The following is a 57,671-nucleotide window of genomic DNA, read 5'->3' on the forward strand; positions in this document are numbered from 1 at the left end:
CGCATCCAACTGCACGTCATAAAAAAACGGCGACAACATCATCAGCTTGCCAAAAACGTCCGGATGGCGCATGCCGATATGGAACGTGCACAATGCGGCTGCGGATGATCCGATCATCCCCGTATGCTCCGGCTCCGTTAACGTCCGATATCGCCGGTCAATGAACGGCTTGAGCTCATGCACGATGAAATGTTCGTACAGCAGCCCCGAGCATCCCACGTCTACAGCTTCGCGGACCGGCGCAGCATAATGGTAAAACTCATTGTGCGTAACCGGGCGAACATGGGAGATGCCCACAATAATCAGCTCCTCCATGAGCCCCAAACCGATCAGGCGGTCTGCCGCCACATCCATCTGCCACGTTTCCTGGCCCGGCTTGGAGAGGCCGAAAGCGCGCTGGCCTGCATGCATATAAACGACCGGATACCTTTTATCGGTATGCTCATGATATCCCGGAGGCAGATACACATGGATATTTCGGCTGTTGCCCAGCCGCGTTGCCTTGAATTCGCTCAAACATTCGATAACCGACCTTGTCTCCAATGAACTCATCACGGATCATCGCTCCCCTCAGCTCATCATGCCTTGCAATAATGAAACGCCTCTCTACGCTGCTGCCTGCAACGACAAACAACCCCGCCTCGAAGGAGACGGGGTTGTTTCGGATCGGATCATCGTTTCCGAAATGCATGGCCCTTGTATTGTGGATTCTGCGATTAGTGTAAATCCAATGATGCGGTTTGTAAATACGAAAACAAGAAAAATAAACCTAAAATAAAAGTTATTGACAAACCCATTGCCGTTTTTTATGATTACGGTGTGATGTACAACTCGAGGGCCATGCTTTTTAGACCTAAGGTCTAGGACAACCCCGGTAACTCCAGCAGGAGATGCCGGGGTTTTTGCATGCAGGAAGGAGGTAGACCCGTCCATGGTTGGCAAATGATTGGCCGTCCGCAATTGTAAGCGTTTTTACTTCCACGGATTACATAATATCATATTCTAATCGCGAAGGGTGGATTACCATGTTGAATGTGACCAAACGCATCATTCTCAGCACCACGTTAACCCTCGGCTTGCTGGCCGGGAGCGCACTCCCCTTCCTGCCGGCGGCTTCCGTGCTTGCAGACCCCGACACTGCCGTAACGAACAAGCAGAATTTCAGCACGGACGTCATCTATCAAGTATTCACCGACCGCTTTCTGGACGGCGATCCTTCCAACAACCCTTCCGGAGCAGCGTACGATGCCAGCTGTACCAACCTGAAATTGTACTGCGGCGGGGACTGGCAGGGATTGATCAACAAAATCAACGACAACTATTTCACGGACCTGGGCATCACGGCGCTCTGGATTTCGCAGCCGGTAGAAAACATCCATGCCGTCGTCAATTACTCCGGCGTCAACAACACTTCCTACCATGGATACTGGGCGCGGGATTTCAAGAAAACCAACCCGTACTTCGGTTCCATGACCGACTTCCAGAACCTTATTCAGACCGCTCATGCCAAAGGCATCAAAATCGTCATCGACTTTGCTCCAAACCATACGTCACCGGCCATGGAGACCGATACCTCGTTCGCCGAGAACGGCAAGCTGTATGACAACGGCACGCTCCTTGGCGGTTACACCAACGACACCAACGGTTACTTCCACCATAACGGCGGCTCGGACTTCTCTTCCCTCGAGAACGGAATCTACAAAAACCTTTATGATCTCGCCGACTTGAACCACAACAATGCGACCATTGACAAATACTTCAAAGACGCCATCAACCTCTGGCTTGACATGGGCGTCGACGGCATCCGCGTGGATGCGGTCAAACACATGCCGGAAGGCTGGCAAAAGAGCTGGATGTCGGGCATTTACAGCCATCAGCCCGTATTCACGTTCGGTGAGTGGTTCCTCGGCTCTTCCGCTGCGGATGCGGACAACACCAAATTCGCGAACACTTCAGGCATGAGCCTGCTTGATTTCCGCTTCAATGCCGAAGTGCGGAACGTGTTCCGCGACAACACGTCGAACATGCATGCACTGGATTCCATGATCAGCAGCACAGCAGCAGACTACACGCAAGTCAATGACCAGGTGACCTTTATCGATAACCATGACATGGACCGTTTCAAAACAAGCGCTGTCAACAACCGGCAGTTGGAACAGGCTTTGGCCTTCACGCTGACATCCCGCGGCGTGCCTGCCATCTATTACGGCACTGAACAATACCTGACCGGAAACGGCGATCCGAACAACCGCGCCAAAATGCCATCGTTCTCCAAAACAACAACGGCATTCAACGTGATCAGCAAGCTGGCTCCGCTGCGCAAATCCAATCCGGCCATCGCTTACGGCTCGACGCAGCAGCGCTGGATTAATAATGACGTGTACGTCTATGAACGGAAATTCGGCAAAAGCGTTGCCGTCGTGGCGATCAACCGCAACCAATCGTCCTCTGCCTCCATTAGCGGACTTGCAACGTCCCTGCCTTCGGGAACGTACACGGACGTCCTTGGCGGCGCGCTGAACGGCAACAGCATTACGTCCAACAACGGCAGCGTTCCTACATTCACGTTGGCCGCAGGCGGAACGGCAGTCTGGCAGTACACGGCTCCCGAAAGCACGCCGACGATCGGGCACGTCGGGCCGATGATGGGCAAACCCGGCAACGTCATCACGATCGACGGCCGCGGCTTCGGCGCAACCAAAGGCACCGTTTACTTCGGCACAACGGCCGTAACCGGATCTGCGATCCAATCGTGGGAAGATACCCAAATCAAAGTTACCGTTCCTGCCGTTGCAGCGGGCAATTACGCGGTGAAGGTAACCGCAGGCGGCGTAACCAGCAACAGCTATAACGGCTTTAATATTTTGACCGGCGAGCAGGTCACCGTTCGATTCGTTGTCAATAATGCATCGACATCCCTGGGCCAGAACGTGTACTTGACCGGCAACGTTGCCGAGCTCGGTAACTGGTCCACAGGAGCAAACGCCGTTGGGCCAACGTTCAACCAGGTCATTCACGCCTATCCGACATGGTATTACGACGTTAGCGTGCCTGCCGGAACGCCGCTCGAGTTCAAGTTTTTCAAGAAAAGCGGCTCTACCGTCACATGGGAAAACGGATCGAATCACACCTTCACCACGCCAGCCAGCGGCACCGCAACCGTAAACGTGAACTGGCAATAAAATAACTCGGCAAAACCAAACACCCCGATGCAGCACGCATTTCGCGTATGCTCGGGGTGTCCGTATTTCCGTTTTGCTTTTCAAGCTGCATCGCTGATTAATGGATAAACAAGAATTCCCATCTGCTCTATAAGCAGGCGTAAACGATATTTCTCAAGCGAGGCTGGATGTACGGCTCCTGACTGTTCAACAGGTGCTGCGCATACATAACCGTAAGTTCCGAATCCGGATCGATGATGGCCATGCAGCCGGCAGCGCCGCTCCAGCCGAACTCGCCCAGCGGACTCAAGGAGCCGCTGCCGGCCTTGGAGACATGGGTCCGTACGCCTAACCCGTAGCCGTAGCCTTTCATTTGATCCCAGGAGTAGTCGCCTCGGGTCAAATCATTCAGATGGTCCGTACGCATCAGTTCGACCGAAGCCTGTGACAAGATGCGCACGCCGTCCGGGCTTGTGCCGCGCCCAGTCAATGCATTCAGGAACAGCGCGTAATCGCTGACGGTAGACAACAATCCTGCGCCTCCGCTTTCCAGCGCCGTGCCTACCCGGAAACCGTTGCCGTCCATGCGAACGGCTTTGCCAAGCTCGTCATTGTACGCATACTGCGGGATCAATCTGGCCTGCTGCTCGTCATTCAGGTCAAATGCCGTATCGTGCATGCCGAGCGGGTCGGTGATTTCCTCTTTTAAGTATGTGCCGAACCGTCTGCCATCCACGACTTCAATCAAAGCGCCAAGCACATCGTGGCACATGCTGTAATTCCACTGCGTCCCGGGCTCGAACAGCAGCGGCTCTTTCGCAAGCGCCTTCGCAAATTCACGCGTCGACAACGTGCCGTTCGTGCTCTTCACGGCCTCCTGGATAGATGGTGCTCCAACGTCATAGGAAAATCCGGCCGTCATCGTAAACAGGTCGCGCACCGTAATGGCTTTTGTCGCTTTCTCCAGCCGCACTTCCCCGTTCGGCAAAGTTTTTCTGACCGTCATCTCGGCATATTCCGGCAGATAGTTCGAGATCGGGTCGCCAAGCAGCATTTGTCCTCTCTCCACAAGCTGAAGCGCTGCGACGCAGGTCATGATTTTGGTCATGGAGTACAAGTTGATGATCGCGCCTTCGCCGATGGGCGTTTGCTCTTCCAAATTAGCAAAGCCGTTGCGATAACGGAAAACCGTTTCGTTGCGATGCATGACAAGTACTTCCGCCCACGGAACACGCCAAGCAGTGATGCGGTCGATAAATGAAGCAAGCGGTTTAAAATCCATGTTCGCTCATCCCTTTATATGTAGAATTGATAATTATTGCGCCATACGGCCACGTTCTCCCGCATGTAACCGCATACTATTAATATACGACCAATCGCATTCAAAGACCACCATCAGATCGCAAGATGAACGGGGGAACGGACCCCGACCGGGCGAATTCCCGAATGGAAACTAAACGATCGCACCAAGCAGGCGAAACCGCAGTACGTGTTTCCCTCAAGTCCCAAGCTTGCCTTCTACTTATAAGCACGGATGGGCTTCATGGCCACTGCCATAACAAACGCGGTCAACAAAAGCAGAGCTCCCAGTCCTTCCAGCACCACCGGAGCTCCGTAGCGGTCCGCCCAAACGGACACGACCGATAGGCCAATGATCGGCGCCGTGCTTGTGAGCGTGCCCATGACTCCATAAACCCTCCCTTGAAGTTCATCGGGCACTTCAGCGCGAACCATGATCTGCGGCAGCATCGTGCAGCAGGCGAACATGGCTCCGCCGGCTACAATGAGCGGCAAAGCCCAATACGGCGAAGTGATGTAGGATAACGCCGCGTACAACGGTCCCAGCAGCAGGAGGCCAACAAATATCCATCTTCCCCGGTGCTTCATCCGGCCCGCCATGGCCATAAGCCCGGCAGAACCAAGCATGTACCCGAGCGGAATGCAGGTTTCGATCAATCCGAATTGCACCGGATTCGCTTGCCATACCTTTACCGCCATCACCTGCACGAGCATCATGGCAGACATGAAAAAGAGCAGCAGAATCGGCTGCAGCACAACAATGGCGCGCACAAGCGGCTGCGAGAAGAGATAAGCGAAGGAGCCTCTCCACTCCTGAACAAAGGTGGTTTTGGCGGTCGTTGTCCGTTCCACGGATGGAAAACGGCCGGCAGCCGCCACGCAGACCGCCGAGATCAAAAACGTGCTTGCCGTAACGAGAATGGCATAGAAGCCGCCGATCAGCGCCACCGCCGCTCCTGCCGCAGCAAGTCCGCTGATCCGGGCAATGTTGTCGACCAAATGGATTGCGCCCGTAGCCTGCTGCAGATGTGGCTTGCCGACCAGGCGGCTAACCGAAGCGTAAAAGGCAGGTGCCTGAAACAAGCTGGAGAACATCGACAGGCCAAGCATGAGCAGCAGCAATGGAAAAGGGGCATGCAGCACAAACAGGCTTACGGCAATGGTCGCGGCCATAAAAGCCCGGAACAGATCCGAGGACAGCATCAATGTGCGACGGTCAAAGCGATCTGCCAGCGTGCCTGCAAGGGAACCGAAAACAAAGCTGACCGCCATGTTGCAAATTTGCACGGCGGCCATGCTCTTGGCGCTGCCCGTCGTCTGCAAGACCCACAAGCTGATGGCAATGCCGTTGAAACAATCGCCGAAGACGGAAATGCCGTAGCCGTAAAGCAGTCTTCGAAAAGCTTTGTTGTGCCGCAATGCCGGTTCGGACGCGGTATCGTTTGCAGGACAAGCCGTACCCATGCCTGCGTGCAAATCCGCAGAGCCGGAGCCCGAATCCACCGGACGAACAGTATCCATAATTTCGTTTCCCTCCCGATTGTATCGATCATTCCAGCCGTAAATAGGACATGCATGAAAAGCGCTCCGAAAGAAGGGGACATTGTGCGGTTCCTTCGTTCAAAGCGCCTGAAGAGATGATGATTGTATGTTTATCCTTTGGAGGCTCCTGTCGTAAGCCCCTGTACCAGGAAGCGCTGCAGGAACACGAAGAGCAGCGTGATCGGAATCGCAATCAGCACCGCACCGGCGGCGAACATCGTAAAGTTGCTGTCCTGATATCTGCTGACCAGATCCCACATGCCTACGGCCAGCGTCCAATTTTCTTTGGTGCGCAGCACCAGCCGGGCGAAAATAAAGTCCATCCATGCCCCCGTGAAGCTGGTGAGCGCCACGTAGGTCAACATCGGACGGGACAGCGGCAGAATGATGCTGACGAAGACGCGCAGATGGCTCGCTCCATCGATCCGTGCCGCTTCATCCAGGCTGCGCGGAATCGTATCGAAGAACCCTTTGACGATGAACCCGCCCAGCACGGCACCCGACGAATACACCAGAATCAGCGCGGCGTGCGTATCCAGCAGCTGAATTTGCAGCAGGATGATGTAGATGGCGATCATGCTCATGAAGCTCGGGAACATGCCCAGAATCAGCATCGTGGACAGGATGGTCTTGCGCCCGCGGAAGCGGAAGCGAGACAATGCATACATTCCCAGCGTGACGAGCAGCGTCGAGAAAATCATCGTAAAGAACGCGATTTTGAGCGTATTCATGTACCATCTGCCGTACAGGAAAGAAGGGGTCGTGAACAGTTCACCATAATGCGCCAGCGTGAACGCTTCCGGCCACAGGCTTTCACTGAATAACGCGGCGCCCGGGCGCAAGGACGAGAGAACGATCCACAGCACGGGATAGATCGAAACGATGGCAATGATGACCAGCAGGACATAGCTGAGGACCAGCCGCAGCGGATTGTTTCGTTTCTTCATTGGATCATGTCCTCCTCCTTGAATGATTTCGAACGGCGGAAGTTCCAAATGGAGAACGATGCAATAATAAGGAAAATGATGATACCTACCGCCGACGCCATGTTGAACTTGTTGTTATCGAGCGTCAGTTTGTACAGCCATGTCACGAGCAAATCGGTAGACCCGGCATACTGGTAATCGCCGCGAAGCGGGTTGCCGTTCGTGAGCAGGTAGATGACGTTGAAGTTGTTGAAATTGCCCGCGAACTGCATAATCAGCACAGGCGTTGTGGCAAACAGGATGAACGGCATCGTAATGATGCGGAATTTCTGAAAGCTGCTCGCCCCGTCCACTTCGGCGGCTTCGTACAAATCACGAGGAATGGCGGTAAGCACACCCAAAATGAGCACCATGCTGACGGGGATGCCGATCCACATGTTCACGACGATGACCGTCACTTTGGCCCAGAACGGATCGGTCAGCCAAGGCAGCCCTTCCAAACCGAACGCTCTCATGTACGTATTGATCGGACCGAACTGTCCGTTGAACAGGTTGCGCATCAAGAGCAAGGAAATAATCTGCGGGATGGCATAAGGAAGAATGAAGATTGTACGCCACAGCTTCTTAAAACGAATGCCGCGCTGCTCAATCAGCAGCGCAACCAACACGCCGCCAAAATACGTCGTGACGGTGGCCAGCACGGCCCAAACGACCGTCCAACCCAATACGCCCATAAACGTCTGGCTCCAGGATTTCAACTGGACCAGGTCGCTGAACGTGCCGAACCCGACCCAATCGACGAGTTTGGCAGGAGGAATGTGATCCGGAGCCGAGTAGTTGGTGAAAGCCAGCGTGATGGTGAACAAGATCGGCATGATCGTGAAGAACAGGACACCCAAAGCGGGAATGGCAAGGAACAGATACGGGAACTGGGTATCCAGCGCGCTTCGAAGAGAATTCATGGCGGATCGCGGCTGTTTGCCTTCTTCCCTCCATTTTCCCGTTAAATATGCATCCCTTACGTTAAGCGTATATATAAGTAGAAATACGAACAGAACCAACAGTACGATCAGGCCGTCCAGCAGCAAAAAGATCGAGTGATCCCCTTTCTGCAGAACGGTCGATCCATTGACCTTCACGAACCGCTGCGTATTCTCGCCCAAGGTCCAGATGCCCCAGACCGCATGGTTCAGGCGGGGAATGAGGTAGGCAAGCCCTACGGCTTCCAGCGCGATCAAAATCAGTCCTTTGATCCACTGGCCGTTGTACAACTGCCCCAGTCCCTGCAAAATAACGGACAGCACGGCCGCGGTCACGCGGTGCTGCCTCGCTCCTTCCGGTTTTACGTTCACCGGAACATGCTGCTGCTTCATGGATATGCTCCTTCCGGCATTAGAGTGGCCTGCCCGCAGTGCGGACAGGCTGGTCTTTATCCGCCGGCCGTACCTTGCCACCATGGACTGCTGCCGTAGTCGAAGTCGAACGTTCAGCAATCCATCGTAACGAACACGGTCCGGACGCGATTATTTCGTGGTAGCAAGGCTTTCGTTAATCTGTTTGACGGCATTGTCAAGCGATGACTTCACGTCTTTGCCCCCGTCCCAAATGTCCGTAATGGCGGAAGAGATCGGTCCCCATACGCTATCCATGGCCGGAAGCGAAGGCATCGGCGTTGAATGGTTGAATTGCTCCAGGAACGCTTTGGTAATGTCGTCCCCTTGAACTTTGGGGTCTGCCGCCACGTTTTTATCTGCCGGAAGGGTTCCGTTCATCTCGAAATTAAGCATCTGCGATTCCTCGCTGGAGAGGAATGCCGCAAGCAGTTTCGATGCATTCGGGTATTGCGTGAATGCATTGACGTAATACGCCTTGACGCCGGAGAACGAGGTCATCGGTTGTCCCTCGATTTGCGGAAGGGGCGCAACGCCGAAATCGATACCTGCATTGCGATAGTCGGCGATCGTCCATGGTCCATTGATATCCATCGCGAGCTTGCCGCTGCTGAACAATCCTTTTTTGATATCGTAATTCACGTCGCCGAGCTTGACAGGCAGGACCTCCGCTCTCAGCTTTTGCAGGAATTCCCCGCCCTTTTGTGCGCCTTCGTTGTTCAAACCGATATCCTCGCTGTTCATGCCGTCATCCCCGAAGATGTATCCGCCTTGGGATGCCAGGAACGCAAAGTCGTAGTAAAACTGCTGCAGCTCCCACATGAGTGCATATTTATTGTTTTTGGTATCGTTGAACGTTTTGGCAAAGTCGATGATTTCATCGAACGATTTCGGCGCTTCCGGATAGAGCGCTTTGTTATAGAACAAGGCATACGTTTCCACGCTGTACGGATATCCATACAGAATGTCCTTGAACGTTACTGCCTTCAAAGCGTTTTCGCTGGTCGATTCCGTCGTTCTCGATTCAAATACGTCGTTGGGCAAAATCAGGCCCGCTTCGGAGGCACTTCCGATTTTGTCGTGCGGGAAGACGACAACGTCCGCGGCCAATCCGGCCGGTCCGTCCGTCGTAAGCTTTGTCACCTGGTCCGTCGGCGGCAATTCTTCGAATTTGACCGGCACGCCGTATTTCTCCTCGAATTGTTTGATTCTGTCCGCAATGAAGCTGCTCTGGTTTTTGTCTTCCCAAATGACCAACGTGGCCCCTGGTTCCGGTTGCAGCGTGTCTGGAGTGACGGCCGGTCCTTCCGTATTTTCTTCGGCGACCGGCGTTGTTCCCGCCGTTCCGCCGCCTCCGCCTGCCGAACAAGCAACCAGCGATAACGACGTGAATGCCGCGAGTAGAATCCCCTGCCATTTCTTCATTCTCATTTCCCCTTCCCCCTGATTGGTAAAGCGTTATTGTTGCGCTCTTTCCCCCTCTGCCGTGCTCTTGTCGCCAAAGCTTCGAATCACAGCAAAGACTGCGTGCTACGCATGGACAAACGTTTGCCCAAAATTCAAATCAAGCGTCTTTGCTTATTCATCAAGAAGGAGGAAACAGACGTTAACACCCAATAATCGTCCATGTAAGCGCTGTAATAATAAACACATCATACACTAGGGTTCTCCCCTTGCACAAACGTTTGCACAAATGATTTTAGACGAAATTGCCCCAAAATTTGTTATCTGTCTTGAAAAAGTGACGTTTTGCTTGATCTGTCTTTATTTTCCTTCATTTTCCTCTCTGGAGTATTGTCCCGCATACTTGCCGATTGATTTCTTCCAAACCATGAATTAACATAGGAGCATGTTTTGATATGACGGTAGGGAAGGGATTTTTCACATGATTACAATCAAAGATATTGCCAAAATGGCGGGAGTATCCCCTTCTACAGTATCCCGGGTGATTTCGAATCATCCCCGGATCAGTCGCGAAACCTCGGTCAAGGTCCGGCAGATCATGAAAGAACACAACTATCATCCCAACATCATGGCAAAGAGCCTGGTGTCCAAAACAACGCAAACGTTAGGCATCATGCTGCCGCGGCCGGCGGAGGAGCTGTTTCAGAACTACTTCTTTGGGGAATTGCTGCGAGGCATCATGAGCCATGCCACCCGCATGAATTATGAAGTGCTGCTATCTACCGAGTCGACTTCGGGCAACGGCCTTGACGCCATCTCCCGCCTGGTCTATGGAAGAAGAGTCGATGGCATTATGCTGCTTTCGTCGCGACGGGAAGATCCGCATATTGCGTTTCTGGAAGAGGAGCGTTTTCCGTTTGTGCTGATCGGCCGCAGCGAAACCCATCCTGATGCACCCATGGTGGACAATGATAATGTGCAAACGGCTTATGACGCGACCAGCCATTTGATTGCGCAGGGACATGCCCGCATCGGGTTCGTCAGCGGACCGCCGGAGTTCACCCTTTCTCATGATCGCATGACGGGATATGCCAAAGCGATGGAAGATGCGCAGCTGCCGACCCATTCCGATTGGATTCTGGAAGGAGAATATTTGCAGGACAGCGGATTCCGGGCCATGTCGCTATTTATGTCACTGCCAAACAGACCGACGGCGATCGTGGTCATCGACGATCATGTGGCTTTTGGCGTATTGCGTGCATTGGATGAGTTGGGATATCGCGTACCTGAGGACATCAGCGTCGTCAGCTTCAACAATATCGCCCTGTCCGAATTGGCTTCACCGCCGCTGAGCTCCATCGATATCGGCACCTATCAGCTTGGCTATTCCGCCGTTCAATTGCTGTTGAAGATCATCCAAGGCGACGAAGGCGCAATCTCGCCGAACCCGATTATCATCCCCCATCGCTTGATGGTCCGGGAATCTTCACTTTATACCTTGCCAAGACAGATTTAAGCATGTCCGCGCAAACGTTTGTCCAAAATCCTGAAAACGGATTCTCCCCCCATCACCCCGGTTCCGGGGTGATGGGCTTATCCATGCTTGCTGCAGGATGAAACGAAAAAACCACGCCCTGGGAAGACGTGGTCTGACGTTCAGCCTTTTTTGCCTGCTGATGCTGATCTATGATTCTACTTTACCGACTCCAATGCGTAACGGTTGGACGGAATTTCAAGGCCCAGATTGCCCCGCAGCGTCGTTTGCTCATATGCCGTGCGGAACAAACCGCGTTCTTGCAAAACGGGCACCACCAAATCTACGAAATCCGCCAGGCCGTTCGGCACGACTGTCCGGATGTTGAATCCATCCGCCGCTTCCGACTCGAACCATTCCTGTATCAGGTCCGCGATCTTCTCCGGCGTGCCGATAAAGGAAGTGCGCGGCGTGGATGCCAGCAATGCCACTTCCCTTAAGGTCAAGCCTTGCTCGCGGGCCTGCTGCTTGATTTTGTCCGTCGTGCTGCGGAAGCTGTTGCTGCCCAAATCGCCGATGTCCGGGAACGGCTCATCCAGCGCATATTGCGAAAAATCGAAATGCTCGAAGTAGCGCCCCAAGTAATTCAGCGCTTGGTCGATGGATACGAGAGCGGCGATTTCTTGATATTTGCGCTCGGCTTCTTCTTCGGTACGCCCCACGATCGGACCGATGCCTGGGAAAATGAGCAGTTCCTCCGGTTTGCGTCCATGGGCTGCCGCTCTCGCTTTTACGTCCCGGTAGAATTCTCTGGCTTCTTCCAAAGTTTCGTGAGCGGTATAGATCGCATCTGCCGACCGGGCTGCAAGATTTTTGCCCGATTCCGAGGAACCGGCTTGGAAGATGACCGGGTGTCCTTGGGAGGAACGGGCCACGTTGAGCGGACCCTGCACGGAAAAATGCTTTCCGCGATGATTCAGCGCATGCAGCTTGGACGGATCGAAGAAAATGCCGGCCTCCTTGTCGCCTATGAAGGCATCATCCTCCCACGAATCCCACAGTCCTCTGACGACTTGCAAATGTTCCTCGGCAATTTCGTAGCGCAGCGAATGATCGGGATGCTCGCCATTGCCGAAATTCAGGGCCGAGCCTTCGAGCGGAGAAGTAACGACGTTCCATCCCGCCCGTCCGCCGCTAATCTGATCCAACGAAGCGAACTGCCTTGCAACGGTGAACGGTTCGCTATACGAGGTCGACAACGTAGCCACAAGACCGATGTGCGACGTCGCGCCAGCCAGCGTGGATAACAGCGTAATCGGCTCGAAACGGTTGAGGAAATGGGGGTTGGATTTTTCGTTGATATATAAACCGTCCGCGATAAACAACAGGTCGAATTTGCCTTCCTCCGCCTTGCGCGCCTGCTGTTTGTAGTATTCGATGCTGACGCTGGCATTGACCGGAATGTCCGGATGCCGCCAGAAAGAGATGCTGTTGCCGCCCCCGCTCAGATTGGCTCCCAGTTTCAATTGTCGTTTGCTCATCGTGTATTCCTCCCCGAATGGATGAATTAGTGGTTGCTGCTGTGCCCTGCCCCGGCGACAGTGCCTGAATTGTCCTGCTCCAGCTTCTGTGGGGTAACCGCGCTCTTTCGCACCATCCACGCCGCAGCCAACAGGGCGATGCCTGTCAACAGGAATACGACGGGAATGCCGGCCGAGCCGCCAATAAAACCTCCGACCAGCGGACCAAGCACAATGCCGAACTGGTTGGCGGATTGGCTCAAGCTTACCGCTCTACCCCGAAATTCAAGGGCTGCATGCCGCACAACCATCGCGTTCAGCGTTGGATAAACAGCAGCAAAGAAAAGGCCGTAAGCGAAGCGGACTCCCCCGAACACATACAGGTTGAATGCGAGTACCTGCAGCAAATTGCCAATCCCGCCGCCAACCAATCCGATCATCAACGTTTTATCGTATCCAAGCCTGCCGCCGAGCCTGCCCCAGCGAGGGCCCATAATGACCGTGGCCACGCCGACTGCGGAGAATACGATCCCTGCGCTAAGCGTCGCCGTATCCGGATTTCCTCCAATGGAGACGACATATAACGTAAGCAAGGGCTCCAGCACCATGACCGAGGTGGATACAAGCAGGATCAAGCCATAAGTGCGCATCAAGCCCGGCGTGGCGGCAGCAGTCTTCAAATCGGCGATCCAGCCTGTGCGGACGCTCACCCGTTTCGCTTGGTTTTCGCGAACCCCCATGACGATCATTGCAGACACCAGCGTAAGGATGCCCGAAGCGACAAAACAGCCCCGCAGCCCGACCCATTGGCTGATCACGCCGCCGGCAAGGGGTCCCAGAATGCCCCCTGCCGCCGTGGAAGTCGATATCACGCCCATCGCGTAACCGACATGCTTTTCCGGCGTATTGGTGCCAACCAGCGTGACGGAAGCTGGATGGAAACCGGCCATCAACCCCTGAAATATGCGCACGGCCAGAAAGGAATACGGGCCGTGGACAAAGGCATTGGCCAAATGGGCCGCAGCCAAGCCTGCGCCGGAGCGAAGCAGCATCAGCTTGCTGCCGTGCCTGTCCGCCAGCGATCCCCAGAACGGCGCGCACAAGCCGCTGATCAGAAAGCTGATGGAAATCGATATCCCCGACCAGACTTCAAGTCCCGACTGAACGCCAAGCTCATTTTGCAGAAACAACGGAAAAAAGGGCACAGAGAGCGTATACGCCATGTAGTTGAGAAACAGGCCCAGCCATAAGGTGTACAGGTTTCGCTTCCAATGCGGCATGGCATGCTTCTCCATAGGTTTAAATTCCTATCAGGTAACTAGGTTATATATCATGTTAACGGAATACTTGCGGCATGTGTAATAGAAAAGTTCGATCGGCGTATTTAATAATTGAATAGCGGCATGTTTTTGCCGCATCCGCGAATCGGGCTTATGGGGTATGCCCAGCACACCTCCAGACATAAAAAAAGGAGAGCCGCGCTGTCATACGCTGCTCTCTCCTTCTTTTCACCCAATGTAATACCGTATTCTAAGGTGACGTCCCAGAAACTTGCTTTCTATACCTTGAATTTGCCGATCAGTTCTTGAAGCTCCTGCGCCATTTTGCTCAGACTGTCCGCAGACGCGGACACCTCGACCATCGATGCGCTCTGCTGTTCCGTCGATGCTGCGACGCTTTGCGTGTTCCCCGCCGACTGCTCGGCAATAACGGCCACGTTTTGGGCCATTTCAACCATGCTCTGCGCGCTGGCGTGCACCTGCTCCACGATCGCGGAAACCTCGATCGTTTCGGACGCCGCCTGATCGATGGAATCGGCAATGACGCCGAAGGCTTCTCCCGTGCGGGAAACCAATGAAATGCCCTCGCGGACCACTTCCGTCCCTTCATTCATCGAGGCTACCGCGTTTCCGGTTTCCTGACGCACTTCCTGCACCAGTTTGCGAATCTGCTCTGCGGAGCGCGTAGATTGCTCGGCCAGCTTTCTGACCTCGTCAGCAACGACCGCAAATCCCCGGCCATGCTCCCCTGCACGGGCGGCCTCGATGGCCGCATTGAGGGCGAGCAGATTCGTTTGGCTGGAAATCTGGGTGATCAAACCGATGATTTCGCCGATTTCATCCGTCTTCTGTCCAAGCTTGTGAACGACATCGGCCGTTTGATTCACTTTGTCGTGGATCGTGTTCATTTGGGCCACCGCATGATTCACGACTTCGGCGCCTTCCTGCGCCTTTTCGTTCGCGGACTGGGTCAGCTGCGTAACATACTGGATGGAACTCGATGCCTGGTTCATGCCTTTGGAAATGTCTTCGGTCGCCTGATTAAACGCGGCCGAGTTGTTCACCAACCGGTCCGAACCGTCGGCGATCTGCTGCACCGCTTCCGAGATATACTCGGCAGTTGTCCGCGTCTGCTCGGAGCTTGCGGACAATTCCTCGGAGGTTGCCGCCACCTGCTCGGCATTGAATCCGACCTGCGACACCAGACTTCTCAAATTGGCGGACATTTGATTCACGGCGCCGGACAACTCGCCGAGTTCGTCCTTCGAAGTGATCTTCACCTCGTTGGTCAGGTCACCCGCGGCAATATTGTTCGTTGCCGCCATCAGCCGTTTCAACGGCGCGTCGATGGAGCGAATGATCCAGGCGGCCACCAGCGCTCCGCCCACGATGGAGACGGCAATGATCACCAACGTGGTATACAATATTCCGCGGCTTGCTGCCGAAATTTCTTCCACGTCGATGACACCCACGATTTTCCACCCGGTTGCCTCATTGGTCGCGTACACGGCAATTTTGTCCGTTCCGTCTGACGAATACTCGACATTCCCTGACGGTTCCACTTTCATTTGCTCTACGTAGCTTTCGGTATCTTCGGAACCTATTTCAATCGTCGGATGGGTTATGTACTTGTTATCTTTGTCCAATACGGAGACATAACCTGTCTCGCCAACTTTGATTTTGTTGATTTGCTCGGCAAGATTGGTCAGGCTAAGCACGATGCTGACTACGCCGGAGTCGTCGGCGGTGGCCATGGAAGGCACAACGATCACTTTGCCGTCCTGGCTAATAATCGGATTGTTGACGAGCGTCTGCCCTTTATTCTCCATGGCCAGCGTATACCACGCCCGTTCCCTCGGATCGAAATCTTCCGCAAAGGTCTGCTGCGGCGAGTTGAGCAGCTTTCCTTCCGTTGTCGCAAATTGCACATGGTCGTACTCGGATTTCACCGCTTTGATTGGGTCCAAAATTTGACGAAGCAGCGGACTTTCGTCACCGTCGACCATGCCCTTGTTCACCGTTTGCGAGAGGTATTTCAGATCCTCCAGGCTAGTGTTGATCAGTGTTTCCACTTGCGTATTCACGGTTTCTACCGATTGACGCGTATTTTTGAGAAACTGTTCCGTGATGTCTTCCTTGGCGGTCAGATACGACAACCATCCCAAACCGGCTGTCGGAACGACGAGAATCACCAGAAAGGCCAAGGTGAGGCGTGCCCGGATCGTAAACTTCCTTCCGGTTTTGGGGACGCCAGGTTGAACGACAGGCTTGCTGCGTTTTGTCTTTTGCTTCTTCATGAATCCTATCCTTTCTTCGGCATCATAGTTCTACCCATAATCGTCATGCATAGAAAGTGGCAGTTTTATATATTTCGGCAGGACAGGCCGATAACTTTAGGCTAAAAGTCCTTTGATTTAATGAAAATTATAAATTTCGACATTTTCCTTGTTGGGAATTTGAGCATATCAGCAAATTTTTATTCAAACTTGCTAGCATAGTAGTCTTTTAGTTGCGCAAAAGATACATTATCATCCAATAATTTAGGATGAAATACCCAATAAATCAATTGACAGGATGTGTACTTGTGATATAGTAGTCGAGAAATATTTTAATATGCCTACATAGGAAGGGTAGTTGGAGATGACAAATAAACAAACAGGAAGAGCCGTACGGCGTTTGACCGCAGGCATGCTTGCATTGCAAATTGGCATCACCGCATTCGGAGTTCCCGCATTCGCTTCGAAAGTGACCATCGTCTCGCCTCATGGCGTGGAAACCTTATCGCCGGAAGGCGCCATTCAGTCCACGGGCACATGGGATGTAGGAACGCGCGCGGGAGACTATGTTTACGTGGCAGGCATGCGCGGCATTGACCCCACGACCAACAAGCTAGTCGCTGACGAAGAAGGCCGCATTCGACAGGCGTTTCTCAACATGAAGCTGATTGCCGAATCCGAGGGCGCCACGCTGCAGGACGCGACTCGCCTCGTAGTGTATGTGACGGATATGTACCGGTATCGGCCCATCGTGAATCAGATCCAGGAAGAACTTTGGGGCAAGGGTCCGTACCCCCCGCGTACGATCGTGGAAGTGGACCGCTTGAACCAGGATGATATCGTCGAGGTAGAGGGCACATTCTATGCGCCGGAGAAAACATCGAAAGCAGCTCAGAAGGGACCGTCCGCGAACGGCACGAACGTGTCGCCTAACGGTGTCAAAACCCTTGCTCCTCAAGGCGCGATCCAATCCACGGGGACGTGGAATCTCGGAACGCGGGCCGGCGACAACATTTACGTGGCAGGCATGCGCGGCATCGATCCGGCCACCAACAAGCTCGTGTCGGACGAGGAAGGGCGTATTCGCCAAGCGTTTCTCAACATGAAGCTGATTGCCGAATCCGAGGGCGCCACGCTGCAGGATGCAACCCGTCTCGTGGTGTACGTGACCGACATGTATCGATATCGCCCGATCGTGAACCGGATTCAGGAAGAACTGTGGGGCGACGGACCCTATCCTCCGCGCACGATCATCGAGGTAGACCGCTTGAACCAGGACGACATCGTTGAGGTGGAAGGCACATTCTACGCGCCGGAGAAAACATCGAAGGCAGCTCAGAAGGGGCCGTCCGCGAACGGAACAAACGTGTCGCCTAATGGCGTCAAAACCCTTGCTCCTCAAGGCGCCATCCAGACTACAGGTACATGGGATCTTGGAACGCGTGCAGGGGATACCATTTATGTGGCAGGCATGCGCGGCATCGATCCGGCCGCCAACAATCTCGTGTCCGACGAAGAAGGCCGCATTCGCCAAGCGTTTCTCAACATGAAGCTGATCGCCGAATCCGAAGGCGCCACGCTGCGGGATGCTACCCGGATCGTCGTGTACGTCACAGACATGTACCGGTATCGTCCAATCGTCAATCAAATCCAGGAAGAACTGTGGGGCGACGGACCTTATCCTCCGCGGACCATTATCGAAGTGGATCGTCTGAACCAGGACGACATCGTCGAGGTGGAAGGCACGTTCTACGCGCCGAAAAAATAAATACGCACAACATGGCGGCTCCCTTGCGGGAGCTCCTTTTTGCTGCCACGAATCCGAGAGATCCAGTCGAAGCCGCTCCATTCTATCAACTTTTGAAGGGTCAGCCCGTTCGCTGGACTTGCCTGGAATCCACGGAAACTGCGGCTTAGCCCCCACCACATGCCGCATGCTGTAACGAACCTCCCATACCTTATATGATGTTTTGGAGAGCGGTTGGAATTCTAACGAAACTCAGACACGTTATTTGACCGGAAAATGGGCGATTATGCACCATTTCCAGGAAATAACGTGTTTCAGGTTCATTAGAGCGGCTTGAGTGCCAAAACTACCTGAATAGCGCGTCCTAGGTTCGTTGCATTATCCGTTTTCCGCCCTAACCTCAACTTTGGATGAATGTATCCATCTATGTAAGCGCCCAACACCAAAAAGGGCTCCCGCATTCAACCTTGAACGCACGGAAACCCTTTTGACAGTACTGGAGGAGCCTTAACCGACCCAATGCGCCGACTTGGTCTTCAGCCGGGAAAGGTCGTTTTCGATATTTATCGGCTGGGAAAGCACCCACATATAGTATAACGATTTGGCCGCTTTCTCCCGGGTGACCCCTGCTTTGGGTTCCAGTTCCCGGCCGTTCCAGACTCTTCCCCGTTCAATGTCTTTCTCTGAGCGCAACAATCCCAGCATGTACGCCTTCCTCACCCGATCGTAGAGAGCCGGGTCGATCTCGTCCGTATCCTGCAGCTGTTCAAAGGACACAAGCGGATAATACATGATTCCTCGTTCGTCGGGCGCCAAATGAGCATCATAGTCCGGTTGGTCCGGGGGAACTGCTTCCCCGTTATAGTCGGTCATGTAAGCCGGGAGCACCTTCGCACCGAATTTTGCCTCAAAGGCATCCAACAGCATGCAGCCCATGGTCTCTCTGGACAATGTCCCTTCCGCCTGCACGTCCCGACCTAATACGTCTGGGGCCAGATCCAATAACCGGGACAATGCATGTCGAAATTCGCCAAACTTCATCAACGCTTCCGGGTGAAAGCAGGATCGTTCATCCAGCTTCATAACGCCCAGCTGGACCAGCTTCTCAATCTGATTCCGGTAATACGCCCCGCGTCCTGTCATGGCGCCGACAGCCATCTCGGGATATACGGCCGACCAATCCTGATTCCGAATCGCTGCCTGCACCTCCGGCTTCAGCCACGAAGCAACCCGGGCAGCATCAGGCTGCCCCTGCTCCGCAAGCCGCGCAAGACACATTGCCACGATGCGGGCAAACGACTTGGAGAGGCTTTCTTTGAAATGCGTGCCATCGATCTTGCGCGCCGGATGACCGTTCGCAAGACTGCCGTCATTGGTTTTGCCCGGCGTCTCCCCTGCTTCGATCGACATGAAGACGGCGGTTGTGCCTTCGACACCGATCTCGTTATAGTACCGCACGCTCTCCCGGTTCAAATCGATCAGCGGCACGTTCAACTGTTCGGCCAGTTCACGCATGATCTTCGGAAATTGCCGCTCGCGGAAAGAGTCCGCGTAGACATGCCCGGGCGCGGCATTCCCATCCACCCGGGACATTGGCGTGACCAGCATCGGGATCATCTGCCTGGACCGGATCGCCGGAATGTACACCTCGCGAATATACGTGCGGTACATTTCTTCCGTCGCGCCTCTGCCAAAGCGGTGGTTCTCGTCACGCGATTCGTCGTTGTGCCCGAACTGGATCAACACGACGTCCCCTGCATTTCCCGTCAGCAAAATATCGTTGAAGCGCCCTTCCGTATAAGCGCTTTTGAAGGACCGTCCGCCCATGGCATAGTTGATCACCCGCACCTGCCTCGGGTCGAACAAATCATCGAACACCTGCCCCCAGCCGCTCATCGGCGCTTCCATGAAAATATAGGATTTCACGGTGGAGTCCCCGAGCGTAAACAGTGCAGGCAGCTTGCTTTCAGGGCGCGGGTAGACCGGTATGGGCGTCAGCACCAGCTCGGCGATGCCTACAGGACAGCCCAACCGGCGAGGTTCGATTTCAACGTCGATAAACTCGCGTCCGTTCACATAGTCGTAACTCCATAACCGCTCGTCCTGAAAAACGCGTGTCCTATTGGGTACAAGCCGTGCCGCATCCCAATAATCCGCATTCAGCAAGCCATCCGCATGCATGCCCGAGATCGCGATCATCGTGTCGCCAAGCCCGGACGTGGTACGTACCTGTATCCGATATGCGCCAGGCTCGGCCTTGACCCGGAAACACATGCCGTAATGGTTGAAATCCTTCTCCGTGGATTCGTTTCGATCCGCAAATCGTTCCTCGAGGATGACGCACCCCTCTTGAACCGGCACGATCTGTTCAATATGAACCTCTCGTGGCGGCTGGGCGCAGGTTCTTTCCACGAAACCATATCCGGCGGCGTCGTCATAACGCGGGACGACGCCCTGCTCTTCCTGCACAACGGACCGATACCCCTTTTTTGGCAAAGCCGTGAAGTTGAACTGCATGCTTTTGACCATCACATCGATCCCCCCTATCCGTTCATGCCATGATGGATTGCATTGCCTGCTTTCCCTTATTCCATCGTCCAGCCATCCATTATTTCAGTCCGCACCGTGCTTATCCGGACACAGAGCCGGCGTTTGCGGAACCGTATCGTTCCACCTCCAACGATGCCAGCAGATAGGGAGCTACGCCCATCGGTGTATCGGCAACGACCTGTTCCGAAATGTAATAATCATAGGAGCCGTTGCGATCCTTGCTTAACCCGGCCCCATTGCAGATCGAATGCAAGTGCAGTCCTTGTTCGTCCTCTGACACCAGATGTGTTCCAATGCCTTCATAACCGCGCAGCATGCCTGCGGCAAAAGACTTCTCCAAATACCCCAGCCTGATGCCTTTGGCTAGTGCATAGACGAACATGCAGGAACCCGAGGCTTCCACATAGTTGCCAGGGCGCTTCGCTTCATCCAGCACCTGGTACCACAGCCCCGTGGCTTCGTCCTGGACGCGCAGCAAGGCATGGCACATGCGGTGGAAGATGCCTACCAGCGTGCCGCGCCGCGGATGAGTGACCGGGAAATGCTCCAGGCTGTCCACGAGCGCCATCGCATACCATCCCATGGCCCGGCTCCAGAAGTGCGACGACAGGCCGGTCAACGAATCGGCCCACTCCTGTTCCCGCGATTCGTCCCATCCATGGTAAAGCAGGCCGGTCCGGGGATCGCGGTTTTTGCGCTCGATCAGCTCAAGCTGGTGAGCAACCTCATCCATCAGCTCGGGACGGGCAAATACCTTCGCATATTCCGCCAGAAACGGGGATGCCATGTATAAGCCGTCCAGCCACATTTGAAAGGGATACACTTTTTTGTGCCAGAAGCCGCCTTCCGACGTCCGGGGCTGACTGATCAACTGATTTGCCAGCAAATGGGCAGCCTTCGCATAACGTTCGTCCCCCGTCTGCCGGAGGAGCGGAAACAGGTTTTTGCCCTGATTGATCTGATCGAGATTGTACTCTTCCAACGAATACGTGCGAATCGATCCATCCTCGTTTACAAAAGCGTCCATATGCCTTTTTACAAAGCGAACATATTCGGCCGCTCCAAGCTGCTCGCCTGCACGTCCCATGGCCATGAGCAGCATGCCGGGCACATAAGCCCATCGTTTCAATATATATTCATGTTCTCCCCGATCATTACACTGTCCCAGAATCATTTCTGCAATGGTTTGTGCGCGGCTTGCCTGTGCTGTTTTCACGTGATCCATTCCGTGTTCCTCCTGTCATTAGTTCTCCTTCCCCTGCGGGTCCAACGCGTGAGCATTGTTCGACCGGGTAATGCTCGCGGATGCTAATCCAGCCCCTCGTATTCGAACCAGCCGAAGTCAGCGAATGCATCATCCCTTCCAGCGCTCTCCAATGCCTCGTTTCCGGTCGAGTCTGTGCCCGGCTGCGTGCAAGCATACAGGCCGATGTACGTGCCGGTAAATCCCCCGGCCCGGTCCGTGCTGAGCAGCCTGCCGTCTGCGTGTTCGCACAAAGGCGTCCATTCCGCCGAGTCATGCTCGCGATAGTCGAAACGGTAATCCTGATGATGCGCTTCTACCTTCAGTTGGATGCGATCGGCTGCCCATGCTGCCGCAGCCAGCCGTCTCTCCCGTCCGCCTTGGCGCTCCATCAGGCGCAGTACACGCTCGCCCCGCTCCAAGGCGATCTCGCATCGAAAATGATGGTCCCCGTTATGAAACAGCGCTAGCCCCGCCGTTTCGCCTTCATGCCCGGGCTTAAACTCCAACTGCACGGCTGCCCTGAAGCTCAGATGCTGCTGGCGGCGTCCGACGAAGGCCGGATTGCCCTGTCCGGAAAGCGTTTCTGGCTTCAGCCTCAACCGCAGATAACCGGGACGTTCGGCAAGGCTCCAAAAGTCGCCGCGCGGCGTACGGAGGAAGTTCCAGACCAGGGAAAGACCGCTTCCATCGAACTCATCCCGGACGGGATCGGCGGGCCAGACCGTTTCCGGCAAATCCGGCGCCTGAACCTCCAGTTCCAGCCTGCCCGCACCCGGGCTGACGACAGGCCATTCCTGTTCCCACACTACCGGAGCCAGAAACGTTTCCCGGCCCAGATTGCGGTAATATCCACCCGCCGTTCGGGAAGCAAGACAGAACATCCACCAATCGCCATGCTGCGTCTGGACCAATTCGCCATGGCCCACGTTGACGATGGGATACTCCCGGCCGAGATGCCGATGGGTCAGGATCGGGTTAGCCTTGTGGCCTTCATATGGACCGCGCACGCTGCGGCTGCGGGCAATCGTTACCGCGTGCGTATGCCCTGTTCCGCCTTCAGCGATCAAGAGATAGTACCAATCCCCGATGCGGTACAAGTGCGGCCCTTCCTGAGCATGCGCGACTTTGAGCGCGCCTTGCCAGATGCTTTCTTTTTCGCCGATCAGCCGTCCTTGTTTCAGGTCAATTTCCTGCAGCCAAATATCCATATGTTTGGGATGGTCCTGCCCTTCCGGCGGGACGCGATTGCCCGTATAATATGCACGGCCGTCCTCATCGAAGAAGAGTGAGGGATCGATGCCCGGTGCGTCCTCCAGCCAAATGGGGTCCGACCAGTCGCCGGCCGGGTCCCTGGTTGTGACGTAAAAGTTATGTTCTTTTTTGTCGTTGTCGACATAAGTCGTGATCATGTAAAATACGCCATCATGATACCGGATCGTGGGAGCCCAGATGCCTCGCGAAGGCAGGATGCCGTCCAGATTGAGCTGGGAGGCGCGGTCGAGCACATGCCCAAGCTGCCGCCAGTGAACCAGATCCTTGCTGTGGAACAGCGGCACGCCCGGAAAATATTCGAAACTGGATGTCACCAGATAATAGTCATCGCCTACGCGAATGGCCGACGGGTCGGGATAAAATCCGGGCAGTACCGGGTTTTGAAACGTTCTCAACATAACTCTCCTCCAGTTCGTCGTATGGAAACACGCCCATTATAGTGGATTGAGAGGTCGTTTTTTTAATCGTTCCATGTGCATTTCGCCTTTTCTTCATCTTTTTTGCTCTTATGAGGGATGCCCCGGCCCACCCTGAATCCCAAAAAAAGAAACCATCCTGCATTTACGGATGATTTCTTATCGTTGCAAAAATGGATGCTAACGTGGTTCTCCATTATTGTCAGCTTACTTAAACTCTTCCGGACCGACATCCATCGCAAAGGTACCATCAGCATACAATAACGGACTGCGTTCAACGTTTTTGCGAGAGTATTGCTCTACGTGTGAGACGCGCATTTGCTTAGAATCGGTAAAATCGATGTGAGCAATCGCTACCCAATATGAAAGATGGCTTTTCTGGTGCAGCGGCGTGGTCACAACTTGCCCCTGATGATTGTCGACCACTGCTCGGACCTTCATGGATTTGAAACTTCCAATCCCGTTGCTGAGCGCGCTGTATGCCGCAAACAGAATGTATTTCAATGCCTCGGGGCGATGGATGACGATGGTTTCTTTGCCATGGGATAATGCATCCCCGTATAACTGTATGTAGGGTTGTTCAAGAGCGGATCCCAGGTTGCGATAATAAATTTTTCCGATCTCGTTGTCCTTCGTCACATAGAAGCAATAGAGATCCAGATCCTTGTCTTTTTTCCATTCTAACGTGGCGGTAACTTTTTCAGACTTCTTAATGTTGATGCTTTCTTGCTTTTTAAGGTCCAGCTTCAATGGCATGGGCGGTTCTTCTATTGCGGCAGCAGCTTCTTCGGCGGCATCCTCCAGTGCAAGGCCGTAATTGGTGACGAGTGCGGCAAGTCCGCCATGAAACCCGCTCCCGACGGCATTGAATTTCCAGTCCCCGTTATGAATGTACAGTTCGCCCACAACGATGGCCGTTTCCAGATTCAATCCGTCTCCGAAATGAAATGTAGCGATTTGTTCGCCATTGGAAGGATCATAAATCAGGCATGAGGCGTCCCGGACCATGGAAAAATTTTTTCCGTTGATTTCTCCTTCATGGATCGTCAGCGTGATTCCGATTTTATCGATGTCGGGCGGGATTTTGCCAAACGAAATATGAATGCGTTCCATCTGCCCGTCTCCACCGAAACTATGCCTAACGGCTCCTTGCCTGCCCGATTGTTGGTTATAGAAAATCATATCATCGTCTCTCGTGCATCTCCCTTCATGATTAAGAAGAAACGCTGAAGCGTTGATATCGATGGATGGTCCCGACGTATGCCACGTAAGCCCAATCGCCAATTCAGGAAATATCCTGCCTTTAGTAAGTTCCACTTTTTGTCCTTTTTGCACAATCATAAACGCTCCTCCTCTTCCAGACACAATTCCAAAAATGCAAACAATCCGGATGCCTCCACCGCACGCCTGCCCCAATCATGCCAAAAGTAAAGCACCTGTCCCGTCTGCCCACGTTCTGACGGGTCCATGTCAAGACACAAGTAATCCCCGCCGCCGTTGCTGGCAATCGGAATCCATTTCGGATTCCAAGCCATCGGTTTGATTTCGGCATCGGCCTCCGCTTCCATTTCATCCGGTTCGAACTCCTCCTGCAGGAAACGCCAATTCTCCAGCACCTCCGCGAGCGGGGACAGGGTCAGGTTGCGGACGAAACACTCCGTCCCGATCTCCCGTACCTGTCCATTGTGCACGCGATAAAGGTCCTTCATTTCTTCAGGCAGGGAGAAGCCGAGTCCGGTCTCGACATCGCGAAACTCCTCTTCGCTTGCACCCTGCTGCAAACCCAACGCCTCCCTGAAATCCGGACGCTCGTTTGCTCCTTTCGCAAATATGCGCTGCCACAACGTTTCTGCTTTGCTGACCATTCGGCTTCATCCTCTCCCCGTAAGATTCCCGGCATGCTGCCGGAGCAGATTACATTTCTTTTAAAACGCCTTTGACCAAACCGATAAACGTCGTTTTCACCTGCGCAGCCACTTCGATGACCTCATCGTGGCTCAGCGGCTGGTCCAAAATGCCGCACGCCATGTTGGTCAGGCAGGAAATGCCAAGCACTTTCATGCCACCATGGGTCGCCACGATTGCTTCCGGAACGGTGGACATGCCGACGGCATCCGCGCCCAGCGTGCGAATCATGCGAATCTCGGCCGGCGTTTCGTAGGCTGGTCCTGTCCACCACGCATACACGCCTTGCTGCAGGCTGATATTTTGTTCCTCGGCGACCCGCAATGCCAGATGGCGCAGTTCACTGCTGTACACCTCGGACATGTCGGGGAATCGAACGCCAAGCTCATCATTGTTCGGGCCGATGAGCGGATTGTTGGCCACCAAATTGATATGGTCCGTAAGCAGCATCAGTTGACCTGGCGCAAAGCCGGTGTTCACCGCGCCGCAAGCGTTGGTAACGATCAGCTTTTCCACGCCCAGCGCCTTCATGATGCGAACCGGGAACGTCACTTCATCCAGCGTAAATCCTTCATAATAGTGAAGGCGCCCTTTCATCGCAACAACCGTTTTGCCCTGCAGCTCACCGATCACGAGTTCGTTCGCATGGCCAACGGCTTCGGATTGCGCAAAATGCGGAATGCTTGCATACGGAATCACCGTTGCATTTTCGATCTCGTCCGCCAGCGCCCCAAGGCCTGAGCCCAAAATCATGCCGACAACAGGTCGGCTTGCGCCGATTTTGCCCAATATGTAATCTCGCGCTTCATGAATATGTGATGTTTGATGCATGGATATGTCCTCCCGAATGTATGGAATTAGAGTAGGCGAAACAGCACTGCATGATCCAGTGTAAGCTACCGAACCATCCGATGCAAACGAAAGGCTGACCTAAAAGGCAAAGACAAAGGCCGCTCGGCCCCTTACGACTGGAGCAGCTCGAAATACGAGATGACAGTGCGTCGAAATCCGGAGCTTCGCCCACATTCTCGTGAAACTGCATGCCAATGGAGTAAGCCTCATCTTGTCCCCACTGTACACAAAAAAAAAGACTCTCTGTCGAGAGTCGGCATTCATATATTCCGTACAAACGAATGTAAACGAAGCTGATCCGTCCTTCGGCTTTAATTCACCGTCATGATCGAAGCCCCGTAATCTTCAATATGAACCTTCGCGCTAAACGTAACGGGAATCGCAACAAACTCTCGGTCCCAGTCGTCCTTGAGCTGTTCCCACAGGGCGGGATGCTGAATCCGTACGGTTTTGCCGAAGCCGGCTGCTTCCGCCCGCAGCGATTTCATTTTGGCAACGGCCTGCTGTGCCAGCGCGATCACCCGCTCCTCCACGATATCGGCTTGTTTGGCGAGCAATGCATTGTTCCCCTTATTCTCTTTGTGCACAAAACTTTCCGAGATTCGACCGGTCGACGTTAACGTGACATGAAACGAAAGCTCGTCTCCCCGAACGTTGGCTTTGATTTCGCTTTTGGCAGACTTGATTTCGTAGGTGAAATTTCGCTGTGAACCCGGCTCCGCGACTCTCACGATGCCTCCGGCCAGATCGCCGGTGATCCACTGCAGCCCCTCCACATCGATTTCGCTTAAATGACCGCCGTATTCCCGCGTTTTACCACGGATTATGCCCGCACCGGACAGCTTGACACCTTGTTTCGTGACGATGACATTGGGCAAGATGAAGCTTGAACCCGACTTCAAGGGACCGATGACTTTGGCGAGCGAAACCGGTTTGACCATACGGGCGCTGCGGGATCGGTTGTTGAACAGGTCCTTAAGCATGAAGGCCGGCGTCTGTCCGGAATGCGTTTCTTTAAACGCATCGCTGGCCGTTCCCGTGCTCGTAAAAAGCAGCAAGCTCAATCGAATATCGTTATCCGCCAGATAGAAGTCCAAGAGCTCATTCATGGGTACCTGCTCCAGCAGTTTCGAACCGATGACAATCGTTTTCAGATGAAAGCCTGCCGGAGACTGGTTGCTGAGATAACTTTCCCTGGTCATTTCCATGTTGGAATTTCCCGTCTCCTGTTCGTTGTAGAACGTTTTTCCCGGCGAAGCGGCACCGGAATTATCCCCCTTCTCAGGCAAAACAAACTGCACGGTTCGCCGGATGTATTGTTTGGAGTCATTGCTCTCCTTCCCCACTGCTGACGATGCGCCGTTCTCGTCCGGGGAAATCCAGTCCAGCGCAATCCCGGCCTCGAGATTGCGCTCCTCAATCGGTGAACTGCTCCAGCACCCCGCAAGCAGGATGCATCCTGTGAGCGCGCTGATCAGCAGCATGCCGAGACGTGCTTTTTTCATGACAGTTTCGACCTCCAAACGGAAAGCAGGAGCAGGATGATCGGAAAACTCGAAAAGAGGATCAAATTGGCTTTTCCAATAAAAGCTCCCACAGCAAATACTTCATTCATGTTTTGAGGCAGTTGGGACAACACACAGATGAAGGGCACGATCACATACAGACTCCATTTGTACGGCATTTTCGTGATCTGGGACAGCCCCAGAGCCGCACAGTAGAACACAATCGTGAACGTGGCGAAAATCTGGATGATCCAGATGGACAACAACAGGGATTCGAAGCGTTCCAGCAACAGGTTCTCCACCTCCACGCTCCGCGCGAGATCAAAAAAAGGCCAGGTCCGCGTCAGGACGCCATCAATCGAAAATGCGCCGATACAAATGATCACCGCCGTCGTATAAAATACGACAGCCAACCCGATGCCCCAGCCGGCAATCAGCGTCGCTCTCTTTGGGTTTTGCATTCGGCACAATATGAACAACAGACATTCGCTCCCGCTGAAGGTCAGCGTGGTCGATCCCATGCCATGCAGGACAGGCATGAACCCTTTGGCGAGCACCGGTCGAAGATTGTCCACATCGAAAATATGAAAACCCAGCGAAAAAATCAGAATCATGACGAAAGCGATGATCGGAAAGATCACTTGACACACTTTCCCGATCGTGGTTATTCCCTCCATACACAGGTACAGGGATGTCCATATAAACAAAGCCAAGATGGCCCAGCCTGGCGTTCCTTCCAGCAGAAAGAACGAAGTGACTTCTTCCATGGATCGCAGTTCGAAACTGGCCACATTGATGTAATACAGAATCAAGATCAATCCGATGCACTTGCCCACGAAAGAACCGGCAATTTCCTGCACGTATTCGTAAAAGGTCATTTCCGGAAAACGCTGGCTCAGCTTGATGATGATCCATGCGTTAACAAAGCTGTATGTTCCTCCGACAGCCACCGTCATCCAGGCATCGGGCGTGCCGACTGCCTCGGCCAACTCCCTCGGCAAGATCAGCAGCTCCGCGCCAATGATGAAACAAACAATCACACCCATGGCTTGTAACGTCGTTAGCTGGTTGGATTGAGGCAACCCGGCTGACATCGCTGCACCCCCTTCCTGAGTTAATCGCTGCGTTTCGGATCTTTCGTTTTCAATACGTTCGGCCGGCTTTTCATGAATTGCAGCGGCGCGCGGATTAAATAATCCTTCCAGTCTTTAAGAGACTGGGGTACCGCCATCGTCACGTAGGGAATGCCAAAGCTTTTGAGCTTCAGCATATGGATCGTCAAAAACAGAAAAGACATAATAACGCCATAGAGCCCAAAGATCGCGGCGCTGAACATGATCGGAAACCGCAGCAAGCGCATGGAGATGCCTGCGCTGTACATCGGCGTGGCAAACGACGAAATGGCCGTCACCGCCACGACAATGACCAGAATGGGGCTGACGATGCCAGCATTGACCGCAGCTTGCCCGATAATCAAACCGCCGACGATCCCCATCGCCGGACCAATCGGTTTGGGCAATCGCAAGCCTGCTTCCCGCAGCATTTCGATCGCTACTTCCATGATCATCGCTTCAATCAATGTGGAGAAGGGAACGCCCTGCCTGGTGCCGATAATGGAAACGACCAGCTTCGTCGGAATAAGGCCGGGATGAAACGAAATGAAGGAAATGTAAACTGCCGGAGCGAACAACGAGATTAACGTGGCTACAAAGCGAAGGATTCGAATCAGGGAACTGGGCAGCCACCGCTCATAATAGTCTTCGGGAGACTGCAGCATCATGCCGTAAGTTACGGGCATTAGCAATGCATATGGGGAGCCGTCGAGCAAAATGGCTACCCTGCCTTCCAACAAAGCCCCCATCACCCTGTCAGGACGCTCGGTACTTTGGATTTGCGCGAAGGGACTCAGAAAGTTGTCCTCGATCAGCTGCTCCACGTAACCTGCTTCCATCACTTCATCCACCTCGATGGTGCCGACGCGCCGCTTCACTTCTTCCACAAGCCCGGGGTTGGCAATATCCTTGAAATAGACGACCATCAGTTCTTTTTCAACCCGGGTCCCCACCTTGTAGGATATCATCGAGAGGCTGGCGCTCTCGCCATGCCTGCGAAGCATCGCCGTGTTGTCGCTCAGCACCTCCGTAAAACCGAGGCGTGGACCGCGAAGGACCGATTCGGAGACGGGTTCTTCAACCGAGCGGCTTTTTCCCCCGGAAATGCCAAGCACAATCCCGCCGGGAGCACCATCCACCAGCAGCATCACCGATCCGAACAAAACTTTGCGGAGCGCCTGCTTGACATCCGCAACCCACTCGATTTCTGCGATCGGCAGCAATTGCTGCATCAGAAAATCCTCCAGCGTCCGATCTGCTGCGAACCGTTCCGAATCCAATGGCGCGCTGCCCCAATCCAGCAGTGGTTTGATCACATTTTCGTCCAAACCGGACTTATCGGTCAGACCGTCAATGAAAAACAGAACCGCTTTCACGTTCAAATTTTGCAAATAGATTGTTTTTTCGTTGATGTCCTGCATGTCTCTGGCTGAAGCCCTGAACTTGCCCAGATTCAGCAGATGATCCATCGTAAAAGACAGCCCTTCTTCGCCAGCTTCCCCATCCCCCGTTTCGGTGTCCTGCCGGTCCGCATCGGGGTAAGCGGAAGGCTGTTTTTGTACCTCTTCCATCCTCTGTTTGCGCCTGCTGTGCCTTCCGTCCCAGGCCTGGATCTGTTGAAAGACCTGCCATATGAGCAAAGGAAACAATGTCAGCCATACTGCTTCCGCTATCATGTTCCATTTCGGCATATGATGCATGATCGTTTGCCACATGGTCCATCCCCCGTTTCCAAAACCTCCATATAGGTTGTAGAGTTTCCAAAAGATAATAAATCATGCAAAAAAAGAACAAAAGTCATTTGGGTCTCATGCCCCAAATGACTTTTGTTCTTTCCGATTTAAAATATAACGATCCCGCCCGCTGCCGCAAGCAAAATGACGACGAACGGATGCAGCTTGTACTTGATGATCGCAAGCAGGCAGCCTGCACAGATGACGAGCATCCCCAGCGTCGTCCAGTCGAGCAGCGATCCGGTATTGCCGCCAATGCTGAAGTGAATGGCCGCGTAAATGATGAGTCCGGTCACGATCGGCCTAAGGCCATAAAAAGAGGAGCGGACCCACGTATTGTTCTGCAAACGCAGGAAAAATGCAGTGAAACAAATAACGATGGCAAGCGACGGCAAAATAATGCCGATCGTGGATACGATCGCTCCCGGGATACCGCTCTCGGAATATCCGATCAGCGTGGCCGTATTGGTGGCAATCGAGCCTGGGGCCATGCCGGCCAAGGAAACGAGTTCTTGGAACCGTTCCGGTTCGATCCACCCCTTATCCATCACTTCCCGCTGAATAAGGGTAATTACCGCATATCCTCCGCCGAACGAGAGGGAGCCCACTTTTAAAAACAACCAAAATAATTCCCACAGCATGTAATCACCTTCAGATGTAATATTCGGGAAAATGAGGCTCCTGCTTGTTCTCGTTGTCCTCCTTCTCCGTTTGTGCCGCCATGCCGAGTGCACGTTTGACAAGCACAACAAGCACGCCGATGATCGGACCACCGATAATCAGGTACAGCGAATGAACCTGGGTGAACAGCAGCACGGATACGCTTGCGGCGGTCAGCAGCAAAGTCGCGGCATCCATGATCGACCGTTTGCCCATCTTGAATGCAGCCACGATGATCAGCGCCACTATGGCTGCATGGATTCCTTTTAAAGCCGCCTGTACTTTGGGAACGTCCTGGAACATCATACCAAGCAGGCTGAGGACAAATACGATGATAAACGTAGGCAGCGTAATCGCCGCAACGGCACCTATGGCGCCAATCACTCCTGCCATTCTATAACCGACAAACGCGGCTGAATTGACGGCGACGCCGCCCGGTGCCGAACCGGCCACCGATATCATGTCTGCCATCTCGGAGCGATCCAACCATTTCTTTTTCTCGACGACCTCGCGCTCGATCGCAGCAATCATGGCATAACCGCCCCCAAAGGTAGAGGGACCCAGCTTCAGAAACACGGCACACAACTGGACAAGGAGGTTAAGGTTAATTTTGCGTTGTGTGTTCATATAACACCTTCCCGTTTCATGTTCAATAACTCTTATACTTCATTATAGCATGTTTATTCCATTTTGGAATAAAGTCATCAAAAAATATTAGCCTAAAAGTTATCCTCCCTTTCACAACCTAAAAAATACCACATAATTCCACCAACTTAATTCCACAATAGAATTAACTCAATTATTCCTATAACATTAGCTGGAAAACGTAACTTTCTTCCGTTATACTGAATTTATCTATCCCGACTCATTCACTTGGAAATGGAGCCGTATACTGATGCTTAAACGTTCCCATTCTTCAATTCATAAACAGATTTACGATCGGATCGCTTACCTTGGCACCGTCTCCAAAGCCGATCTGCTGGAATATTTCACGATTACGAGCAGCAGCATGACACGTATTTTGGAAGATATGCTGGGCCAAAAAAAGATCGTCGTTTCCGGATTGGGCAGCTCCACCGGAGGACGCAAGCCGATTCTGTTCCAAACCAACCCATCCTACGGCTATTTGCTTGGGCTGGATATATCGCGAATAAGCTCTTCGCTGGGGTTATATGACCTTCACCTCCAACCACTGGCCCTCTCTCGCTGGAAAATGGATCGTGATTTAACGCCGGAGCGCTTCGTGGAACTGGTAGTCCAAGAAACGCAAGCGATGCTGGAGAAACATCAGATTGCCGCAGAGCAGGTGCTCGGGCTCGGCATAGGTGCTGTCGGACCTCTGGATCCGAAGCAAGGCATTATCCTGCAGCCGGACTTTTTCCCGTCCGAAGCGTGGAACAACGTGCCGATCTGCCGTATGCTGGAGGAACAGCTTCATATTAAGGCACGGCTGGACAATGGGGCCAACACGGCTTTGCTTGCGGAGCATTGGGCGCTGCGAGACGATACCTGTGAACACATGTTATATGTGCACTCGGGGGTCAGTATCCGCTCGGCCATCATGTCCGGCGGCAAAATCCTGCGCGGTGCGGCGGATACCGAAGGGGCCATCGGACAGATGATTATTCAGACGGGCGGCAAAAGGCTGCGGGACAAAGGCAACTACGGCGCCCTGGAAGCCTACGTCTCCGTCCCGTCGCTGGAGGAGCGGGTAAGCGCTCAGCTCAAAATCGGCCGGGAAAGCGTCCTGTCCGGACTGCCGCCGGAGCAAATCCATTTCGCGGCATTGGCCGAAGCGCTTGAACAGAACGACGCTTTGGTCAAGGAGCTTTTTACGGAAACCGCCTCTTATCTGGGCATTGGGCTGGCCAACCTGATCAATACGGTTCATCCGGAATACGTCATTTTGGGTGGAGCTCTCGTCAACGCGCATCCGCTGGTCTACGAGACGGCCATTCAGATTGCCCGCAAAAACATCTATCATTATCCCGAGTACGATCCGGTCTTCTCTCAAGGGGAGCTGCGGGACGAAGGCGTGGTCACCGGCGCAGCGCTGATGATTTTGCAGGAATGGGATGGATGACCTTCTGCAAATCGTGCCAAACACATGCCAAAAACAAACCTCTGAACGATCGCGAACCGCGAGAACAGAGGTTTGTTTTCGTATGCCACAGCCTGAAAACGACAATCGGCGTGACCAAAAAAGCACCCTATACGGGTGCTTGCATTAGCTTCCGGAAGCCTCAGCCGCGTTGTTCATCATCCGCGTCCGCAGCGCAGCGGAATCCGGTATTGCCTGAGGAGCTGTCAGGCGTATTTTTGTTGCGTGCCGCGACCCTGTACCGGTTGCAATAGGAATCGTGGCATAGGTACGAGCCTCCACGCATGGATCGCGCATTTCCTCGGCTCACGCCGAGCGGATTGATGTTGGACGATTGGCGATGGTAATATGGATCGAACTCGTCCGCACACCATTCCCACACATTGCCTGCCACATTATACAATCCAAATCCGTTTGGCTCAAACGCATCTACAGGCGCGGTTCCGACATATCCATCCTCGGCATCATTGGTGATCGGAAACTTTCCTTGCCAAATGTTGCACATATGTTTGCCGTCCGGCGTCAACTCGTCTCCCCACGGATACCTCGCCTGATCCAAACCGCCGCGCGCAGCATATTCCCACTCCGCCTCTGTCGGCAGACGTTTTCCGGCCCATTTGCAATAAGCCAGCGCATCGTTCCATGATACATGAACGACGGGATGGTTCATGCGATCTTCCACATGGGAACCCTTTCCTTCGGGATGTTTCCAATCCGCACCATCCACGATGTGCCACCACGGCGTCTGCATGACCATCGTGGCTCTGTTCTGCCTTTGTTCCGGCGGTAGCAATAAATGAAACACAAAGGAGTTGCCGAACCGCTCGGCTTCCGTGACATAGTTGGTATCTTGGACAAAATCGGCAAACTGCGCATTCGTCACGGCATAACGATCGATGTAAAACGATGAGAGCGTGACTCCCCTGGCCGGTCCCTCTCCGTCCTGTTCGAAACCTTCCGTGCTGTCCGTTCCCATACGGAACGTTCCACCCTCCAACCGAATCATGCCTGGGCGCTCCGCTGCAGGTGCATTCTCTGTTTCGCTTTCCTGACAGCAAGCCTGTTTTAGGGTAATACGCTTCCCCGGCTTGATGTTGACCGCCGTTTTTCCGCGTCCCGGCGTGCAGCAAGAGGCCTGGTTACCGTCCCGTTCGTTGTGATCCATAAAACGTACCCCCTTCGATGGTCTTTGCTTTATTTAATTATATCATCTTAATTTCATTTTGGAAGAAAGTGTTGGGCTGCAACTATATAAACCCCATTAAGCAATCACACAAGGCACTGCGAGTGCAGTACCATCTTCCGATCACGACAAAGACATCTTCCGGTTCCACCCGAATGTAGGGGGATACCAAAAGATGCCGCCTGAATCGTCATCTTCAATTTTGGTTTGGGTACAGCAGCTTGGAAGCGGCTTGCCCCTGTTGGAACCTGCGTCCTCCTTTTATAACTTGTCTACCTGCAGCACGATAACCTGCTTCTCGGTGACGGCATAGCGAAGCCTTTCTTCAGTCAGCACGCCCAGCTTGATCAAGCTTTTGATCTTGTTTCCATCCGCCCTGGACGCGAGCCTCCACAGCTCAGGATCGGCAAGAGACGCATACAGCTTGTTGTCATCGTATTCCTTGCGGTGCTGCAGCACCGTTTTGATGGAAAATCCCCCAATGCACGTCTCGTACACGCCTTGCCCTTCGCAGTATGCGACGATTTCGTCGCGCAGTACGGCCAAGCGCTGCTCAATCTCCTTTTGCTGCCGTTTCAATTCGAAATACTCCGTAACCTTTTGTTCCATGGTCCCGCCTCCTTATAGCTTAATTCATATGCAAAGAGGCGAAGATTAGGACTTGCATCCTGAAGATTGTCCGCTGATGCCCTTGTGAGGATGCATGCCCGGATGCATGTGGTGCGCCGCTTCATGATTAAAGTAAGATGGTCAGCCACATGTCATGCAAAAAAAACATTCTTGCCACGTATTCGTGACAAGAATGTTCTCTGCGAAAAGTACATCGGCAAGAGGTTACTGTCGATGTCGTCCAAGCCGACAAAACTTCTCCACCCGCATTACTTCTCGGGATAAGGGTTAATCATGCGAATGGTGCCATCCGGATTGTACGCCAACTCGGCAAATTTCACGCAGCGCTTGTAGTCGACGCCGCCGGAAAGGGAGCAATCGTGATAGAACAGATACCACTTTTCCCGGAATTGTACAATGGAATGATGCGTTGTCCAGCCTATGACGGGCGGCAAAATGGTGCCTTGGAATGTAAACGGCCCCACCGGGCTGTCGCCGATGGCGTACACCAGTTTGTGCGTCGTTCCTGTAGAATAGGACAAATAATATTTGCCATTGTACTTGTGCATCCATGGTCCTTCAAAATATCGGCAATCCTCGTTGCCTGCGGTCAGCGGTTTGCCTTCCTGATCCACGATGACGATCTCCTGCGCCTCCGAAGCCAGCGATAGCATATCATCGCTCAGTTTCGCCACTCTTGGTCCGAGGGCGGGAGCATCCGGGGCAGGACCTTCCGCATGTTCCACGTAGCTTCCTGTCTGCCATTTCTCCAACTGTCCGCCCCATAGCCCGCCAAAGAACATGTAGGCCTGATCGTCCTCGTCGACGAACACAGCGGGGTCAATGCTGAAGCTGCCTTGAATGTACTGCTCCTCCGGCTTGAACGGGCCTGCCGGAGACGACGATGTAGCCACACCGATGCGGAAAATGCCATCATGGTCCCGCGCAGGGAAAAACAAATAATAAGTGCCGTTTCTGAACGCGGCATCCGGTGCCCACATCTGGCTGGATGCCCAAGGGACATCCTTCACATGCAGCGCCTCGCCATGATCCGTCACGGGTGAATCCATGTCCGTCATGGACAGCACATGATAATCCTCCATCTTGTACTGGTCCCCGTTGTCATTCACTGGACCATCATGGTCGAGATCATGGGAGGGATAGATATAGATGCGATCCTCGAACACATGCGCCGACGGATCGGCAGTAAAGATATGGGTTACTAAAGGTTGATGCGGCTTAGGCAATTCGGGCATGCAAATGGCTCCTTCCAAAAGATATGCAACCGCGCCCAGCTTCTGGACGCGGCGACGGGTTCAACGATGACGGGTGATCCGTCTAGCTTCACTTGGGCGCGGCGATTTGCGCAACACGCTGATAGGCTTCCTTCGGACGATGCGACTCGTCGAACAGGAAAGGCCAGTTTTTCCGCCCTCGGACAGGGAAATCGTCAAGCCAGGTGTAATCGTCGGCTGCCCCCCAGAATGTCACGGCGCTGATATGTTCCTTGTATTCGTAAAGCAGGCGGAAAATGGATTCGTATCGCTCGGCCTGCAACTCCAGCATCTCCTCCGTAGGATGAACCAGATCCGTGCGCCTGTCGTCAAAGCGGAATACCGAGACATCCAGTTCGGTAAGCTGAAGCTGCAGGCCAAGCTGCGCATATCGCTCAATCGCGGCGCGCATATCGTCCAGGCTCGGATCATACAGATTCCAATGCGCCTGCAGGCCGACGCCATGAATCGGCACGCCTTGATCCAGCAGCGAACGGACGAGCCGATAAATGCGCTCCCGCTTGTGCGGATTGGACTCGTTATAATCGTTATAGAACAAAAGCGCCTGCGGGTCTGCTTCATGGGCGAATTCGAACGCTTTGGCAATAAAGTCCTCTCCCGCGATATCCAACCATTTGGAAGGCCGCAGGAATGCATTTTCGTCGTTCGCATCATCCGAAATAACCTCGTTCACGACATCCCAACCATAGATAACGTCCTTATATCTGCCAACGACGGTTTGAATGTGTGCGCGCAATCGCTCCAGCAATACAGCACGTTCCACCAGCCCCCCAGCTTTGTTCTCGAACAGCCATTCGGGAGTCTGGTTATGCCAGACCAGCGTATGGCCGCGCAGCGCCATCCCATGCTCCCGGGCAAAGGCCGCGATGATATCCGCATCCTCGAATGTATACAGTTCCTCCTTTGGATGCACGCTGGAGAATTTCATTTCGTTTTCCGCCGTCAGGCTGTTGAAGTGATATGCAAGCAGTGAACGCTGGCGTTCGATCGTGCCCGGATTCACTGCTGCTCCGATATGGAAAGCGTCCTTGTACAATTCCTTCAGTGGGGCCTCTGTTCGAAACGAAACCATCATTTCCCTCCTCGTTATTGCCCTGTTCCTCTTGGGCTGAAGCTTGCAGCCTGTATTGGCGGCAGGTCAGATCGAATACTCAAACCAGTCGAAACGGGCAGGAGTGCTGCTTGCCCGGCCGTTGCCCGTAGCGTATAGCCCGATCACCGCTCCGGTGAAGCACATTTTATGGACAAAATCCTCCGGAGAGATGGCACGCGCCGAACCCGACCCCAAACCCCTCCAGTTTTCCCCGTCCTCGGAACAAGCCAGCCTGTATTCCTTTTCTGACGATTCGATCCGGAGCCATAGCTGCTCCGCTTGCGTTTCGCTTTCATGAACCGTGTGCGACTCTCCGCGCACCGTCAGACGGGCAAAGAGCACATTGCGGTCTTCCAACCGTCTTATGCCAAGCTCGTAGTGCGCGTCCTCATCCCGGCGGATGCACAACCCCGCTTCTTCCCCGTCGGCGACCGGCACGAATGACATACATGCCGTAAAGCTGGCATGCAGATGCTGCTGCCTCCGGCCGACAAACGTGAGCTGGCCAACGTCGCCGAGACCCGCCGCCTGACCATACAACGTCAGGAAACCCGGTTTTTCTGCAAGCGAGCATGCTCCCTCTGTCGGATTGCGCACAAACATCCATTGCGGTCCAAGTTCTCCATCGAATTCGTCCCGGCCGACAACGATGGCTCCATTTTCCTCCAACAAAGAAGGGGCCGTCACGGGCTGGCGCTGAACCGTCATATCCAGGCTCACTATTCCTTCATTGTTGTCAATGTGCGGCCAACCGTCATTCCAAACGACCGGTGCGAGGAACGTTTCCCGTCCCAGCACGCTATATCCTTCCTCCGTCAACCGCACGCCGAGAAATACGGCCCACCAGTCGCCGTGGTGATCCTCCACCAGATCGGCATGGCCCAAATACTGGATTGGATGATCCAGATGGCGATGGGTCAGGATGGGCTCTGGATAGCGTTCGAACGGACCGTAAGGTTTATCGCTTCTGCCGATGATTTCGCGGTGCTCCTTGGCCGTTCCGCCCGAAGCGGACATCATATAATACATGCCGTTGATTTTGTACAAATGCGGCCCTTCGGTCCATGGACCGCCGTCTCCATGCCATACGACTTGCGGTTCGGAGAGCGCCTCTCCCGTCGCAATGTCGATCTCATACTGAATGGCGTGAGAGTCGTAATCCGCGCCTTGCTGGGCCGTAACATACACTTTGCCGTCATCGTCAAAAAACAGCGATGGGTCAATTCCGCCATACGGAATGCGAATCGGATCGGACCACGGTCCGGCAGGGTTGGTTGCCGTCACGTAGAAGTTGCCGATGCCTCTCACATCTGTCGTAATCATATAGAACGTGCCTGCGTGGTAACGCAGCGCAGGAGCGTAAATGCCGTCCGAGCTTTTCTGCCCGGTCAAATCAAGCTGGCTGATCCGGTCCAGTACATTGCCGATCTGCTCCCAATGAATCAGATCCCGGCTCCGAAAAATCGGTACTCCGGGAAAATATTCGAACGAACTGCAAACAAGGTAAAAATAATCCTCCGCCTTCACGATGCTCGGATCCGGATAAAATCCGGGCAGGATCGGATTGGCATAACGGATCGTATGCGATTGAAGCTGTGGCATTATTCCTTCACACTCCCTACGTTAAGTCCAACGACAAAGTATTTTTGCATGAACGGATATACGAGCAGGATCGGTACCGAAGCAACAATGGTAATCGCGGCCCGGATTGAAATCGGCGTTACCTGTGTCGAATGCTCCACCCCAACGCCGTTGGCTACCGAAGGGTTGCTGTTGGCGTTCATGCTGGAGGATAACAGCTTCATCAATTCATATTGCAGCGTGCTCAGCTCTTGACGGGAGGACGTATACAGAAAAGCATCGAACCAGGAGTTCCATGCCCCTACCGCGACGAAGAGCGCAATCGTTGCCAAAACGGGTTTGCACAGCGGAAAGATGACTTTCCAGAAAATCCTGAAATCTCCGGCCCCGTCTATTTTGGCTGATTCGATCAGGCTTTCGGGGATGGTATAGATATAAGTACGGATGACGATCAAGTTAAACGCGCTGACCAGCGACGGGATGACATACACCCAGAACGAATTGATCAAATGCAGGTCCTTCATCAGGAAATACCCCGGAATGAGCCCTGCGTTGAAATACATCGTCAGTACAAACACGGTCGTGATCAGCTTGCGGAAAATATATTCCCGGCGGCTCAGCGTATAGGCCAGCATGGTGGTCAGGAATATATTCAGCACGGTGGAAAGCACCGTACGCGCCACGGAAACCATGAACGCATTATAAATCGTGCCTGATGCAAACACCGCTTTGTAATTCTGCATCGTGAACTCGCGGGGCCATAAGTACAATCCACCCCGGATGGTGTCATTCCCTGCATTGAACGAAACGACAATCGTGTTCAGAAACGGGTACAACGTGACAATGACCAGCAAAATCATAAAGATGGTATTGAAGGTGTTGAACAGAATCGGTTCAATGCCCCTGCCACCCGGGCGGCGTACGGAAAGTGCCGTATTCCCTGAACCGGACAATGTAGTTTTTTTCATGATTATAACAGCCTCTCTTCCCCAAGCCGCTTGGCGGTCCAATTCGCGATGAGCAACATGGTAATGCTGACTACGGTTTTGAATATCCCGCCGGCAGTAGCTAGCGAATAGTTGCCCTGGGCAATCCCGTATTTGAGCACAAAGATATCAATCGTTTCCGACCAGTCAACAACAAGTCCGTTGCCCAGCAAATATTGAACCTCAAAGCCTGCTTCCAAAATATGTCCGATCGACATAATCAGCAGGATGACAATGGTTGGCTTGATTCCCGGCAGGGTGATGTTCCACATTTTTTGGTAGCGATTGGCCCCATCAATGTCGGAGGCTTCATACAGCGCCGGATCAATAGAGGCCATAGCCGCCAAATAAATAATCGTGTTCCAGCCGACTTCCTTCCAGACATGGGAACCTGCAACGACTCCCCAGAAATACTTTCCTTCCGTCAGCCAGAGAATGGGTTCATTGATGAGGTGCAATTTCATTAAAATATCATTAACGATGCCGTCGGAAGCGAGCGAAGTCGCCACGATGCCGGTAACGATAATCCACGATAAAAAGTGGGGCAGATACGAAATCGTCTGCACCGTCCGCTTCCACATGACCTTTTTGATCTCATTGAGCAGCAGGGCCAGAATAATCGCGGTTACAAAGCCTAATATGAGGTTGATCACACTCATCGCCAGCGTATTGCGAAGCACTCGCAAAAAGTTGTCATCCGTGAATAAAAATTGAAAATGCTTGAATCCTACCCAGGTTTGCTGTGAGAAGCTTCTTGCAGGCTTATAATCCTGAAAAGCCATGGTCCAGCCCCAGACAGGGACGTAAGCAAAGGTAACGATATACGCAAGCAGAGGAACAGACATCCAGATCAGCTGTCTCTGCGCTTTGATGTTCTGCCAGGTCAGCCGTCGGATTTTCGGTTTTTTCTTCGGGCCGAGCGGCTTGTTGCCCACTACGATTTCCTCCATAATATCAAGCTCCCTATCCAGCTTTGTATTGAAAAGAAAACGTCAAGCGACGTTTTTCCAAGATGACAGACTGCGTCCAGCAATACGCGTTTTTGCAAAAACAGGAAGGAAGGAAAGCTGCCTCCCTTCCTGATGACCGTTGTCTTATTTCACAGACCAGTTATCGATTCTCCACTGCAATACTTCATTGATCCGGCTTTCGTAAGCCTTGATATCCAGCTTTTGAATTTCGGAAACGTATTCGTTCCAGACACTGCCGAATTCCGATGGGTTGGCCAGAATCGCTTTCGGCAAATATTTGGTCGACAATTCGTTCAGCTTGGTATTGGCAATCTTGGCTGGAGAACCTTCAACCAGATCGACGGACCAGGCCGGGTAGTAGATTGGATTTTCCGGCGGATCGCTGAAGAAATCCACGTAGCTGTTGAATCCATATGCATCCAGAACTTCCTTATCAAACGGTTTCAGGCTGGATTGATATTCTTCGGGCTGATTGCTTGCCGAAGTGGCGTTGCCATCGCTGAAATAGCCTTCCAGCTTCGGTGCGGTGGCATAGTAGGCGTCCGCTTTGTTAGCCAGCTTCCATGCAGCGTCCGCAGCGTTGTCGCGTTGTTCCTGCGTTTTCATGAAGCGTCCTTCGTCGTTGACGTAGTAGTCCTCGCCCTCAATGCCCCAAGTGAGCGTTTTCTGCCATTCTTCTTCCATCAACTTGTCGAGCACTTTAATAATTTTTACAGGATCTTTAGCGCTTACGGTAATACCGAAACCGTTGTTCAAGTTGAGCGCTGCACGGTCGCGGTAGTAGTCCTTCGTGCTGCTATCGTACACGAGCGGGAAGCCGACATATGTGCGTTCGATTTTGCCTTGTGTTACCAAAGAATCTTCAGCGCTGCCGAAGTTCCAGTGCTGGTCGAACATGCCGAGTACTGTGCCGCTGGACAATTTAGCCATGTACTGATCGTAGTTTTGCGCAAACGCTTCCTTGTCGAGCAAGCCTTGTGCGTTAATTTCATTAAGCTTCTCATAGTACGTTTTGGCGTAATCCTTGTCCGCAAAAATCTCTGCCTTGCCATCGTTTACAACGACGCCGCCATCATTCGGATGACCGATCAAATGCTGTGGCGGGTTCAAAAGGCCCCAGTTTTTCCAGTCATAGTTCAATACCTCGAAGCCGATGGTCGGCTTGCCGTCGATGGTTGGATATTTCTCCTTGTATTTCGCGATCAACTCAAAGTATTCGTCCAGTGTTTTCGGCGTCGGGTAACCGAATTCTTTCAACACGGCTTTCTGAATCCAGAAGGCAGGTCCGCTGTAATAAGTATCCGCTACCTCGCCGTTGTAAGCCCCGTAGTTGGGCAGGTAATAGATGTGCCCGTCGTTAGGGTCCTTCATCTGGTTCCAGTACTTTTCATAATGCTTCTTCAGATTAGGCGCATGCTCCTCGATCAGGTCTTCGAGTGGAATGACCGAACCGGCTGCAGTCAGCTTGGTATCCGCTGAGATCAGATCCGGATAATCTCCTCCGGCAATCATGACGCCGAGCTTTTGGTTTTTGTCGCCGGCCAAAAATTCGAATTTGAACGTAACGCCAAGCTCTTCCTTCATTTTCTTGTAGATTTTGTTGTCTGCGGTTGGCTGCTGTCCGGCCTCGTTCAGAAATACCGAGATTTCGATCGGATTGTCAGGTCCAACCTCGCTGCCGCTGCTTGCCTCGCCGCTGCCTGGTTCATTTGCACCGCCGCCTGAGCATCCGGCCAGTGCAACGCTAAGTGATAGCAGCAGTGTTGCCCCCATGCGGAAAAACTTTTTCTTGCTGTCCCCCATAAAGCACCTCCAAAATTTGATCTTGCTTTTGTGAAAGCCCTTTCATGTGAATGATTTCATTATAAATTTACAGCTGTCTGGAAACTATATTCGAATTATAGCTCTTTCCGAGAAAAGCTCAGGTTTTCTTGTATTCGTTGGGAGACATCTCAAGACGCTTTTCGAATTGTTTCAAAAAATGATTGTAGCTGGCGTATCCAACCCTTTCTGCCACCTCGCTGTTTTTGTACAGATTCGTCTGAAGCAGCCGGCAAGCTTCCTCAATGCGCAGATTATGGAGCAGCTCGTTGAAGCCGATTCCGTTTTTCCGTATCAATAATTGCCCCAGATAAGCCGGGTGCAGAAAGAAACGTTCCGCCAGCAGCTTAATGGTCAATCCTTCGCGAAAATGCGTATGGATATAGTCATTGATATCCTGCACAATGCCCTGGGCCTCGGCCGCATTCTCCTTTAGCAGCAATTCAAAGCAGACTCGTCCGCATGAATGCAGCATGCCGATCAAGTCATCAAAGGTCAACAGGACTTCATCCAGATTAGGGATTTCGAACAGACGATTTGAAGCGCCTGAATCCTTTTCCATTTGTTCCCCCATATACGCGCGAATTTCATGAAGAAGGTAGATGACGAATTTTCGGGCCTCATCCGGGTGAACCCGCGTCTGACGGAAGGATTGATTCATATGATCCACAACGGCCCGATAGGCCGCATGGTCAATGAGATGAAACGTTCCCAGCATGCGATCCAGCAGCTCCACCTGGTCGTAATGCCTTTGAAAAACATGCTCCTTGAGCGCGTCATATTCCAATACTTCGTTTCTCTCCGCTTCATAAAAGGCGTGCAGCAGCGCTTCCTCGGCCGTGATTCGCGAATGGCCGATGCGCGTCAGCGAGGATTCGGCTGCGCCAATCGCCATAAAGGCACGAAAGCCCGCCAGATGGCGAGCCAGTGCCTCCAATCGCTTCCTTACGCTTTCTCCCGATCCTTGGGAGGAGTGGGCAGCATCTCCGAACACAATGGAAACCAGATCGTTGCGCAAGCGGATCATATAGATGGCGTTCCACCCGTTCAGAAACTCTGCTGCAATGCTGTTCCATCGGCTATAATCCTCTCCGGACACCTGAACCAGGCATACATTCCAGACATCGGCGGACCGGGACAGGGATTCCATGAATCGAGCAGCTTCTGTGGATAGCGCTGTACCCGTCAGCGCCTCCTTAATCGCCAAAATCTCCTGCTCTCTCTGCGCGACCTGTCCGATATAAAGCTGCTCCTGCTCCTTGATCAGCTCTTGACCTATCGCGCGCACCTCGGACTCTGCCTGTTCCTCATCCAGCGGTTTGAGCAGATACCGGGAAACTCTGAATTTCAGCGCTTTTCGCGCATACCCGAAATCGCTGTATCCCGTCAAAATAATAAACTTGGTTGACCAGTTGCCTCTGCGCCGCCATTCCTCGATCATCTCCAACCCGTCCATGACCGGCATATGAATATCGACCATGACCAGATCCGGCTTCAGCTCTTCCATCCGTTCCAACCCTTCCGCCCCGTTTCCACACAAGGCACACACCTCAAACCCAAGGCTTTCCCAAGGGATCCACAGCTGCAAGCCCTCCAGCGCCCAAGGCTCATCATCGATCAGCAGTACTTTAAATGCCAATGTCCTTGCCTCCTTCTCCACCCTGATGCTCCAGCAGGTGCAACGGAATTTCAAAGGACACCTCGGTCCCCTCGCCCATTCTGCTCACCAGGCTGAAATTCACCTTATCGTCGTAATACAATTCAAGACGACGATAGACGTTGCGCAGGCCGATATTGCTGCCCCCGCTCTCCTCCTTGCTCCGCATGTGGTACAGAACCTCTTGCAGCCGCTCCTTGTTCATGCCCTTGCCATTATCGGATACAACGATGCGCAGGCGCTCGCTTGCGATTTCGGCTCGGATCTTCACATAGCCAAAACCCTCAATAGCCTGTATGCCATGCTTGCAAGCATTCTCTGCCAATTGCTGGATGGTCATTTTTGGTATTTTATAATGCCTCGCTTCATCGCTGATGTCAATGTAATATTCAAACTTGTCCCGGAAACGGAACTTTTCGATCCCCAGGTACATGACCGTAAAACTCATCTCCTCCTCCAGCGTTACCAGGTCATCCTTCCAGTTCAGCAGGCGGCGCAGCAGTTTGGAAAGGTCCTTGATGATATCCTTGACATCTACATAATTGTTTTTGGTGCTAACGACAAGCAGCGCATTCAGCGTATTAAATAAAAAGTGGGGATTCATCTGGCTTTGCAGCAAATTCAGCTCGGCACGAATGCGTTCGGCTTCCTGGCTTCGCTGCTGAATTTCAAGTTTGTACACATTGTTGATCAAGGAATGGATCTGAGCGGTCATCATATTGAAATTGCGGATCAGATGGCCGATCTCGTCTTTTCCGCCATCAATGTTGATCAGATCGAATTTCTCGTTGCCCACCTTTTGCATATGTCTGGACAGACGCTTCACCCGATAATTGTAGGACCGCAGCATGACATAGATGAAAACCGACGTAATCAGTGTAATGATGCCGGCGAGCATGCCGAAATAAAGCTGCATGGACAGCATCGCTTGTTTGACGCGTGTTTCCTGGGGCACGCCGATCAGCTTCCAGCCTTTCACATAGCTGGCGGTGCCAATCGTAACGATATGTAGGTCCTTGTCTGCCGTCTTGCTCATATCGAACAACGCGTAGTCGCTATCCACCTCGCCCTGATACTTGTCATCCGTCGACACGATGATTTGATTTTGGGCGTTGACCAGATACAGATCCAACGAGCTTTTTTCTCTGGCAATAACGTCGTAGAAACGATTAAGGTAAAAGTCAATGCGGACCAGCTTTTGATAAGAATTGTCCGCGTTGTAATAGTCCATTTTTTCAATTACGCTAAAATACGAAGCGATCGCCGCCCGATCATTCGCAGCCTGATCGCGGTAAGCGATCACTCTCAGCGATTCTCCTGCCGCTTTCCACTGCCTGAACCAAGTACTGGCGCGCATCGTATCGTCCAGATAGTAATAATCCCCGCCAGGCACGATCGTTGGATTGTCCGTGTAGATGCCAATTCGCTGAATTTGGTTGTTCACGGGAATATACGAGGTCACCCGGTGGCGGAGCTGCTCATCGAACGTGGTGTAGAAATCCAGCTGGCCGTTGTACTCCCGATCCATCGATTCGGACAACAGCTTGTCCGTAATCAAGGCGTGACTGACGGCGATGCCGCCGTCAATCATCGTATGAATGTCCTTTCTGGCCCGCTCCAGCGATATTTGCAAATTCTGTTCCTCGCGCTCCTTGATCAGACCGGTCATGCGATCCATGAACAAATAATTGCTCGCGATGATGGGAAGCAAAATCCCGATAATATAGATCAGCATAAACTTGTAGTTCAGAGGAATATCGTTCACGATGCCGCGCCATCGGAATTTTTTAAACATATTTGCTATCGCCATCCTTCATTCGTTACTTTCCGAGTCGGAACTATGGTTGCTTTCTGTATGCGGAAGGGGACATGCCCGTCATTCGCTTGAACTGACTTACAAAATAGTCGGCATTCGGATACCCTGAGTTTACCGCGACATCGGCAATGCTTAGACGGCTCTGGCGCAACAGCCGCTTTGCCTCTTCAATCCGTTTATCATTCAGATACTCCCGAAAGGACTTTCCGGTCTGCTGTTTGAAGGCTTGCCCCAAATAGTTGGCATTCATATGAAATTTCTGAGCAAGCTCCTGAAGCTGCAGTTTCTCCCGGAACTCCTGATTGACATACTGCACCACCCGAAAGGCCGTGCTGCATTCCTTTTCTTTCCGCTGCTCCTGCAGCGCCTTCGAGGCAATGCGGCTTAATTCGAGCGCATATTCCCGAAACGCGGGATAGGAATGTATGCCGGTAAGGCCGACCGGCATCTGTTGAACGTGCAGCATAAAGCTGTCCATATCCCCGTCCAGTTCCTTCAGCTGCTTGAGGACCCCCATTTCGAGGGCCAGCAGTTGAACCCGGACATATTCAATGTCCGACCCGTGGCTTCCTGCGTCCGAATTGGTCAACAGCGCATGCACCTCTCCCTCCAGCCTGTCTTGTTCGCCCGACAAAATCGTTGCAAGCAGGTTTGCCAGAGCTTTATGATTTACGCAGGCCACGTCCTCGTACTGCGGCAATTCCTGATCCTGCACGAAGCCGCCTCCATGCTGGTAACGCTTCCATTTTAGCGCGGATAACGCTCTGTCATACGCTGACCGCAGCGCGCCTACTCCGCCTGATTGATGACCGAATGAAACAATGATCGACGCATGGCCGGAGTATGTCTCAAACAGACTTCTCCCCAATGTTTCAAGCCGCTCCAGAGATCCTCCGCTTTCGGCAGCGAACACGCCGATTCTTCCTTCGGCATCCATAAAAGGCTCTGACCAATGTTCGTCGGCCAACAGGCGTACCCGTGCCTTCACGTCCTCTGTGCCGGCATCCGTTTCAATCAGAAGACAGGCCATGCTCTCACGACCTTCCATTTGCAGCATGCCCATCACCTCCGCTTGCAGTTCGCTGTCGTCCTCACCCTGCAGCAGACGGTTGAACAAACAATTCACATATAAAGCACGCTCGCGCTGATGCGCTTCCTTCGAAGCATGCTCCTCCTGGATTTTACGGCTCATCTGCTCCAATACGGTTTCAATCTCGGCCTCATCAATAGGTTTGAGCAAATAATCCTCCACACGCTGTTCCAACGCCGTTTTGGCATATTCGAAGTTGTCATATCCGCTTAATATGACGAATCGCGGTGGTTTGGCCAGCCCATGCATAGAACGGTCGATCAGTTCGAGACCACTTACGGAAGGCATGTGAATATCTGTAAACACCAGATCCGGCTGAAGCCCCTCAATCATCGACCAGGCGGCATTGCCGTTCTCGGCCTCTCCGCAGATTCGAAAACCGTATTTGTCCCAATTCACCATGGTTCGCAGGCCTTCCAGTACCCACGGCTCATCATCCACTAATAAAACATTCATCATTCATGTTTCCCCCTTTCATGAAATGAAGCTTGCAGGGTGTCGTGTTTCAAACGTTGCCGCCATTCGTACTGTCGCCCTTCAACTACCGGAGCAACAAATCCGTACTTACATATGGATTACGATGCAGGATGGCCGTCATACGCTGCAGCGTTTCGCCATGCAAAGGCACGCCTCCGGTCCGTTTCAGCAAAAGCCAGCGCAAGCAGGCAAGGGCTTCGAACCAAATCATATCCTCACTGGCATAATCGTTCCACTGGAGAAATTCCACACGGTACGTTTTTCCGTATTTGGGGCCGGTATAGACGTCCATCAGGAAAACAGACCATGCGACGTCGTATCTGGGATCGCCCCATTGTCCGTTCGTCCAGTCAATGATGGTGCAGCACCCGTTCGCCTCCAGGACGTTCCACAAATTGTAGTCTCCATGAATCAGGCAGTCCTGCCTGAGTGATACGCGCTGAAGCGCATCGGATAAAATCCGTTCCAGATCCGGATGACTTGCAATGCCGGGAAAAAAGTAACCGGCGAAATCATAGGCTGGAATAAAATCATCATCCTGGGGGCTTTTCCTAAAGCGGTGTACCTCCATCAGCATTAACGCCAGGTCCTTGAGCTTCTCTGAAGTCAGCGTGTCTACAGGGATGCCGGCGTCGTTCATAAGCAAAACCTGATTCCGCTCTGCATCTTCGCCCCATCCATAAGGGATGGACACCTTCACACCTTGATGATGCAATTCGGAAAGCAGCCGATACTGATTGGCGATATTGGGCCTCGATTCCTTGTTCCAAATTTTGAGCACACAAGATCTGCCTTCGAACCCGTACCGATATACGTCTGCCTCCATCCCTGGCGACAAGGGGACGACATGGCATGGCTGGTTCATGAGTGCCCGAATGTCCTGATGGAGCTCGATCCAATGAATATCTTTCAATGCACAAACACCACTGCCATGCAATCCGGTTCCCCCTCCCCTACTCCCCCTCAAAAACATTTCTGCCAGATGCGGTTACAAGGCTCCTGGCGGAAATTCGAATCATGTCATGCTCCGCCGGTCCATATTTCTTCCTCGCCCGCCACTGTCGCGAACAATCTCAGCACATGATTATGATGTGAGATGATCTGGCCTGCCTGCAGCTGCGGGGAATGCCAGGTGCTGTGCGCATCGCTCACGAGCGTTACACTATACCCGTGACTGAACGCGCTGCGGCAGGTCGTATCGACGCATACCTCTGTCTGCATGCCGCACAAGATGAGCTCTTTCACGCCCATCTCTTGCAGTAATAAATGTAATTGCGTTTCATAAAAGGAGTCCGGCGTCAATTTCTCGACGATAGCATCCCCTTGCAGGGGCGCAATGCTTGGATGAATTTCCCAGCCGTTCGACCCCTGTTCCAGCGGGGTGCCCGCTCCTTCGGTATGCTGAATGTAGATCACGGGATGACCGTTTTGGCGTGCTTTGGCGATCAAACTTTTGATTTTTTGAAGCAGCGCCTCTCCCTGGACTACGGGGTCGGCTTCATCGAACATGGCTGCCTGAACGTCGATAACTAGAAGTGCTTTTGAGTTGCTCATCCCCATTCCTCCGCTTCCAATATTTTTTTATAATGAGCATCGCTCATCCAACCGGAGGTTTAATCGTTTTGGATGAGGCAAGCAGCCTTCGATCGATGAACGCGAATAACAAGGCGGCCAAAATGCCAAGCAAGCTCAGCGGCAGCCACTCACCAAAAGAACTTTGGAGCGCCCTTCCGGAGGTAATAACAATCAAATAGATGGTTCCTCCAGCAAAACCAGCGATTGCATACCCAACCGTCGTTAACGCCGTTCTCACACCGGCATTTGCCGTGTGAATCTTGCCCAACCCGTAATCCAGGAGGAACGAAACGGGAATCCCAATCAACAGAAGCCCCGGCGTACCGTAAATCGCATAAATCAGAACGTACATATGGAAATCGTACGCCCCCCTCATGCCTACCGATAGAAGACCTAGAATACATGCAAATGCGATGGACGCAAGCAATGCCGAAAGCAGTTTTCGCGGGATAGCAGCCATCATCCGTCACCCTTTCTTTTCGTTTTCGGGCCGCTGCTGTTTCATAGATCCGGGTCGCCCTTTTACCGGGTAGCCAATTTCCCGGATGTCCTCTTCAAATCTCTCGATGCCGGGAAGTATGCCAATGAAGTTTGAATCCGTCATCATTTCATCTCTCCTCTCCCCGACCCTTCTTCATTCATATCCATCATAACCCATATATCGGAAGATGTGACAGCAAAAAAAACCACGGTTTCCCGTGGTTTTCCGCTGTAGTGCGCCTCATTTCAGGCCCACCCTCCATTTCTCTTCCCTTCCCGTCACATCACGAGTCATTAAAACCGAAACCGCTCATGGCCGCCATCGGCCACGCCGTCTATGCGCTCCATGTCCAGCAATCTTCGCTTCAATTCAAGCCCGCCGCGAAATCCGGTCAGCTTCCGGTTGGCCCCGATAATTCGATGGCATGGCAGAAGGAGGGGAATGGGATTTGCTCCGTTCGCAGCGCCTACAGCCCGTACGGCGGAAGGTCTGCCGATGGCCACGGCAATATCCCCATACGTCCGGGTCTCCCCGTACGGCACACGTCCAAGCTCCTGCCATACCTGCTTCTGAAACGCCGTTCCGACCAAATCCAGCGGAATGTCCGGCGATACCGCCATCCGTTCTCCGTTGAAGTATGCCTTCAGCCAATCGACGATGCCCGTTCGTTCCAGCGCGGACGCGTCTTCCTGCAGCTCCGCTTCCGGCGAGATCCGCGCAGCCCATGCGCTCCAGTCCTGCAGCGTTTCGTTCGGCATCACGATGCGGCACAACCCTTTTTCGGTAGCCATCGGGATCCAGGGCTGCCCATCCAGCTCCAACGCGGTCCATTTTATGCTTTGTCTCATCGGTTGTCCTCCATTCCGTTCAACCCTTGCTGCTCCGTGCCGTATGCTGCACTTTGGCAGTCTTTCTTTTCATGCTGCGAATCAACGCTTTCGTCTCTGCATCCACGCGGAGCGATTCCGTAATCTTTTGAAGCGCCTTGTTGTAGGTGAAATCGTCCAGCGTATTGTTTTGCAGATAACGCATCGTAATGTCAGGCTGCTTCACATAAGCGATCGAAACGGCCCAAGCCACGGCCATTTTGACGTAATATGCCTCATGCTTGATCCGGTCCAACGCAGCCAGCGCCCTGTGGATATAATGCTCGTCCATATAATAATTCAAGAGCATGACCGCCCCGAAGCGAATCTCGTATTCCTGATCAGAAATCAGGTATGGCTGCAAAAAAGCCCACACTTCGTCTTGATGCTGTTTCGCCCTTTTCAATCCGATGCAAAAGCTGTCGCAAACGGACCAGTTATCGATCTTGGGAACGAAGCGGGCAATCTGCCGCAGCCATTCCTCCAGATCGGTTTTGACATAACCAAGCACCATCGCCTGCAGCATGGCTTCTTCGAAATAATCGTTCTTCGCCGCCTCCAGGTAACCGCGCCAGTCTTCGGCCGCGATTCGTTTCGCCACCTTGCGCAACGCCGGCAACCTCACTCCGAGCAAATTCGTGATGTTGGGAATGAGCGCCGACGCAAATTTTTGATATTCCGGTTCGGCGAGGGACAACAATTCGGTACGCACATCAGTAATCACTCAGGTCCTCCTCTGATATATAAACTGCAATAATCAATCACACAAGGCCACTGCGAGCGCAGTACCATCTTCCGATCGCTGTTATCCCCAGATTTTTTGATTCCCCTTTTTTAAGGGGAAAATCCGGTGATAAATGCGAACGCTTCGCTTCTCCAGATTGGTTCTGCCTCTCCGTTAACGTGTGTATGTTTTTTGCGGTTTACATAGATATATCTATCTACAAGTATAACTTTTAAGCCTGTGATTGTAAGCCTTACAGGAATGTTTGAGCAAGATTGCAAAATCAAAAAAACTATTTAACTGAAAAAAGAAGCGACGAAGGTTGCTCTCGTCGCTTCTTTTTTCTTGCCCGTTACTATTGTTTGGTAACTTGAATATAATCGAAATCCGGAATAAGTGCACCAGCTGCATCAGACAATTGTTGTTGGTCTTCTTGATTGACTTTTGAATATTTGATTTGAATGTCGCTGCCTTGCTCCACAGCCTGTTTAAATTTCCAAGAATATTTTTCATTGAGATCAATATAAATTTGATTTTTGCTGTTCCAGTTAAGCGACATCAGATACCCACGAAGAGCATATTCTACGCCGTCAATCTTCAACGTTAATCCTGCTGCTGCTGTAGAAGAATTACTTAGCTCGAATCCATTCGCAAATGATAAAAGAATCTTACCGTTTTGTTGAGAATAACTTGCTGTTGGCGACCCGGAAGCAGGAAGCTGCAAAATCGGTCCTGATATTATCTCTTCTGGATATGAATCCTGGGCCCAATCGATCAATCCGGTTGAATTGAACTTTAACGTTGCTTCCCCTTCAGGAAGAGGTGAATCAAATTGCAGTGTGTACGTGATCTCGCTCGATCCATAGCTGTATTTGATGAAATTCGGATTGTAACTCACACTTGCAATTTGCATACTGAATCTTGCTCTAGAAGCCGCGTCGAAATTCAACTCAGGAAAATCATACGGATCCCAGCCGGGCTCTATGTCTACCAAAACAGAACGACGATCAGAACTAAGCATAATATTTGTGAATTTTGGACTATACGCATTAATTTTTGCATTGGAGAAGCTTACTACCTCATTTTCAGCATCGCTCAAGTCCTTCAATGCAGTGCCGTTATAGCTGACTCTCAGAGTACTCAAATCAGCCTCTGTGATGCCACTGACACGAAGCTTGACATAGGCCGGTTGGATCCCTGTCTGCTTGTTAACTACACTTAAAGATTCCACGCGGCCACTGCTCAGCGTAAAGTCTTGGATGGAAGGAACGCTACTTGTGTTTAGTTTCTCGTTGAAATAGACATAAATCGAGTCCAGATCTCTGTTAATATACTTTGCGTAAGAAACTGGAGGTTGGGTATCCAAACTGCCGACGACGGTCTGGTCGAATTGAATTCGAGTGACTTCGCTTGAAACATACCCTTGGGATTGGTTAGCAATAACAAATTCCACTTTGGCTTCTGACTTATTACTACCAGAGATTTTGACCCCTGTATCGAAATCCTGAACCTGGTTGATTTGATCGGAGGTTATTTCAAAATACGGCCATTGATTCGTATAAATAAGCTTATTGTTTTCCCCTGAATGCCCTTCAAGGACAGCCTTTACATCTGACTTCCACCCACCATTAATAACGTTGACAATCATGTAGACTTCCGCAGGCGCGTTTAGTGCATATTTAACATGAATTGTGCCATCTTTAATATAAGCTTGTGGATAGCTGCTCACAAAATACGGATCGATAAATCCGTCAATGCCTACATTGTTCGTTCCAGCGGCCCTGATCGTCAAATCGTATTCATGTGTTCCTGCCGCTCCGCCGCTCAAAGTCGCTGTTAATTTTACGAATTGATCCTCTTTTTCAATTCGGGTGATGACCCCTGTGCTGGACAATGCAGACTCATTATCAGTCGACCAACTGATTAGAACTCCCGGATAGCCTGGCAGGGAAGTCGGAAGAAACAAATCACTAATGACGTTATTTTTATCTGTATTTTTCCCGAGGAACACTTTCTCGATTTCAGCGAATACTTCCTTTGCGCTTACGGGAGTTTGTACAGGTCCGAAAGCTTCACTTATGGCTGAACCGCTAACCTGTACTTCGTCAGACGCAACGTGAACACGAATATACTTTCCGCCATCGTCTTCAGTTAACGTATATTTTGCAAATGTTGCCCCATCAATTTTACTGTACAATCCTGTCTCTGTATCCGAACGATACCACTGATACAAAGCCTCTTGATTTACAGGCCCACCTTCGTAATGCACTGTTCCTGCACTTAACTCTGATCCTACCAATAGCTCCCCTGCGATCGGATCGATTGCCTGTAGAACCACTGTTCCTTCCGGACGATACGTAATCGTCATAGAAGTATCCGCATACCCTTCACGAGAGATGATGAGCTGATGCTGTTCAATGTTTCTTGGCTGATGTATGTCTAACTTGAGCAAGAAACGGTTGGTTTCATTTCCTTGACTCAGTCCCACTCCAAATTCAGGATTATACTCCATCCCATCCAAAGTTACTTTTACCCCAGAAACATCCACTAACGGATTTGCATCTGCGTCCGTTAAAGAAACAACACTGTATACAGAGGTAGTTACCGTTCCCTGCAAAGCTTGCGTTGCTGTTATCGAAGCATCGTAATGATTTGCTTGAATTAACGATTGATCGCTGCTTAGTATCGTAACATGTTCATTATTGGTTTTTGTTTCCTCATCCAGTTGGGTATCGGGATCTACAATGGACCCTTCATATTTAGACAATGTTATACCCAATGCGGGTGCTGAAACCGTAATCGTTGAACTAAAGCTAAATGTTCCATCCTCAGTCGTAGCGATAACTGTTCCTGTACCGGGAGTCAAGGCCGTTACTAAACCAGAATCGCTTACACTAATGATCGAAGTCTGGCCGTCAGCTACTTTCCAGTTGACTCTGGGATTGGTCGCATTGCCGGGCGAAACCGTTGCGGTAAGTTGCGTTTTTTGGCCAACCACAAGAGAAGCCGATGCAGGTGCAACCGTTAGGCCTGTCACCGCAACATATTCGTTTCCATTCCCTGGTGCAGAGCCTCCCGAATTTCCTCCTCCGGTGCTACTTCCACCAGAATTTCCAGAATTTCCAGCATTTCCAGCATTACCACTATTTCCAGTACCTGTACTCGATCCTGTCGTTCCAGCCGAAGGTACATAAGCAGCACCGTTAACTACAATGCTTGAGTTGCCTGAAGACTTGTCAATGTTGACGTTTCCGGTAATATTCGTTTCTGCTTCAGCAACAAACTCCTTGATCGACCCACTCGCTGCAATTTTTACATTCACAGCATGGTTTACTACTTTGTTGAAGTTGCCATCCAGTTTGATTTCTTGGCCTGCAAGGATATCGGCCGGGATTTCAACTGTCTCAAATCCGCCACCGGTAAGGTCCTTAGTGACAACCAAAGCGCCGCTTTCAAGTACAGTTAAAGATACCGATGTGCTTCCTGTAGCAAGAATCCGCACTTTGCCATTGTATTTGTTAACGACAAGTGCTCCTTGTACATCTACATTATTAAAAATAATGGAGTGCTCCCCACCGCCTTGAATGTGTACGTTGCCTTTGATTTGGACGTTATCAAGGGTTACTTCACCTTCTCCGACACCTTGTGTGACATACAAATCTCCGGAAATAGTCATATCCTTCAAAATCACATCAGGGGTATTGACCACAATATTTCCTTGGACGTCTTGCGAATATTCTCCAGGGGTTGTGACGAGCATCTGTATCAAATGATCAAATAAAGTGACCGCTTCTGCTCGAGAAAGGTTGGCCTGGGGCTCGAACGATCCATCCGGTCTGCCGTTAATTACTGATGCGGATACGAGGCTTTGTACCGATGCTTTGGCCCAATCAGCGATTTGATCACTGTCTTTGAATGTAACCGAATCTGTACCAGCAGCCGTTTGGAATGCTCCGGCCAAAAGCACTGCCGCTTCCTGACGCGTAATGGTTTTCTCCGCCAGAGCCTCACCATTCGTTCCTTTAAGAACGCCTGCCTTGTCCAGCTTTAGAATCGCACCGTAGTACCATTTATTCGATTCTAAATCCGAGAATGAATTGCTTCCCTCTTCTATGTATTTCATAATATTGTCAATCATGGCGGCAAACTCAGCCCTTGTTACTGGTGAGTTAGGACGAAACTTGCCATTGTATCCTTTTACTACGCCGTATCCTGTCCACTCTTCAATTGCTTTTTGTCCCCAATGTCCTGAAATATCCCCGAACAAGGACTTGCTGTTGAGACTCTCTGTAGAAATGGTTTCCGCATTTGAATTCATAATTTCAAAGGATGAAGCAAAAGTTGGAGTTATTCCCGGTAATAAAAGTGCGGTTGCAAGGCTAGCGCTTACAATCTTTCTCGAAAACTTCTTATTCATTTTTTATGGACTCCCTCTTCAAAAATTGGTAAAGGCTAGTTTTGTTATCCCTCCCTTCAGCAATTATAGTCGACTTAGTCTTTAAGACTCTCTTTTGGATCATTATAGTAAAAAAGACATAATGAAATATTAGTCTTTAAGAATCATAAAAACAATAGATTTGGTAAAACTTTTTCTTTTTTATATTTTTTTATCGTATTCAACCCCAATGTTCCTAACCCTTAAGCACTATTCTAACAACCTAAAGCGACTTTTCTGCAATAATGTACTATAACGAACATATGCCGCCAAGGTATGATTCAGGGGACTTCAATTCCAAGGAGGCACCATGAATCTTACGTCCTTTCTCGTCTACTGCGTCATCGTCACGTTTACCCCGGGACCCAGCAACCTGGTCATTCTGTCCTCCGTCCAACATGCGGGCGTGCGAAAAACGATGTCCTATGTATGGGGCGCTACGCTGGCCTTTGGCCTGCTGCTGGCCGCCTCGGCGTATCTCAATCATCTGCTGGCAGACATGCTGCCGGGCATTCTTCGAACCATGCAGATCATCGGCTGCGTCTACATGCTCTATCTGGCATTCCAAATCTATAAAATGGGTTCAACCGAATCGACGGGTGGGCATACGACCGGCTTTATAAACGGCCTGCTGATGCAATTTGTGAATCCCAAAGTCATCCTGTTTACGTTTACCGTCATTCCAAGCTATGTGCTGCCCTATTACAACAATCCACAAACGTCGTTCATCTTCGTGCTGCTGATTACATTCATCGGTTTTCTCGCGTACTCCAGTTGGCTGGTTTTCGGGGCCGTCTTTCGCACCTGGCTGCAAAAACACCGAAAAATAGCAAATACACTCATGGCATTATTTTTGGTATACTCAGCTATCATGGTATCCGGGATCATATAGAGAGGGGGTGACAGGATGGATATGTTCAACTACAAAAAAACGACCGACGTGCTGTCCCTGACGGCCAGCTTCTCGGAATTCGCCTATAAAAAGCATTGCCACGAGGAATATGCGGTGGGGGTCACGCTGCGCGGCATTCAACAATACCATTTGGATGGGCATTACCAAGCTTCCCATAAAGGCGGAGTTATGCTGTTCAACCGGGAACAGTCCCATGACGGCAGCTCCTACGACAAAGACGGCATCGATTATGTCATGCTGTACATTCGGCCGGAGCTCGTACAGGATATTCTGGGAAAAAAGGAGCTGCGTTTCGACGCGCCGATCGTCTATGACCGCAGAATGGCCAGCAGCATCTTGAAGCTGAACGATGCCGTTCAGCGTCAGGACGAGCCGCTGTGCAGCGAACTTTTGCTGGACCTTGTTCATTTTCTGGCCCGATCCGAAACCCGGAGTCCGGCACTCAGGCCCCATCACGAGTTTGTCCGGAAAGCCAAAGAAATCATGTTTTGCAGTACGGACGACGTACTCCAACTTGAGGCATTGTGCAGTGAATTCGGCATGTCCAAGTACAAATTTATCCGCGAGTTCAAAGCACTCTCAGGCATATCGCCATACCAGTTCTTCCTGAATTGCAAAGTGGAGCGGGCAAGGCATGTCATTGAAAGGCAAATGGATATCTATGCCGCCGTGGCAGAATGCGGCTTTGCCGACCTGACACACCTGAACCGGCATTTTCGCAGAGTA

At 52.2% G+C, this 57,671-nt stretch carries 44 protein-coding genes (2 of these 44 only partly in view); 6 read left to right on the forward strand and 38 right to left on the reverse strand.

Annotation, left to right across the window (positions count from 1 at the left end; genetic code table 11):
- Positions 1–552, reverse strand: the beginning of a protein-coding gene (locus MKY59_RS23835) for an alpha/beta hydrolase-fold protein (RefSeq protein WP_339274101.1). It extends 831 nt beyond the left edge of the window; only the first 552 of its 1,383 coding nucleotides appear in the window; it begins with the start codon at positions 550–552; the stop codon falls past the left edge of the window.
- 473 nt (positions 553–1,025) lie between these two features.
- Here MKY59_RS23835 and MKY59_RS23840 point away from each other — a divergent pair, with 473 nt between their 5' ends.
- On the forward strand, positions 1,026–3,182 hold the full coding sequence (locus MKY59_RS23840) for an alpha-amylase family glycosyl hydrolase (RefSeq protein ID WP_339274103.1): 2,157 nt from the start codon (positions 1,026–1,028) through the stop codon (positions 3,180–3,182).
- Between the two features lie 127 nt (positions 3,183–3,309).
- Here MKY59_RS23840 and MKY59_RS23845 read toward each other — a convergent pair whose 3' ends face one another.
- The 5 genes from MKY59_RS23845 to MKY59_RS23865 all read right to left on the reverse strand — a co-directional run bounded on the left by MKY59_RS23845 (position 3,310) and on the right by MKY59_RS23865 (position 9,750).
- Positions 3,310–4,443, reverse strand: coding sequence for a serine hydrolase domain-containing protein (locus MKY59_RS23845; RefSeq protein ID WP_339274105.1), 1,134 nt, complete (start codon positions 4,441–4,443; stop codon positions 3,310–3,312).
- 236 nt (positions 4,444–4,679) lie between these two features.
- Entirely contained in the window at positions 4,680–5,981 is a 1,302-nt protein-coding gene (locus MKY59_RS23850; RefSeq protein ID WP_339274107.1) for an MFS transporter, read from the reverse strand.
- Between the two features lie 131 nt (positions 5,982–6,112).
- Entirely contained in the window at positions 6,113–6,949 is an 837-nt protein-coding gene (locus tag MKY59_RS23855) for a sugar ABC transporter permease (RefSeq protein WP_236415619.1), read from the reverse strand.
- Complete coding sequence (locus MKY59_RS23860) at positions 6,946–8,301, reverse strand: sugar ABC transporter permease (protein WP_236415617.1); 1,356 nt, start codon at positions 8,299–8,301, stop codon at positions 6,946–6,948. Before MKY59_RS23860 ends, MKY59_RS23855 begins: the two co-directional genes overlap by 4 nt.
- Positions 8,302–8,451: 150 nt before the next feature.
- On the reverse strand, positions 8,452–9,750 hold the full coding sequence (locus MKY59_RS23865) for a maltose ABC transporter substrate-binding protein (RefSeq protein ID WP_339274110.1): 1,299 nt from the start codon (positions 9,748–9,750) through the stop codon (positions 8,452–8,454).
- Between the two features lie 454 nt (positions 9,751–10,204).
- Here MKY59_RS23865 and MKY59_RS23870 point away from each other — a divergent pair, with 454 nt between their 5' ends.
- A complete protein-coding gene (locus tag MKY59_RS23870; protein ID WP_339274112.1) occupies positions 10,205–11,239 on the forward strand; it encodes a LacI family DNA-binding transcriptional regulator in 1,035 nt (344 codons plus the stop codon).
- A gap of 176 nt (positions 11,240–11,415) precedes the next feature.
- Here MKY59_RS23870 and MKY59_RS23875 read toward each other — a convergent pair whose 3' ends face one another.
- The 3 genes from MKY59_RS23875 to MKY59_RS23885 form a co-directional block, all read right to left on the reverse strand.
- Positions 11,416–12,738, reverse strand: a complete 1,323-nt coding sequence (locus tag MKY59_RS23875) for an LLM class flavin-dependent oxidoreductase (RefSeq protein ID WP_339274114.1) — start codon at positions 12,736–12,738, stop codon at positions 11,416–11,418.
- A 26-nt stretch (positions 12,739–12,764) separates the two neighbouring features.
- Positions 12,765–13,997 carry an MFS transporter gene (locus MKY59_RS23880; RefSeq protein WP_339274116.1) on the reverse strand — a complete coding sequence of 411 codons (1,233 nt, stop codon included), beginning with the start codon at positions 13,995–13,997 and terminating at the stop codon, positions 12,765–12,767.
- Between the two features lie 278 nt (positions 13,998–14,275).
- Positions 14,276–16,294 (reverse strand): methyl-accepting chemotaxis protein, encoded by a 2,019-nt coding sequence (locus tag MKY59_RS23885; protein ID WP_236415611.1) that lies wholly within the window; start codon positions 16,292–16,294, stop codon positions 14,276–14,278.
- Positions 16,295–16,637: 343 nt separating this feature from the next.
- On the opposite strand from MKY59_RS23885, the gene MKY59_RS23890 reads away from it, so the two are divergent.
- Complete coding sequence (locus MKY59_RS23890; RefSeq protein ID WP_339274118.1) at positions 16,638–18,041, forward strand: RidA family protein; 1,404 nt, start codon at positions 16,638–16,640, stop codon at positions 18,039–18,041.
- Positions 18,042–18,527: 486 nt separating this feature from the next.
- On the opposite strand, the gene MKY59_RS23895 is transcribed toward MKY59_RS23890, so the two are convergent.
- From MKY59_RS23895 to MKY59_RS23945, 11 genes are all read right to left on the reverse strand, one after another.
- Positions 18,528–20,549 (reverse strand): GDSL-type esterase/lipase family protein, encoded by a 2,022-nt coding sequence (locus MKY59_RS23895; RefSeq protein ID WP_339278466.1) that lies wholly within the window; start codon positions 20,547–20,549, stop codon positions 18,528–18,530.
- 100 nt (positions 20,550–20,649) lie between these two features.
- The gene (locus MKY59_RS23900) at positions 20,650–21,795 is read right to left on the reverse strand and encodes a glycoside hydrolase family 88 protein (RefSeq protein WP_339274120.1); all 1,146 of its coding nucleotides are present in this window, start codon (positions 21,793–21,795) and stop codon (positions 20,650–20,652) included.
- An 83-nt stretch (positions 21,796–21,878) separates the two neighbouring features.
- On the reverse strand, positions 21,879–23,486 hold the full coding sequence (locus MKY59_RS23905) for a glycoside hydrolase family 43 protein (protein ID WP_339274122.1): 1,608 nt from the start codon (positions 23,484–23,486) through the stop codon (positions 21,879–21,881).
- 225 nt (positions 23,487–23,711) lie between these two features.
- Entirely contained in the window at positions 23,712–24,845 is a 1,134-nt protein-coding gene (locus MKY59_RS23910) for a TerD family protein (protein WP_339274124.1), read from the reverse strand.
- On the reverse strand, positions 24,842–25,369 hold the full coding sequence (locus MKY59_RS23915) for an SMI1/KNR4 family protein (protein WP_339274126.1): 528 nt from the start codon (positions 25,367–25,369) through the stop codon (positions 24,842–24,844). Before MKY59_RS23915 ends, MKY59_RS23910 begins: the two co-directional genes overlap by 4 nt.
- Before the next feature lie 49 nt (positions 25,370–25,418).
- Positions 25,419–26,240, reverse strand: a complete 822-nt coding sequence (locus MKY59_RS23920) for a purine-nucleoside phosphorylase (protein ID WP_339274128.1) — start codon at positions 26,238–26,240, stop codon at positions 25,419–25,421.
- A 332-nt stretch (positions 26,241–26,572) separates the two neighbouring features.
- The gene (locus MKY59_RS23925) at positions 26,573–27,766 is read right to left on the reverse strand and encodes a Ger(x)C family spore germination protein (RefSeq protein WP_339274130.1); all 1,194 of its coding nucleotides are present in this window, start codon (positions 27,764–27,766) and stop codon (positions 26,573–26,575) included.
- Positions 27,763–28,860 carry a GerAB/ArcD/ProY family transporter gene (locus tag MKY59_RS23930; protein WP_339274132.1) on the reverse strand — a complete coding sequence of 366 codons (1,098 nt, stop codon included), beginning with the start codon at positions 28,858–28,860 and terminating at the stop codon, positions 27,763–27,765. Before MKY59_RS23930 ends, MKY59_RS23925 begins: the two co-directional genes overlap by 4 nt.
- Positions 28,861–28,880: 20 nt before the next feature.
- Complete coding sequence (locus MKY59_RS23935) at positions 28,881–30,593, reverse strand: spore germination protein (protein WP_339274134.1); 1,713 nt, start codon at positions 30,591–30,593, stop codon at positions 28,881–28,883.
- 125 nt (positions 30,594–30,718) lie between these two features.
- Positions 30,719–31,252, reverse strand: coding sequence for a chromate transporter (locus tag MKY59_RS23940; protein WP_339274136.1), 534 nt, complete (start codon positions 31,250–31,252; stop codon positions 30,719–30,721).
- A gap of 10 nt (positions 31,253–31,262) precedes the next feature.
- Positions 31,263–31,898: a chromate transporter gene (locus tag MKY59_RS23945; RefSeq protein ID WP_339274138.1), complete on the reverse strand. Its 636-nt coding sequence runs from the start codon at positions 31,896–31,898 to the stop codon at positions 31,263–31,265.
- A gap of 268 nt (positions 31,899–32,166) precedes the next feature.
- On the opposite strand from MKY59_RS23945, the gene MKY59_RS23950 reads away from it, so the two are divergent.
- Positions 32,167–33,354 (forward strand): ROK family protein, encoded by a 1,188-nt coding sequence (locus MKY59_RS23950; protein WP_236415592.1) that lies wholly within the window; start codon positions 32,167–32,169, stop codon positions 33,352–33,354.
- Positions 33,355–33,514: 160 nt separating this feature from the next.
- Here the strand turns inward: MKY59_RS23950 and MKY59_RS23955 are convergent, their stop codons facing one another.
- The 18 genes from MKY59_RS23955 to MKY59_RS24040 form a co-directional block, all read right to left on the reverse strand.
- Positions 33,515–34,537 carry a formylglycine-generating enzyme family protein gene (locus MKY59_RS23955; protein WP_339274141.1) on the reverse strand — a complete coding sequence of 341 codons (1,023 nt, stop codon included), beginning with the start codon at positions 34,535–34,537 and terminating at the stop codon, positions 33,515–33,517.
- Positions 34,538–34,816: 279 nt separating this feature from the next.
- The gene (locus MKY59_RS23960) at positions 34,817–35,164 is read right to left on the reverse strand and encodes a hypothetical protein (protein ID WP_236415587.1); all 348 of its coding nucleotides are present in this window, start codon (positions 35,162–35,164) and stop codon (positions 34,817–34,819) included.
- A gap of 269 nt (positions 35,165–35,433) precedes the next feature.
- Complete coding sequence (locus tag MKY59_RS23965; protein WP_339274144.1) at positions 35,434–36,420, reverse strand: glycoside hydrolase family 43 protein; 987 nt, start codon at positions 36,418–36,420, stop codon at positions 35,434–35,436.
- A gap of 88 nt (positions 36,421–36,508) precedes the next feature.
- Positions 36,509–37,534 (reverse strand): endo-1,4-beta-xylanase, encoded by a 1,026-nt coding sequence (locus MKY59_RS23970; RefSeq protein WP_236415585.1) that lies wholly within the window; start codon positions 37,532–37,534, stop codon positions 36,509–36,511.
- A 63-nt stretch (positions 37,535–37,597) separates the two neighbouring features.
- Entirely contained in the window at positions 37,598–39,154 is a 1,557-nt protein-coding gene (locus MKY59_RS23975; protein WP_236415584.1) for a glycoside hydrolase family 43 protein, read from the reverse strand.
- Positions 39,154–39,993, reverse strand: coding sequence for a carbohydrate ABC transporter permease (locus tag MKY59_RS23980; protein ID WP_236415831.1), 840 nt, complete (start codon positions 39,991–39,993; stop codon positions 39,154–39,156). The genes MKY59_RS23975 and MKY59_RS23980 overlap by 1 nt, the downstream gene beginning before the upstream one ends.
- Before the next feature lie 110 nt (positions 39,994–40,103).
- Positions 40,104–41,069, reverse strand: a complete 966-nt coding sequence (locus tag MKY59_RS23985) for an ABC transporter permease subunit (RefSeq protein ID WP_236415582.1) — start codon at positions 41,067–41,069, stop codon at positions 40,104–40,106.
- Between the two features lie 144 nt (positions 41,070–41,213).
- Positions 41,214–42,893 carry an ABC transporter substrate-binding protein gene (locus MKY59_RS23990; protein ID WP_339274146.1) on the reverse strand — a complete coding sequence of 560 codons (1,680 nt, stop codon included), beginning with the start codon at positions 42,891–42,893 and terminating at the stop codon, positions 41,214–41,216.
- Positions 42,894–43,011: 118 nt separating this feature from the next.
- The gene (locus MKY59_RS23995) at positions 43,012–44,550 is read right to left on the reverse strand and encodes a response regulator (RefSeq protein ID WP_339274148.1); all 1,539 of its coding nucleotides are present in this window, start codon (positions 44,548–44,550) and stop codon (positions 43,012–43,014) included.
- The gene (locus tag MKY59_RS24000; protein WP_339274149.1) at positions 44,540–46,363 is read right to left on the reverse strand and encodes a histidine kinase; all 1,824 of its coding nucleotides are present in this window, start codon (positions 46,361–46,363) and stop codon (positions 44,540–44,542) included. The genes MKY59_RS23995 and MKY59_RS24000 overlap by 11 nt, the downstream gene beginning before the upstream one ends.
- A gap of 43 nt (positions 46,364–46,406) precedes the next feature.
- On the reverse strand, positions 46,407–47,933 hold the full coding sequence (locus MKY59_RS24005; RefSeq protein WP_236415576.1) for a helix-turn-helix domain-containing protein: 1,527 nt from the start codon (positions 47,931–47,933) through the stop codon (positions 46,407–46,409).
- Positions 47,934–48,015: 82 nt separating this feature from the next.
- Complete coding sequence (locus MKY59_RS24010; RefSeq protein ID WP_339274150.1) at positions 48,016–48,888, reverse strand: aminoglycoside phosphotransferase family protein; 873 nt, start codon at positions 48,886–48,888, stop codon at positions 48,016–48,018.
- Between the two features lie 83 nt (positions 48,889–48,971).
- Positions 48,972–49,505, reverse strand: a complete 534-nt coding sequence (locus MKY59_RS24015; RefSeq protein ID WP_339274152.1) for a cysteine hydrolase family protein — start codon at positions 49,503–49,505, stop codon at positions 48,972–48,974.
- A 43-nt stretch (positions 49,506–49,548) separates the two neighbouring features.
- Positions 49,549–49,986, reverse strand: a complete 438-nt coding sequence (locus MKY59_RS24020) for a hypothetical protein (protein ID WP_339274153.1) — start codon at positions 49,984–49,986, stop codon at positions 49,549–49,551.
- 6 nt (positions 49,987–49,992) lie between these two features.
- Entirely contained in the window at positions 49,993–50,130 is a 138-nt protein-coding gene (locus tag MKY59_RS24025) for a hypothetical protein (protein WP_339274154.1), read from the reverse strand.
- A 170-nt stretch (positions 50,131–50,300) separates the two neighbouring features.
- Positions 50,301–50,855, reverse strand: coding sequence for a methylated-DNA--[protein]-cysteine S-methyltransferase (locus MKY59_RS24030; protein WP_339274155.1), 555 nt, complete (start codon positions 50,853–50,855; stop codon positions 50,301–50,303).
- A 19-nt stretch (positions 50,856–50,874) separates the two neighbouring features.
- Positions 50,875–51,597, reverse strand: coding sequence for a DNA alkylation repair protein (locus MKY59_RS24035; RefSeq protein WP_339274157.1), 723 nt, complete (start codon positions 51,595–51,597; stop codon positions 50,875–50,877).
- 355 nt (positions 51,598–51,952) lie between these two features.
- Positions 51,953–56,014, reverse strand: coding sequence for an S-layer homology domain-containing protein (locus MKY59_RS24040; RefSeq protein ID WP_339274158.1), 4,062 nt, complete (start codon positions 56,012–56,014; stop codon positions 51,953–51,955).
- A 328-nt stretch (positions 56,015–56,342) separates the two neighbouring features.
- On the opposite strand from MKY59_RS24040, the gene MKY59_RS24045 reads away from it, so the two are divergent.
- Together MKY59_RS24045 and MKY59_RS24050 are read left to right on the forward strand one after the other, a co-directional pair.
- Positions 56,343–56,924, forward strand: a complete 582-nt coding sequence (locus tag MKY59_RS24045) for a LysE family transporter (RefSeq protein ID WP_339274159.1) — start codon at positions 56,343–56,345, stop codon at positions 56,922–56,924.
- Positions 56,925–56,939: 15 nt separating this feature from the next.
- A protein-coding gene (locus MKY59_RS24050; RefSeq protein ID WP_236415567.1) for an AraC family transcriptional regulator crosses the window boundary here: on the forward strand, positions 56,940–57,671 show its 5' portion. The gene runs 45 nt beyond the window's last position; 732 of the gene's 777 nt are visible here — the first part of the coding sequence; its start codon is at positions 56,940–56,942; the stop codon falls past the right edge of the window.

It is taken from the genome of Paenibacillus sp. FSL W8-0426 (assembly GCF_037969725.1).
GTDB classification, from domain to species: domain Bacteria; phylum Bacillota; class Bacilli; order Paenibacillales; family Paenibacillaceae; genus Paenibacillus; species Paenibacillus hubeiensis.

Bases quoted from the DNA above. Each gene is read 5' to 3' on its own strand.
- MKY59_RS23840 (WP_339274103.1), top strand. From the start codon at position 1,026: ATGTTGAATGTGACCAAACGCATCATTCTCAGCACCACGTTAACCCTC.
- MKY59_RS23845 (WP_339274105.1), bottom strand. From the start codon at position 4,443: ATGGATTTTAAACCGCTTGCTTCATTTATCGACCGCATCACTGCTTGG.
- MKY59_RS23850 (WP_339274107.1), bottom strand. From the start codon at position 5,981: ATGGATACTGTTCGTCCGGTGGATTCGGGCTCCGGCTCTGCGGATTTG.
- MKY59_RS23855 (WP_236415619.1), bottom strand. From the start codon at position 6,949: ATGAAGAAACGAAACAATCCGCTGCGGCTGGTCCTCAGCTATGTCCTG.
- MKY59_RS23860 (WP_236415617.1), bottom strand. From the start codon at position 8,301: ATGAAGCAGCAGCATGTTCCGGTGAACGTAAAACCGGAAGGAGCGAGG.
- MKY59_RS23865 (WP_339274110.1), bottom strand. From the start codon at position 9,750: ATGAGAATGAAGAAATGGCAGGGGATTCTACTCGCGGCATTCACGTCG.
- MKY59_RS23870 (WP_339274112.1), top strand. From the start codon at position 10,205: ATGATTACAATCAAAGATATTGCCAAAATGGCGGGAGTATCCCCTTCT.
- MKY59_RS23875 (WP_339274114.1), bottom strand. From the start codon at position 12,738: ATGAGCAAACGACAATTGAAACTGGGAGCCAATCTGAGCGGGGGCGGC.
- MKY59_RS23880 (WP_339274116.1), bottom strand. From the start codon at position 13,997: ATGCCGCATTGGAAGCGAAACCTGTACACCTTATGGCTGGGCCTGTTT.
- MKY59_RS23885 (WP_236415611.1), bottom strand. From the start codon at position 16,294: ATGAAGAAGCAAAAGACAAAACGCAGCAAGCCTGTCGTTCAACCTGGC.
- MKY59_RS23890 (WP_339274118.1), top strand. From the start codon at position 16,638: ATGACAAATAAACAAACAGGAAGAGCCGTACGGCGTTTGACCGCAGGC.
- MKY59_RS23895 (WP_339278466.1), bottom strand. From the start codon at position 20,549: ATGGTCAAAAGCATGCAGTTCAACTTCACGGCTTTGCCAAAAAAGGGG.
- MKY59_RS23900 (WP_339274120.1), bottom strand. From the start codon at position 21,795: ATGGATCACGTGAAAACAGCACAGGCAAGCCGCGCACAAACCATTGCA.
- MKY59_RS23905 (WP_339274122.1), bottom strand. From the start codon at position 23,486: ATGTTGAGAACGTTTCAAAACCCGGTACTGCCCGGATTTTATCCCGAC.
- MKY59_RS23910 (WP_339274124.1), bottom strand. From the start codon at position 24,845: ATGATTGTGCAAAAAGGACAAAAAGTGGAACTTACTAAAGGCAGGATA.
- MKY59_RS23915 (WP_339274126.1), bottom strand. From the start codon at position 25,369: ATGGTCAGCAAAGCAGAAACGTTGTGGCAGCGCATATTTGCGAAAGGA.
- MKY59_RS23920 (WP_339274128.1), bottom strand. From the start codon at position 26,240: ATGCATCAAACATCACATATTCATGAAGCGCGAGATTACATATTGGGC.
- MKY59_RS23925 (WP_339274130.1), bottom strand. From the start codon at position 27,766: ATGAAAAAAGCACGTCTCGGCATGCTGCTGATCAGCGCGCTCACAGGA.
- MKY59_RS23930 (WP_339274132.1), bottom strand. From the start codon at position 28,860: ATGTCAGCCGGGTTGCCTCAATCCAACCAGCTAACGACGTTACAAGCC.
- MKY59_RS23935 (WP_339274134.1), bottom strand. From the start codon at position 30,593: ATGTGGCAAACGATCATGCATCATATGCCGAAATGGAACATGATAGCG.
- MKY59_RS23940 (WP_339274136.1), bottom strand. From the start codon at position 31,252: ATGCTGTGGGAATTATTTTGGTTGTTTTTAAAAGTGGGCTCCCTCTCG.
- MKY59_RS23945 (WP_339274138.1), bottom strand. From the start codon at position 31,898: ATGAACACACAACGCAAAATTAACCTTAACCTCCTTGTCCAGTTGTGT.
- MKY59_RS23950 (WP_236415592.1), top strand. From the start codon at position 32,167: ATGCTTAAACGTTCCCATTCTTCAATTCATAAACAGATTTACGATCGG.
- MKY59_RS23955 (WP_339274141.1), bottom strand. From the start codon at position 34,537: ATGGATCACAACGAACGGGACGGTAACCAGGCCTCTTGCTGCACGCCG.
- MKY59_RS23960 (WP_236415587.1), bottom strand. From the start codon at position 35,164: ATGGAACAAAAGGTTACGGAGTATTTCGAATTGAAACGGCAGCAAAAG.
- MKY59_RS23965 (WP_339274144.1), bottom strand. From the start codon at position 36,420: ATGCCCGAATTGCCTAAGCCGCATCAACCTTTAGTAACCCATATCTTT.
- MKY59_RS23970 (WP_236415585.1), bottom strand. From the start codon at position 37,534: ATGATGGTTTCGTTTCGAACAGAGGCCCCACTGAAGGAATTGTACAAG.
- MKY59_RS23975 (WP_236415584.1), bottom strand. From the start codon at position 39,154: ATGCCACAGCTTCAATCGCATACGATCCGTTATGCCAATCCGATCCTG.
- MKY59_RS23980 (WP_236415831.1), bottom strand. From the start codon at position 39,993: ATGATTTTGCTGGTCATTGTCACGTTGTACCCGTTTCTGAACACGATT.
- MKY59_RS23985 (WP_236415582.1), bottom strand. From the start codon at position 41,069: ATGGAGGAAATCGTAGTGGGCAACAAGCCGCTCGGCCCGAAGAAAAAA.
- MKY59_RS23990 (WP_339274146.1), bottom strand. From the start codon at position 42,893: ATGGGGGACAGCAAGAAAAAGTTTTTCCGCATGGGGGCAACACTGCTG.
- MKY59_RS24000 (WP_339274149.1), bottom strand. From the start codon at position 46,363: ATGTTTAAAAAATTCCGATGGCGCGGCATCGTGAACGATATTCCTCTG.
- MKY59_RS24005 (WP_236415576.1), bottom strand. From the start codon at position 47,933: ATGATGAATGTTTTATTAGTGGATGATGAGCCGTGGGTACTGGAAGGC.
- MKY59_RS24015 (WP_339274152.1), bottom strand. From the start codon at position 49,505: ATGAGCAACTCAAAAGCACTTCTAGTTATCGACGTTCAGGCAGCCATG.
- MKY59_RS24020 (WP_339274153.1), bottom strand. From the start codon at position 49,986: ATGGCTGCTATCCCGCGAAAACTGCTTTCGGCATTGCTTGCGTCCATC.
- MKY59_RS24025 (WP_339274154.1), bottom strand. From the start codon at position 50,130: ATGACGGATTCAAACTTCATTGGCATACTTCCCGGCATCGAGAGATTT.
- MKY59_RS24030 (WP_339274155.1), bottom strand. From the start codon at position 50,855: ATGAGACAAAGCATAAAATGGACCGCGTTGGAGCTGGATGGGCAGCCC.
- MKY59_RS24040 (WP_339274158.1), bottom strand. From the start codon at position 56,014: ATGAATAAGAAGTTTTCGAGAAAGATTGTAAGCGCTAGCCTTGCAACC.
- MKY59_RS24045 (WP_339274159.1), top strand. From the start codon at position 56,343: ATGAATCTTACGTCCTTTCTCGTCTACTGCGTCATCGTCACGTTTACC.